Origin of the sequence: Neisseria bergeri (assembly GCA_003044455.1) — a bacterium.
Taxonomy (GTDB): domain Bacteria; phylum Pseudomonadota; class Gammaproteobacteria; order Burkholderiales; family Neisseriaceae; genus Neisseria; species Neisseria bergeri.
Genome location: POWY01000004.1, coordinates 114,477 through 172,147 on the forward strand (window position 1 = coordinate 114,477; position 57,671 = coordinate 172,147).

Consider the following 57,671-nt stretch of genomic DNA (forward strand, 5'->3'; position numbering starts at 1 on the left):
TTACCCTCGACAAACACAACCGCCTGCAATGGCACGATCCCGCCACCCGAAAAACCTACCCGAACGAACCCGAAGCCAAACTTTGGAAACGCATCGCCGCAAAAATCCTATCCCTGCTGCCCATAGAAGGTTTATTATAGGAATGCCGTCTGAAACACCTTCAGACGGCATATCCGAACCCGCAAAGGAAAAACCATGTTTCCCCTCGACAAAACCCTTTTCCTCTGTCTCAGCGCACTGCTCCTCGCCTCATGCGGCACGACCTCCGGCAAACACCGCCAACCGAAACCCAAACAGACAGTCCGGCAAATCCAACCCGTCCGCATCAGCCACATCGACCGCACACAAGGCTCACAGGAACTCATGCTCCACAGCCTCGGACTCATCGGCACGCCCTACAAATGGGGCGGCAGCAGCACCGCAACCGGCTTCGATTGCAGCGGGATGATCCAATTCGTCTATAAAAACGCCCTCAACGTCAAGCTGCCGCGCACCGCCCGAGACATGGCGGCGGCAAGCCGCAAAATTCCCGACAGCCGCCTCAAGGCCGGCGACCTCGTATTCTTCAACACCGGCGGCGCACACCGCTACTCACACGTCGGACTCTACATCGGCAACGGCGAATTCATCCACGCGCCAAGCAGCGGCAAAACCATCAAAACCGAAAAACTCTCCACACCGTTTTACGCCAAAAACTACCTCGGCGCACATACTTTCTTTACAGAATAGCGGCGACACACCGCAACAAAACAAACGGCAGCATGGCAATGCTGCCCTACGGCTTCAACCCGCAGCCGTAAATCAGGCATAAATACCCGACAAAAAACAGCCGCTGTTCAAAATTGCCATCCCGATAAAAAATGCCGTCTGAAACACAAAAGTATTTCAGACAGCATGTCGGATTCACAGGTCAGTTAATCAGATACCCTTGGATTTCCTTGGTTTTTGCATTGATTTCTTTAGTACGGCAGTCAGATTGCGCCAAACCGTATTCGTCGCCATCGGCGCATTTGGCATTCAAACCGTTTTGCCAGTTGCGGTACTCGGGCATAACGGTTTCGGCAATATCGGCGGGCAATGCCTGAACCGCACCATCCAATGCCGCCTTGGCAGTCCTTTCTTTTTTGTCTGCTTCCCTGATAATTTCGTCAATCACTGCTTTCTTGCGGTTGTGCAGCTCTTCCAAGCGTGCTTCAGTTTCCGCCGTTTTGCATGCCAGTTCGCTGATTTTTATGCCGTTTGGCGTTTCACTTTCAGCTTTTGCCTTGCTGGCACAGATTTTATCCATCCCGCTTTTCCATGTTTTCTGTGAGGCTTGCAGCTTGTTTTGGACGGTTTGCGGCAGACCTTTCCAAAATTGTTCAAACTCGCCGCGCGACAATTTGTAGCGCTCCTCCCATTCTGATACGCGGGCTGCCTCCTGTTCTTGGCTCAATGCCTCCTGCGCCGCCGCTTCTTCTGCCTCCCCCGCTTCCTGCGCGGCGGCTTCTGCCGCTTCAAGTTCTTCGTTCCTTTGTTTCGCTTTGTCCAATGGCTCTTTAATCAGTGCCATAGACACCAGCTCGCTGAGCGGATGGATGATATCGTGTGCCTGATTCAGTTCAGCAAAGATTTTGCTTTTGTCGTCTGTCGGCTGGACGCTGTAAGAAATAGTTTTGATGTAATACGCGCCTTCTTTGCGGTAGTAGCGTTCAAAAAAGTCGGGCGTTTTCTTATAGCTGTTGCCTATGGATTGGTTGGCGGCGACGGCATAATCGACAACATCGTCGGGCACGTCCAGTTTCAACGTGGCTTCACATTTGAGTTTGCTGGACGTGTCGGTTTTTTCGGTGGTTCGCACTTCATCGATGCTGATGCCCAAGCGTTCGACCATACTGCGGATATGCGCTATGCCGATGTCGGCAAATGCCTGGTCTTTGAATGCGTCGTCGTCAAAGGTTTTGACGGTTTCACCCTCGACATTGTCGCGGACGAGTTTGACCAAAATCTCTTTAGCCTCTTCGCTTCCGCAGGAAACTTCATTTTCGGAAAACAGGTTGCCTATTCCCAAACGGTCGCAGCCCGACAAAATCAGCATACTTGCCAATGCCAGTGCGGGTAAGTTTTTTTTCATCGGATTTCCTTTTCCGTCCAAACGGACTGTCGGTCTGCCCGTATATTCCCGCTCACGCCTGATGCGGGATGTATGGCTGTGAGTGTCTGAAATGGTGCGGCGCATTATACGGGATTGCGGGATGCCTTTGACCCGTTTTCAAACCCGTATCGTGCAAAATGCCGTCTGAACACCTTTCAGACGGCATTTTGCCCCGGGGTTTATGATTTGCGGTTGGTTTGCAGGTAGAGGTTGATCAGGCGTTCGGTCGAGCTGTCGTGCTTTTGCGGCACGGTTTCGCCGGTCAGTTCGCCCAAAATGGTTTTAGCCAGTTGTTTGCCGAGTTCCACGCCCCACTGGTCGAAGCTGTTGATGCCCCAAATGATGCCTTGTACGAAGGTTTTGTGTTCGTACATGGCAATCAGGCTGCCCATATTGCGGGGGTTGACCTTATCCATCAGGATGAGGTTGGTCGGGCGGTTGCCGGAGAAGGTTTTGTGCGGAACCAGCTCTTCGATACGCGCCTCATCCATACCCTGCGCTTTGAGTTCGGCGCGGACTTCGTCGGGGGTTTTGCCGCGCATAAAGGCTTCTGCTTGGGCGAAGACGTTGGCAAGCAGGATTTCGTGGTGTCCGGGCAGGTTGCTGCGTTTTTCAAGCGAGGCAATCAGGTCGATGGGGGTAATGTGCGTGCCTTGGTGCAGCAGTTGGAAGAAGGCGTGCTGGCCGTTGATGCCCGTTTCGCCCCAGATAATCGGCGAGGTTTCGTGTCCGACTGCTTTGCCGTCCAACGTAACCTGTTTGCCGTTGCTTTCCATATCGAGCTGCTGGATGAATTTGGGCAGGCGGTGGAGGTGTTGGTCGTAAGGCGCGATGACGTGGCTACCGCCGCCGTAGTAGTTGATGTACCAGATGCCGATGAGGGCGAGGATGACGGGCAGGTTGCGCTCGAGCGGGGTGTTGATGAAGTGTTGGTCCATCAGGTGCGCGCCGTTGAGCATTTCGATGAAGTTTTCTTCGCCCAGATAGAGCATAATCGGCAATCCGATGGCGGACCACAGGCTGTACCGGCCGCCGACCCAATCCCAAAATTCAAACATATTGGCGGTGTCGATGCCGAATTCGGCGACGGCTTTTTGATTGGTGGAAACGGCGGCGAAGTGTTTGGCAACGGCTTCTTCGTCGCCCGCATGATTCAAAAACCATTCGCGCGCGGTCAGTGCGTTGGTCAGCGTTTCCTGCGTGGTAAATGTTTTGGAGGCGATGATGAACAGCGTGGTTTCGGGGTGGACTTTGGACAATACGTCGCGCAGTTGCGAGCCGTCCACGTTGGAAACGAAGTGCATATTGAGGCGCGGATGACCGAAAGGTTTGAGCGCGGTACACATCATCAGCGGGCCCAAATCCGATCCGCCTATGCCGATGTTGACAACGTCGGTAATCACTTGGTTGGTATAGCCCAGCCAGCTTCCGCTGCGGACTTCGTGTGCAAATTCGCCCATACGTTGCAAAACGCGGTTGACTTTGGGCATAACATCTTCACCGTCAACCACAATCGGCGAATTGGTGCGGTTGCGAAGGGCGACGTGGAGGACGGCGCGGTTTTCCGTCGTATTGATTTTTTCGCCGTGGAACATCTGCCGCATCCGCTCCGGCACGCCTGCTTCGCGGGCAAGCTCGAACAAAAGCGACATGGTTTCGTCGTTGATGCGGTTTTTGGAGTAGTCCAGCGTCAGTCCGCCGACCTGCAGCCAGTAGCGTTCCGCACGCTGCGGGTCTTGCTCGAACATTTCGCGCATATGCAATGTTTTGCTGTCGTCAAAGTGGTTCCACAATTTCGACCATGCGGGTAAGTCGTGAAGGTGTTTCATCTGTATGCTCCTGAATGAGGTTTTTTGTTGTGGGATGCAGAGGCTGCCGGAAACTGCCGCAAGCCGCCGACGGCCGTTGTCCGGCATTTCAGACGGCATTTGCGGGATGCCGTCTGAAGGTCAATCTTTGTCGTAATCGATGTGCTTGTTGTGTATGCTTTTTTTGCTTTTCTGCAATTGCAGGCTGGCAGCATCGCCCAAGCGCAGGGCAAGTCCGATGGCGAGAATATCGATGACGGCAAGCTGCAAGAGGCGGGAAACCATGGGCGTGTAGAGTTCGGCATTTTCCTGTGTGGCAACGCTCAACACGCAGTCGGCAAGTTGCGCCAGAGGCGAATCGTTGCGGGTCAGCGCGATGACGGACGCGCCGTTTTCTTTGGCGATGCTGACCGCATCCAAAAGTTCGATAGACGAACCCGTGTTGGAAATGGCAACCAAAACATCCTGATCGCTCAAAACGGATGCCGCCATCAGCTGCGTGTGCGTATCGACATAGGCGACCGTGGACATTCCGAAACGGAAAAACTTGTGCTGCGCGTCCTGCGCGACGATACCGGAATTGCCGACACCGTAAAACTCGACGCGGCGGGCGTGCATCAGCGTGGCAATGGCGTTTTCCAGCTCCGACTCTTTCAGGAAGCGGCGTTCGCCCAACAGCGAAGCGGCGGCATTACCCAATACTTTCTCGACAACGCTTGACATGTCGTCATCCGCATTGAGCTCTTCATGAACATAAGGCATACCTTCATGACCGATACTGGCAGATAATGCAAGTTTGAACTCGGGCAGCCCTTTGTAGCCCAGGCTGCGGCAGAACCGGATGACGGTCGGTTGGCTGACGGAGGAGTGTTCGGCAATCTCGGCAACAGCCGCATGAACAAACCATTTGGGTTTTGCCAATGCACATTCGGCGACTTTGCGTTCCGCACCGGAAAGGTCTGCCAGTGATTCGCTGATTTTGCTTAACATAATGATATGCCCTTCGATAATGCAGCCCCGCTGCAAGGAGCCGCTGTGGTTAAACGTTTCTCAAATGGTTGTCGAGAGCCGCAGCCGCACCGGAAATTCCGGGAAACTCGCTTAAGACGACATACACGGGAATCGCGGCAAGATAGGCTTCAAACCTGCCCTTGTTCTCGAAACGGCTGCGGAACGGGGAAGTTTTGAAGTATTCCAACACGCGGGGAATAATGCCGCCGCACAGGTACACGCCGCCGCGCGCGCCCAGCGTCAGGGCGAGGTTGGAAGCAACCGTGCCGAGCATGGCGCAGAAGATGTCCAAAGTCTGACGGCACAAAGGCGACGTGCCGCTCAAAGCCTTTTCCGTGATTTCAGACGGCATCAGTTTGGCGGGTTTGGCTTTCTGTTTTGCAGCCAAAGCCTCGTAAACCAAGCTCAAGCCCGCTCCGCTCAAAAAGCGTTCGGCGGAAACATGGCCGTATTTGTTTTTGGCGTACTGCCAAATCAGCACTTCCATATCGTCAAACGGCGGGAAACTGGTATGCCCGCCCTCGCCCGCCAAAGCCACCCAGCCTGCGGGGCTGTGCACCAATCCGCTCACGCCCAGGCCGGTACCGGGGCCGATAACGGCTTTTGGGGCAAATTCGACAGGTTTTTGCCCGCCTACCTGCATCAGGTCTTTGCTTGAAATCTGCGTTACCGCCAATGCCTGCGCGGTAAAGTCGTTCAACAGAATCAACGTTTCAAAACCCAAAGCCTGACGGGTGGTTTCGATGGAGAATGCCCAATGGTGGTTGGTCATCTGCACCCAGTCGCCCAAAATCGGGTTGGCGATGGCAAATGCCGCGTGCTGTACGCCTGTTGCACCGCTTTGGCTCAGATAGGCACGCACCGCATCAGTAACCGTATCGTAGTCCTTACACGGAAGCACGGCGGTTTTTTCGATGACGCGCGGCGCGGTTTCCAGAGCAAAGCGTGCATTCGTACCGCCAATGTCGGCGACCAGTCGGGGATATCCAGCTTGTTTATTCGGCGTAGAAGACATGGCAGTTCACTCCTTGGCGGTTCAATACGAAGCTGATCGGATATTCGCGGTTTTCGCCTTGTGCGGCTTGGTCAAATACGGCTTTTTTCTCCGCGCCCTGAATCGCCAAAAACACATGCCTCGTATGGACAATCGCATCCAAAGTCATGCTGATGCGTTCGTGCAGCGCGGTAACGGGCGTGGTATGCACCAGCGCGACACCTGCCGAACCGTCGATTGCCGTCTGAAACTGCGGAGCTTTCGGGAAAATCGAAGCCGTATGCCCGTCGTTTCCCATACCCAAAATCAAAACATCGGGCTGCTTGTAATGTTTCAGCGCATAATCGACAACAGCATCGGGATGTAATTCGGTTTCAGTTTTTCCGTCTTCCACCATAGGAATCCACATTGCCGCTTCCGCTTTGTTCTTCAACAGGTATTCGCGCACCAGACCGGTATTGCTGTCGGCGTGGTTGGTCGGCACGACGCGTTCGTCAACCAAAGTAACGCCCACTTTGCCCCAGTCCAAATCTTTTTGCGACAAGGCGTTGAAAAACGCAATCGGCGAACGTCCGCCGGAGACTGCCAACACCGCACTGCCTTTTTCATCCAGCGCGCCCTGCAAAGCATCCGCCACTGCGTCAGCCAAAGATTGCGCCGCTTCTGCCGCATTTTCGTATTCGTGCCAAACAAACATATTTGTGTCCTTTTTTTATTTCAGACGGTATATTCCGTTATGGAAACGGGTTGAGCAATATGCCGGCCGAACAGTTGTTTATGCTTTTGATACCAAATATCGGGACTGCTTTTTACTGCTTTACTTGCGTTCAGACGGCATTTCAAACCCCATGCCGTCTGAACGCATTATTGTATTACTGCTCTTCGTGCCACTTGTGTCCGTCGCGCGCCAACAGTTCGCGGGCGGCTTCGGGCCCCCAAGAGTGTGCGCCGTAACTGTGCGGCGGCGTGGTATTGCCTGCCCAGTTTTCCAAAATCGGCATCACATATTCCCAAGCGGCTTCGAGTTCGTCGCGGCGGTTGAACAAAGCGAGTTTGCCGTTAATCACATCCAACAGCAGGCGTTCGTAAGCCTCGGCGCGACGGCCTTTCAATGCTTTGCACAAATCGGTTGCCAGCGGCACGGTTTCGACCTTATTGCCAGCACCCGGGGTTTTCATCTGCGTATAGAGGCGCACGGATTCATGCGGTTGCAACTCGATAACGAGCCGGTTGGGCGCGGTGCGGCTGCCTTCAAAAATATGGCTGTTCAAATCTTTGAAGTTCAAAACGATTTCCGCCACTTTGCCCGCCATGCGTTTGCCGGTACGCAGGTAGAAGGGCACGCCTTTCCAGCGTTCGTTTTCGATTTCGGCCTTGATGGCGACATAGGTTTCAGTGAAACTGTCTTTCGGTACGTCGACTTCTTCCAAATAGCCGTTCATGCCGTTTGCTGCAACATATTGGCCGCGAATAACATTTTCGTTGACGGATTCGATGGTCAGCGGTTTCAACGATTTGATGACTTTCACTTTTTCGTCGCGCACCGCGTCGGCATCCAAACTGGCGGGGGCTTCCATCGCAGTCATGCACAGCATCTGCATCAAATGGTTTTGCACCATATCGCGCAACGCGCCGGTAATGTCGTAAAACTCGCCGCGCTCTTCCACGCCGAGCTGTTCGGCGATGGTCAGTTGTACGCTTTCGATGTATTTGTTGTTCCACAACGGCTCGAACATCACGTTGGCAAAACGCAGCGCCAGCAGGTTTTGCAGGCTTTCTTTGCCTAAGTAGTGGTCGATGCGGTAGATTTGCCTTTCTTTGAAATAACGCGCCACATCGGTATTGATTTGTTGGGAAGAAGCCAAATCCGTACCCAGCGGTTTTTCCAAAACCACGCGCACATTGTCGGCATTCAAACCGATCGCAGCAAGGTTCTCGCAGGCTTGCGCGAAGAATTTGGGCGCGGTGGACAGATAGATGACGACGTTGTCGGTTTCTTTGCGCGCTTTGACCAAATCGCCCAAAGCGGCAAAATCGTCCGGCTGCGTAACATCGACTTTGAGATATGCGAGACGTTCGACAAACGATGCCCAAGCCTCATCGGAAAAATTTTCTTTCACATGGATTTTGGAACTGGTTTCCACCTTCGCCAGAAAACCTTCTGTATCCAACTCGCTGCGGCTGACCCCCAAAATACGCCCTTCGGGATGAAGCAGACCGGCCACGTGCGCCTGATACAGGCAGGGCAACAGCTTGCGCATCGCCAAATCGCCGGTCGCACCGAACAACACCAAATCAAAATTTGTTTGTGTACTCATCGTATTATCTCGTCAGGAAAGAATTTTTCGATGCCGTCTGAAACCTGCTTTTCCCATCACGCTGCATCACAATATCGGAAACAAAGGCAGGCGGCATAATGAGTAGTAATACTACACACCGCTACACTTTTTGTCTATTCCCATTTTTACAATTTATTTGACTTAGTCCAAAAATCGGGCAGATTTCCCCTATTCCGTTACAACAATCGGAAGATTCTGCGATTTAAATCAAATTTCTTTTCAATGCCTGATTTTTTTGTAACAAAATTACAAATTTTGTACTATAATAGCACCCGCTTCCCACTTTCAGACGGCATATCTTTTAAAACACTCCCCGTCTGAATACCCGATACAAAAATCAGAAACGCACAAACAAATCCCCAATACCACCCCGTTCCGACAGGAGACCGACCGTGAGCACCACTCCTATTCACCCCAAACTCGCCGAAATCACCGGGCGCATTATCGAACGCAGCCGCCCGACGCGTGAAAAATATCTGGCGAAAATCCGCAGTGCCAAACAAATGGGACGCTTAGAGCGCAACCAGCTCGGCTGCTCCAACCTGGCGCACGGCTATGCCTCTATGCCCAAAAGCATCAAAATCGAAATGCTTCAGGAAACCGTCCCCAACTTAGGCATCATCACCGCCTATAACGACATGGTTTCCGCACATCAGCCGTTTAAAGACTTCCCCGACCAAATCAAAGACGAAGCCCATAAAAACGGCGCGACCGCCCAAGTTGCCGGCGGCACGCCCGCCATGTGCGACGGCATCACGCAAGGCTACGCCGGTATGGAACTGTCTCTGTTCTCCCGCGACGTGATTGCGATGAGTACCGCCGTCGGCCTGTCGCACCAAATGTTCGACGGCGGACTGTTTATGGGCGTGTGCGACAAAATCGTACCGGGTTTGATGATAGGCGCGCTTTCGTTCGGTCATATCCCCGGCATCTTCGTTCCCGCAGGCCCGATGTCCAGCGGCATCGGCAATAAAGAAAAAGCCCGCACCCGCCAACTTTTCGCCGAAGGCAAGGTCGGACGCGACGAACTTTTAAAAAGTGAAATGGGTTCTTACCACAGCCCGGGTACTTGTACCTTCTACGGCACGGCAAACTCCAACCAAATGATGATGGAAATGATGGGCGTGCACCTGCCTGCCGCCGCCTTCGTCCATCCTTACACCGACCTGCGCGAAGCCCTGACCCGCTACGCCGCCGGACATCTCGCGCGCGGCATTAAAAACGGTACCATCAAACCATTGGGCGAAATGTTGACCGAAAAATCCTTCATCAACGCCCTGATCGGTTTGATGGCAACCGGCGGCTCGACCAACCACACTATGCACCTCGTCGCTATGGCGCGCGCCGCAGGCGTGATTTTGAACTGGGACGACTTCGACGAAATTTCTTCCATCATCCCGCTGCTCATCCGCGTGTATCCCAACGGTAAAGCCGACGTGAACCACTTTACCGCAGCGGGCGGCCTGCCTTTCGTTATCCGCGAATTGCTGGACGCAGGCTTGTTGCACGACGATGTCGATACCGTTGTCGGACACGGTATGCGCCACTACACCAAAGAGCCTTTCCTCATCGACGGCAAACTCGAATGGCGCGAAGCCCCCGAAACCAGCGGCAATGAAGACATCCTGCGTAAAGCCGACAATCCGTTCTCCCCGGACGGCGGTCTGCGCCTGATGAAAGGCAACATCGGACGCGGCGTGATTAAAGTGTCCGCCGTGCGCGAAGGCTGCCGCATCATCGAAGCACCCGCCATCGTGTTCAACGACCAGCGCGAAGTTTTGGCTGCATTTGAGCGCGGCGAGTTGGAACGCGATTTCGTCTGCGTCGTCCGCTATCAAGGCCCGCGCGCCAACGGTATGCCCGAATTGCACAAACTGACCCCGCCTTTGGGCATCCTGCAAGACCGCGGCTTCAAAGTGGCACTTCTGACCGACGGCCGTATGTCCGGCGCATCCGGCAAAGTTCCAGCCTCCATCCACATGACACCTGAAGCCCTGATGGGCGGCAACATCGCCAAAATCCGTACCGGCGACCTGATCCGCTTCGACTCCGTTACCGGCGAACTCAACGTCCTGATTAACGAGGCCGAATGGAACGCCCGCGAAGTCGAGCGCATCGACTTGGGCGCGAACCAACAAGGCTGCGGTCGCGAACTCTTCGCCGGCTTCCGCAGTATGACCAGCAGCGCGGAAACCGGCGCCATGAGCTTTGGCGGCGAATTTGCCTGATGCACGTTTCAGACGGCCTTTTCAAACAGAAGGCCGTCTGAAAAATTATTGAAGCTGTTTAAACGGATCAGACGCAGCGTGGGCTTTGCCACGACCCAAACTAAAGCAGACGTAGGTCGGATTCTTGAATCCGACGTTATCAGAGTATTTGTCGGATACGAATATCCGACCTACAGTCTCTAAAGGTCGTCTGAAAACTGAAAAACCCCATCTCGTTTGACCTCAACAAAAAACAACACCCCCTTCCACTTGGAGAACCGAAATGTCCAAACTGACCCCCCGCGAAATTCTGACCGCCGGCGCAGTTGTGCCGGTAATGGCGATTGACGATTTAAGCACTGCCGTCGATTTGTCCCATGCCCTTGTCGAAGGCGGTATCCCCACCCTCGAAATCACCCTGCGCACCCCCGTCGGACTCGATGCCATCCGCCTGATTGCCAAAGAAGTGCCCAACGCCATCGTCGGCGCGGGTACGGTAACCAATCCCGAACAGCTCAAAGCCGTCGAAGACGCAGGCGCGGTTTTCGCCATCAGCCCGGGCCTGCACGAATCCCTCGCCAAAGCCAGCCACAATAGCGGCATCCCCCTGATTCCCGGCGTTGCTACTCCGGGCGAAGTCCAACTGGCTTTGGAACACGGCATCGATACCCTCAAACTCTTCCCCGCCGAAGTCGTCGGCGGCAAAGCGATGCTCAAAGCCCTCTACGGACCTTACGCCGACGTACGCTTCTGCCCGACTGGCGGCATCAGCCTCGCCACCGCGCCCGATTACTTGGCATTACCCAACGTCTTATGCGTCGGCGGCTCTTGGCTGACGCCGAAAGAAGCCGTGAAAAACAAAGACTGGGACACCATCACCCGCCTCGCCAAAGAAGCGGCGGCATTGAAACCCAAAGCCTGAACCGCATCGTAAAAATGCCGTCTGAAGCCCTTTCCTGTTTCAGACGGCATTTTGCCGCTTGGCGGCGCAGTCGGCATACACGGCAGCACCACTCCGACATACTGCCCCTAAAATGCCCATCCATCTCCAGCACAATGCGAATGACGCGCGATGTGCGGAAACATATAACAAAAAAATAATTATAATATACTTATCAATTAGTTAGATAAATCGCCCTATCGGTAAAATACCGTGATGAACGGCTGAAACTAACAAATTAGCCGTCGTTAAAAAACGCTTAGAGACCTTTGCAAAATTCCTTTTCTTCAAACAGCCGACATCCAACCACAGGTTTTTCGGATATTTTCGTTTCAAATAACCGCCGTTCCCACCAAAATATAGTGGATTAACAAAAATCAGGACAAGGCGACGAAGCCGCAGACAGTACAAATAGTACGGCAAGGCGAGGCAACGCCGTACTGGTTTAAATTTAATCCGCTATACCCCATTAATCCCCCTTAAATACCTGATTGATCAGGAACAGCCCGTTTTACACGGCTGAAAAAATGCCGTCTGAAACACATTCAGACGGCATCCGGTTAAAAAACAACTGATTCAACGCTGATTAATCCGCTTCCAAAACCACTTTCATCGCTTGGTTTTCGGCGGCGTGTTTAAACACGTCGTAGGCTTTTTCCAATTCGCTGAATTTGAAATGGTGGGTCATCATTTTGGTGTAATCGACTGAGCTGCTGGAAATTGCCTTCATCAGCATTTCGGTGGTATTGGCGTTAACCAAGCCGGTAGTGATGGCAAGGTTTTTAATACACAGTTTTTCCAGTTTAAAATCAACGGATTGACCGTGTACGCCGACAACGGCGATATGACCTCCGGGTTTGACGATGTCTTGACACATATTCCAAGTTGCAGGGATACCGACGGCTTCGATGGCGCAGTCCACGCCGTCTTCGCCGACGATGGCAAAGACTTGTTTGGATACGTCGCCGGAAGCAGGGTTGACGGTATGGGTCGCACCCAATTCTTTCGCCAGTTTCAAACGGTTTTCATCCATATCGCAAACAATGATGGCGGCAGGACTGTACAGTTGTGCAGTCAGCAAGGCGGACATACCGACAGGGTCTGCGCCAGCGATGAATACGGTGTTGCCGGGTTTGACATCGCCGTATTGCACGCCGATTTCATGGGCGGTCGGCAAGGCATCGCTCAACAGCAGGGCAACTTCTTCATTGACGTTGTCAGGCAGCGGAACCAAGCTATTGTCGGCATAAGGCGTACGGACGTATTCTGCCTGCGTGCCGTCAATCATATAGCCCAAAATCCAGCCGCCGTTGCGGCAGTGTGAATAAAGTTGGATTTTACAGTTGTCGCAAGTACAGCATTTGCTGACACATGAAATAATGACTTTATCACCGACTTTGATGTTTTTTACAGCATCGCCGACTTCTTCTACAATACCGATGCCCTCATGACCGAGAATACGGCCGTCGGCAACTTCGGGGTTTTTGCCTTTCCAAATACCCAAGTCGGTACCGCAAATCGTGGTTTTGACGATTTTCACCACCGCGTCGGTCGGATCGATAATCTGCGGACGGGGTTTTTCTTCAAAACGGATGTCGTTTGCGCCGTGATAAACCATTGCTTTCATAATGATACTCCTTGCTCGTTGTTGATAAATATAGTGGATTAAATTTAAATCAGGACAAGGTGACGAAGCCGCAGACAGTACAAATAGTACGGCAAGGCGAGACAACGCCGTACTGGTTTAAATTTAACCCACTATAATTTCAATACTGCAATAAAGTCTCTCTATATGAGTTATATACCCCTACAAACTGTATGTCAATAAGAATTATTTTCACAATGTTATATCATAACATACTGTTTTAAACATAAATAAAACCATCGATTAATATTAATGAACACACCCTCCCCTTTCTCCGAACGGCTTATCCGCTGGCAAAAACAACACGGCAGGCACAACCTGCCTTGGCAGGTACAAGATCCTTATTGCGTCTGGCTTTCCGAAATCATGCTCCAGCAGACGCAGGTCACCACCGTGTTGGACTACTATCCGCGTTTCTTGGAAAAATTCCCGACCGTACAGGCACTTGCCTCTGCGCCTCAAGACGAAGTATTGTCGCTGTGGGCGGGCTTGGGCTATTACAGCCGCGCGCGCAACCTGCACAAAGCCGCGCAACAAGTCGTTGAACAATTCGGCGGCACGTTTCCATCGGAACGCAAAGACTTGGAAACCCTCTGCGGCGTAGGCAGAAGCACCGCCGCCGCCATTTCGGCCTTTGCCTTCAACCGCCGTGAGACCATTTTGGACGGCAACGTCAAACGCGTTCTCTGCCGCGTGTTCTCCCGCGACGGCAATCCGCAGGACAAAAAATTTGAAAACACGCTCTGGACGCTTGCCGAAAGCCTGCTGCCGTCTGAAAACGCCGAGATGCCCGCCTACACGCAAGGCTTGATGGACTTGGGCGCGACCGTGTGCAAACGGACAAAACCCTTGTGCCATCAATGTCCGATGGCGGACATCTGCGAAGCGAAAAAGCAAAACCGCACTGCCGAGCTGCCGCGCAAAAAAACTGCCCTTGAAGTACATACCCTGCCGCTTTACTGGCTGATTGTCCGCAACCGAAACGGCGCAATCTTATTGGAGAAACGCCCCGCCAAAGGCATTTGGGGCAGTCTGTATTGCGTACCGTGTTTTGAAAGTTTGAACGGGCTTTCCGACTTTGCCGCCAAACTCTCCCTGACGATGGAGGATATGGACGAACAAACCGCCCTGACCCACCGCCTGACGCACCGGCTGCTGATGATTACGCCGTTTGAAGGACAAATGCCGTCTGAAAGCCCTTCAGACGGCATTTGGATAAAGCCGGCGCATTTGAAAGATTACGGCCTGCCTAAGCCGTTGGAAATTTATTTAAACAGTAATAGGTTAGAATAAACAAAATAAACCCATTGAACTGTTGTTTGCAGGTATCGCAGCAAGAACAGCCGATGAATTTGGGTCGTATTTTAGGCAGCGGGATAATGTTCAAATGGGACATTTGGAACGGAAAAAGTCGGCAATTTAAAAAGGATTTTAGAAACAAAGAGGGTCAAAAACATGAACACAAACTTAAATGACAAAGACAAAGCCATGGATACCGCAATCAGGTTTCAGAAAAGGATGAGGATTTCGAAATTTTTCTTTTTAATTCTCGGAATCACAGTGGTTTTGGCATTTATCCAAGACGTGATAACGGGTTCTAACTTTCTGCAAATAACAATTGTGCAAATAATATTTGCGATATATTTCAGTTTCGGAGGTATCATAATTGTATTCTACATAATCATCGCAGGAATCTGCCCCTATTGCCACGAATTCCAAAAGATGAATTATGGCACCTCCGTCGGCATCGGGTCGGATAGCTTTACTTTCTTTAAAGGCATTTCCCCTGTTCCAAAAATCGATTACTGCAGCAAATGCGGTAAGCCCCTGTCTCCCGAAGCCGTAAATACGGTGATGAATGATAAAACCGATAAAGGAATGTGAACAGCGTTTTAACAACAGTGAAATAAAATATAAAATTTCAATTTTAAAATAATGAGCTAATGGAAATTTGATCCGGTTGTCCGGTACAGTCCCTAAATAAATTGCCCTCCCCCATTCTTTTGTCCCTAAAACACAAATGCCGTCTGAAGCCTTTCAGACGGCATTTGTTGCTTTATATCAAGTTTGACTGCTTAGGCAAATTGCCGCGTAAACCCGACAAATTCCTCTTTTTTCGCCTTCGCCCTGCCTGAATCAATCGCTTCCCGTGCGGCAGATATGCCGTCTGAAAGCGAAGCCGCGACATTTCCGGCATACAGGGCGGCGGCGGTGTTGAGCAGTACGATATCGCGCGCCGCCCCTTCTTTCCCATCCAGCACCTCGTTCATTTTCAACAAAGATTCCCGAGTATCGGCAACTTTGATTTCATCCAAATTGCGGCGGGTTTTGATACCGAAATCTTCGGGGCGGATGTCGTATTCGCTGATTTTTCCGTCTTTGAGTTCGGCAACGCGCGTTTTACCCGTCAGTGTAATTTCATCCAAACCGCCCTCCCCGCAAACGACCAAAACGTGTTTGGAACCAAGTTGTTGCAAGACCCGCGACAAAATGCCGCACAAATCGGTGTGGAACACGCCCAAAAGCTGGTTCGGCGCGCCAGCAGGATTGGTTAACGGGCCCAATATGTTGAAAATGCTTCGGAAACCGAGCGAACGGCGCACCGGGGCGACATAGCGCATAGCACTGTGGTGATTGGGCGCGAACATAAACCCGATGCCGGTCTGCCTGATACTTTGGGCAACCTGTTCGGGAGTCAGGTTGAGGTTTGCGCCCATCTGCTCCACCACGTCAGCCGCACCGCTGGAGGAAGAGACCGACCGGCCTCCGTGTTTGGCAACCTTCGCGCCTGCCGCTGCGGCAACAAACATCGAAGTCGTCGAAATATTAAAGGTTTTCGCGCCATCCCCGCCCGTACCGACGATATCGATCAGCCCGTCCGCATTCTCCAGCGGCACTTTTGTCGCAAACTCGCGCATCACGGCGGCGGCGGCGGTAATTTCGGAAACGGTTTCAACCTTGATACGCAAGCCGGTCAAAATCGCCGCAATTTGTTCGGGCGGCACTTTTCCGCTCATAATCTGACGCATCAAGTCGGTCATTTCATCGTAAAACAACTCATTATTGCTGATTAATCGTTCGATAGCCTGTTGCGGTGTAATCATTTTTTGTCCTCTGTTCAATATTCGGACGAAAATGCCGTCTGAAGGGCTTCAGACGGCATCGCGTCAGATTTTTTGCGGTTTGAAGTTTTGAAATTCGATTAAAAAATTGTTCAACATATCATGTCCGTGTTCGGTCAGCAGAGCTTCAGGGTGGAACTGCACGCCCTCGACGGCATATTCCTTATGGCGCACGCCCATAATCTCGCCGTCTTCCGTCCATGCCGTGATTTCCAAACATTCGGGCAGCGTGCCGCGTTCGATAACGAGGCTGTGATAACGCGTACAGGTAACCGGATTGGGCAAACCCTTAAACATCCCCTTGCCCGAATGGGACACGGGCGACACCTTGCCGTGCATCAGCGTTTTGGCGCGGACTATCCTGCCGCCGAACGCCTCGCCTATCGTCTGATGCCCGAGGCACACGCCCATAATCGGCAGTCGGCCGGCAAAATAGCGCATCGCCGCCACGGAAATCCCCGCTTCTTTGGGCGAACACGGGCCGGGTCCGATAACGAGATATTGCGGATTCAATGCTTCGATTTCCTCCAACGTAATATCATCGTTGCGGCGCACGGCGACTTCCTGCCCCAATTCAGCGAAATACTGGACGATGTTGTAAGTAAAACTGTCGTAATTGTCGATAAACAAAAGCATTTTTTAATTAACCTATTGATTTATAACTTGTTTATTATTAACTGCATTTCCGATACCCCCATCCATACCCCCTTATATCTTAGCGTGCCCGATGCGCCCTCGTGAATCTGGCGCAGAGCCTCGCGTTCTGACAAGTACGCCATTTTGCCACCTTTTCGACCATTCGGGAACGTACCGTTTTTATGCCCTCATAAATTTTGGTTATCCGATAGCCAAATATAGCGGCGTTCGTGTTCACACCATTAACTTCCCTAAAATTAGGGTTAATACAAATTAACGCCATTAAATATCACAACCGTGTCATTTGAAAAACTTTTGCCTATGCCCTCTGAGTGTTCTCAAAATCTTATGATATAAAAAATGTAATGTTATATAATAACAAACTTTTGAAATGCGAAGAGAAGTCAAAATGGCACAAACCACACTCAAACCCATTGTTTTATCAATTATTTTAATCAACACGCCCCTACTCGCCCAAGCGCATGAAACCGAGCAGTCGGTGGACTTGGAAACGGTAAGCGTCGTCGGCAAAAGCCGTCCGCGCGCCACATCCGGGCTGTTGCACACTTCGACCGCCTCCGACAAAATCATCAGCGGCGACACCTTGCGACAAAAAGCCGTCAACTTGGGCGATGCTTTGGACGGCGTTCCGGGCATTCACGCCTCGCAATACGGCGGCGGCGCATCTGCCCCCGTTATTCGCGGTCAAACAGGCAGACGGATTAAAGTATTGAACCATCACGGCGAAACCGGCGACATGGCGGACTTCTCGCCCGACCATGCCTTGATGGTGGACAGTGCCTTGTCGCAACAGGTCGAAATCCTGCGCGGCCCGGTTACGCTCTTGTACAGCTCGGGCAATGTAGCCGGCTTGGTCGATGTTGCCGATGGAAAAATCCCCGAAAAAATGCCTGAAAACGGTGTATCGGGCGAACTCGGATTGCGTTTGAGCAGCGGCAATTTGGAAAAACTGACATCCGCAGGTATCAATATCGGTTTGGGCAACAACTTCGTGCTGCATACCGAAGGCTTGTACCGCAAATCGGGCGATTACGCCGTACCGCGCTATCAAAAAGAAAAAGGCCGTCTGAAACGACTGCCCGACAGCCATGCTGATTCCAAAACAGGCACTATCGGGCTGTCTTGGGTTGGCGAAAAAGGCTTTATCGGCGTGGCGTACAGCGACCGCCGAGACCAATACGGCCTGCCTGCCCACAGCCACGAATACGATGATTGCCACGCCGACATCATCTGGCAAAAGAGCTTGATTAACAAACGCTATTTACAGCTTTATCCGCACCTGTTGACCGAAGAAGACATCGATTACGACAATCCGGGCTTGAGCTGCGGCTTCCACGACGACGATAATGCACACGCACACACCCACAGCGGCAGACCGTGGATAGACCTGCGCAACAAACGCTACGAACTCCGTGCCGAATGGAAGCAACCGTTCCCCGGTTTTGAAGCCCTGCGCGTACACTTGAACCGCAACGACTACCACCACGACGAAAAAGCAGGCGATACAGTAGAAAACTTCTTCAACAACAAAACACACAACGCCCGCATCGAGTTGCGCCACCAACCCATAGGCCGTCTGAAAGGCAGCTGGGGCGTTCAATATTTACAACAAAAATCCAGTGCTTTATCTGCCACATCCGAAGCGGTCAAACAACCGATGCTGCTTGACAACAATGTGCGCCATTACAGCTTTTTCGGTGTAGAACAGGCAAACTGGGACAACTTCACGCTTGAAGGCGGCGTACGCGTCGAAAAACAAAAAGCCTCCATCCAGTACGACAAAGCATTGATTGATCGGGAAAACTACTACAACCAGCCCCTGCCCGACCTCGGCGCGCACCGCCAAACCGCCCGCTCATTCGCACTTTCGAGCAACTGGTATTTCACGCCACAACATAAACTCAGCCTGACCGCCTCCCATCAGGAACGCCTGCCGTCAACGCAAGAGCTGTACGCACACGGCAAACACGTTGCCACCAACACCTTTGAAGTCGGCAACAAACACCTCAACAAAGAGCGTTCCAACAACATCGAACTCGCGCTGGGCTACGAAGGCGACCGCTGGCAATACAATCTGGCACTCTACCGCAACCGCTTCGGCAACTACATTTACGCCCAAACCTTAAACGACGGACGCGGCCCCAAATCCATCGAAAACGACAGCGAAATGAAGCTCGTGCGCTACAACCAATCCGGCGCCGACTTCTACGGCGCGGAAGGCGAAATCTACTTCAAGCCCACACCGCGCTACCGCATCGGCGTTTCCGGCGACTATGTACGAGGCCGTCTGAAAAACCTGCCATCCCTACCCGGCAGGGAAGATGCCTACGGCAACCGTCCTTTCATCGAACAAGCCGACCAGAACGCGCCCCGCGTTCCGGCTGCGCGCCTCGGCTTCCACCTGAATGCCGCGCTGACCGACCGCATCGATGCCCATCTCGACTACTACCGCGTGTTCGCCCAAAACAAACTCGCCCGCTACGAAACGCGCACGCCCGGACACCATATGCTCAACCTCGGCGCAAACTACCGCCGCCGCACCGGCTACGGCGAGTGGAATTGGTACGTCAAAGCCGACAACCTGCTCAACCAATCCGTTTACGCCCACAGCAGTTTCCTCTCTGATACACCGCAAATGGGCCGCAGCTTTACCGGCGGCGTGAACGTGAAGTTTTAAAATCGGAAACGCAGGCAGCCTGAAAAACACCCGTAGGTCGGATACTTGTATCCGACACCAAAAGTTCCCTTGAAATCAAAATGTCGGATTCGAGAACCCGACCTACTGCTGCTAATCTACGTCGGCCCCAAACAAAAAGCCATGTTTTAAGCCGTCCGATATGAATTAATCTTGACGTATTTTTTTTTTTACTATAATTAATAAATAAGCTGCTTTGTTATTTTTTCGTTTATAAATTCAGAAGGAATAAAATTGAAACCTTATTTGTTGATTGTAGTATGTTTTTTAACTGGATGCAGTGTGCGTTCCGTGCGACTGCCCGAATGGCAGGCAATTGATGGCAGCCGCGCTGATGGTACGGTTACTTTGGCTTATGAGCAAAATTTCCGCTCCCGCTTAATACCCCGCATAGGACAAGATAACGAGGTGGCGAAAACTCGTTGCCGAGTTTGGGGTTACAACAGTGCCGAGGCGTTTGGCGGTTCAACACGAAGCTGCGTGGCAACTCCCGCACGCGCCAATGCCAAAGTGCCGTGTCTGATTTGGCGATTTGAAAAACGCTATCAATGTACCAACCATGTCAGCGATAAAGTGCAACACACACCAGTGCAATACACGCCAATGCAACAGCAGCCCATTCAAAACAACATCACGATTGAATTAAGTCCCACCAACGTACCGCAAGTTAAAACGAAACAAACCAAATAGGCAACCTGAAAACCCATTTCAGGCTGCCTGAGACCTTTGTAAAATTCCCCAAAATCCCCTAAAGTCCCACCAAGACATTTAGGGGATTTTCCATGAGCACCTTCTTCCGGCAAACCGCCCAAGCCATGATTGCCAAACATATCGACCGCTTCCCACTATTGAAGTTGGATCAAGTGATTGATTGGCAGCCGATCGAACAGTACCTGAATCGTCAAAGAACCCGTTACCTCCGAGACCACCGCGGCCGTCCCGCCTATCCCCTGTTGTCCATGTTCAAAGCCGTCCTGCCCGGACAATGGCACAGCCTCTCCGATCCCGAACTCGAACACAGCCCCATCACCCGCATCGACTTCAACCTGTTTTGCCGTTTTTAGGCAAACAAAAAAGGTTTTCAGACGGCATTCTGAAAACCTTTTTCTTACTTTAAACCAATTTTAAAACCGGCAATTAATCTTTCAACACATCTTGCACAGCCGCCTGAATCTTGGCAGCAGCTTCGATTTAGTGCTGTTCGGCAGATTGGTTTGCCGCTGTTTCAACCGGAGCAGTTTGTGAAACAGGCTCGGCTTGAGGATCAGTCAGCGGCAAACGCGCCAATACGGTTTTTACGCCGGTAACTTTATCGCCGATCGCCACTTGCGCCTGCGCATCGACAGGCAGATACATATCCACGCGCGAACCAAAGCGGATAAAGCCGTAGCGTTCGCCGCGAGACAGTTTCGCACCTGCTTGGGTGTAGCACAAAATACGGCGCGCCACCAGACCGGCCACTTGAACAAACGTAATTTCACGACCTGAAGCCGTCGTCGCCAAAACCGCGTTGCGTTCGTTTTCCGTGCTGGCTTTGTCCAAATCCGCATTCACGAATTTGCCTTTGTTATAGACCACTTCCGTAACCGTGCAATCGGCAGGCGATTTTTGCGAATGCACGTTGAACACGTTCATAAAAATACTGATTTTCAAAGCATCGACATCACGATACGGATCGCGTGCGCGTTCGACCACCACGATACGGCCGTCAACCGGGCTCAACACCGCTTCAGGATTTTGCGGAATTTCACGCGCAGGGTCGCGGAAAAATTGCAGGGCAAATACGGTAAACACCCAAAACGGCAAAGACCACCAGCCGCAGCACATCGACACCAGCAGGCTCAAAGCCAAACCGCCGCCGATAATCGGCCAGCCCTCACGGGCGATAATCGGGTGGGGGTAAAGACGGTTCATTTGTCATCCTTTTATTCAAGCGGGTTAAAATTGCCGCCATTATAACGGAATCCGCCGCATTCCGCCGACAAATGCCGTCTGAACGCGGCTTCAGACGGCATCCGAGAAAGTGCTACAATATCGGTTTTCCTTTATTTTTCAGACGGCATCCATTATGTGCAACCATCATCCCCGACATTCGCACGACAACGACACCATCCGCATACGCGGCGCACGCACGCATAATTTGAAAAACATCGATTTGGACATTCCGCACCACAAGCTGGTGGTGGTAACAGGATTGTCGGGCAGCGGCAAATCATCGCTGGCGTTTGACACGCTGTATGCCGAAGGGCAGCGGCGTTATGTCGAGAGCCTGTCCGCCTATGCGCGGCAGTTTTTGCAGATGATGGACAAACCCGACGTCGATTTGATCGAAGGCCTGTCGCCCGCGATTTCCATCGAGCAGAAATCCACCAGCCACAATCCGCGTTCCACCGTCGGCACGGTAACGGAAATCCATGATTACCTGCGCCTTTTGTACGCCCGCGTCGGTACGCCGTATTGCCCCGAACACAATCTGCCGCTGTCGAGCCAAACCGTATCTCAGATGGTCGATGCCGTATTGAAGCTGCCGGAAGACACGCGTGTGATGATTCTGGCACCGGCAGTGCGTGAGCGTAAGGGCGAGTTTGTCGATTTCTTTGCCGACTTGCAGGCGCAGGGTTTTGCGCGCGCGCGCGTTGACGGCGAGGTCTATCAGTTGGACGAAGTGCCGAAGCTGGAAAAAAACATCAAGCACAATATCGACGTGGTCATCGACCGCGTAAAAGTGAAGGCGGACATCAAGCAGCGGCTGGCGGAAAGTTTTGAAACCGCGCTGCGCCACGGCAACGAGCGCGCGCTGGCAATGGAAATGGACAGCGGCGAAGAACATTGGTTTTCCGCGCGTTTTGCCTGCCCCGTGTGTTCGTACAGCCTGCCCGAATTGGAGCCGCGCCTCTTTTCGTTCAACAACCCGATGGGCTCCTGCCCGACCTGCGACGGCTTAGGCAACACCAATTTCTTCGACCCCGAAAAAGTGGTCGCGCATCCCGAATTGTCGTTGGCAACGGGCGCGATTGACGGCTGGGACAAGCGCAACCAATTCTATTTCCAAATGATTCAGTCACTGGCGCGGCATTACGGTTTCGATGTGCAGGCTGCTTGGGAAACGCTACCTGAAAAAGTCAAAAAAGTCGTATTACACGGCTCGGGCAAGGAAGTCATTGATTTCACATACCTATCCGAACGCGGCACCACCTTCAACCGCAGCCACGCCTTCGAAGGCATCATCCCCAATCTCGAACGCCGCTACCGCGAAACCGACAGCGAAACCGTGCGCGAAAAACTGCGCGAATACCAAAACCACCGCGCCTGCCCGAGCTGCGGCGGCGCACGTTTGCGCAAAGAAGCGCGCTACGTTTACGTCAGCGGCGAACCGTTGCACGAAGTCTCCGCCTGGCCGCTGACCAAAACCCACCAATTTTTCGAAACGCTGGATTTGGACGGCAACAAAAAACAAATCGCCGAAAAAATCCTCAAAGAAATCACCGAGCGGCTCGGCTTCCTGATTAACGTCGGGCTGGATTACCTGAATCTCTCCCGTTCCGCCGAAACGCTTTCCGGCGGCGAAGCCCAGCGCATCCGCCTTGCCAGCCAAATCGGCAGCGGCCTGACCGGCGTGATGTACGTTTTAGACGAACCTTCCATCGGCCTGCACCAGCGCGACAACGACCGCCTGCTCGCCACACTCAAACGCCTGCGCGATTTAGGCAACAGCGTGATTGTGGTCGAACACGACGAAGACGCCATCCGCGAAGCCGATTTCGTCGTCGATATGGGTCCCGGCGCGGGCGAACACGGCGGCAACGTACTGATTGCCGACACGCCCGAAAACGTCGCCAAATGCGAAAAATCCGTTACCGGACAATACCTCAGCGGCAAAAAATCCATTGCCGTGCCGTCTGAACGCACGCCCGTCAATCCCGAGCGAATGCTCGTCCTCAAAGGCGCGCGCGGCAACAACCTCAAAAACGTAACCCTCGAATTGCCGCTTGGTTTGATTACCTGCATCACCGGCGTATCCGGCAGCGGCAAATCCACCCTGATTAACGACACCCTCGCCAAAATCACCGCCCGCGAACTCAACCGCGCCCAAGAAGAACCCGCCCCATACGACGACATCCACGGCCTCGAACACCTCGACAAAGTCATCAACGTCGACCAATCCCCCATCGGCCGCACCCCGCGCTCCAACCCCGCCACCTACACCGGCCTGTTCACCCCCATCCGCGAACTCTTCGCCGGCGTGCCCCTCTCGCGCGAACGCGGCTACAACGTCGGCCGATTCTCCTTCAACGTCAAAGGCGGCCGCTGCGAAGCCTGCCAAGGCGACGGCGTCATCAAAGTCGAAATGCACTTCCTGCCCGACGTGTACGTCCCCTGCGAAGTCTGCCACGGCAAACGCTACAACCGCGAAACCCTCGAAATCCAATACAAAGGCAAAAACATCAGCCAAGTCCTCGACATGACCGTCGAAGAAGCCCGCGAATTTTTCGACGCCGTCCCCACCGTATCGCGCAAACTGCAAACCCTGATGGACGTAGGCTTAGGCTATATTCGCCTCGGACAGCCCGCCACCACCCTCTCCGGCGGTGAAGCCCAGCGCGTCAAACTCGCCCTCGAACTCTCCAAACGCGATACCGGCAGAACACTCTACATCCTCGACGAACCCACCACCGGCCTGCACTTCGCCGACATCGCCCTGCTGCTGGAAGTGATAGGTCGTCTAAAAGGCAAAGGCAACTCGATAGTGATTATCGAGCATAATCTGGACGTGATTAAAACTGCGGATTGGATTGTGGATTTAGGGCCGGAAGGGGGCGACGGAGGCGGCAGGATTATTGCGGAAGGCAGTCCCGAGCAGGTGGCGAAGGTTAAGGGGAGTTATACTGGAAAATACCTGAAACCCATGTTGAAATAGTCAAATTTTGGAGAACGGAAATGACTTTGTATCAGAGTCTGCAAAACGCAAAAAGTGAAGAAGATGTCAAAGATGCCTACATTGCCGCGCTGAAGCTCAAAAAAGTAACCAAAGGTCTGATTGACATTCAAACTGAAGAAATATGGTTTGAAGCCAAACATAAGCCCACCGATGTGTACACAATGTTTACACAACTGTTATATTACGTCTGCCATGCCTACAATAAAGGTAATCATCTAGAATCCCTATTTTTGCCTCCTTTGCTTTGCGTCATCGACAACGAAAAAGCCGCACTGATGTCCACTGAAAGCATCACACCGATTTTCAAAGACAAAAAAATCGCATGGGGTAAATCCGCTAGCCAAGTCAGCCGCGAACTCATCGCCCAAGTCTCGCCGTATATCAACGACCACTTTATCGTTTACCACATTGCTGAGAGTGAAGCCGAATTTATCCAAGCCGTCAAAGACAGCATCAAAAACGGCGGCATTGTCCGAACACAAATCACTCCCGACAATTTGAAAAAAGTTTTCGACAGTTGGGTAGAAATGGTCGGAAGGGAATTGAAAGACCTATCCAACCCAGCCGATTATGCCCTTCTGTTTTACGCCGACATCATGCACGATGGCAAGAAAGCCGTTATTGGCAGGGAATTGGATACCAGACTGATCATTATCGATGAAAAGCCTGCCTTTTATTTGCGTGGAGAACTGTTGGAGCTTGCCAGCATCAAAGGCTACCGCGAGTTTTGGAATATTTACCACCGTCCGCCCGCCGAAGAACACCGCAACTATCTGATGGAACGGCGCGACCAGCTTATCCCATTGGACGAGCGACAATTCAAAGGCGCGTATTACACACCGCTCAAAGTAGTTGAAAAAGCATATGAATTATTAAGCGATACACTGGGTAAAAACTGGCAGAAAAACTACATCGTATGGGATATGTGCTGCGGCGTAGGCAACCTCGAAACCAAACACGGCAACCGGCGCAACGTGTTCATGTCCACACTCGACCAAGCCGACATTAACGTCATGCAGACAAGTGGACAGTTTCCCGCCGCTACCCGCTTCCAATACGACTATCTCAACGACGATATTGCCAAAGATGGCAGCATTGATTACAGCCTGACAGGCAAAATTCCGTCTGAACTGCGCGAAATCATCCAAACGGCAAAAGCTGACAAGAAGAAAAAGATTCTGGTACTGATTAATCCGCCTTATGGTGAAGCGGCAAGTGCGGATACAGTAAGAGGATCGTCAAAAAATAAAACTGGTATTTCTCAAAACAAAATTGCTAAAACCTTACCTGATCTGGGCTACGCCACACGCGAACTGTTCGTACAGTTTTTATTGCGTATCCAATGTGAACTGCCGAATGCCGTCATCGCCATATTCAGCACATTGAAATATATTTCCGCACCGAATTTTGAGCCGTTCCGCGAAATTTGGCAGCCGAAATTCCTAAACGGGTTTGTAGTCCACAGCAAAAGTTTTGACGGACTGAAAGGCGATTTCCCCATCGGTTTTTTGATTTGGGACTTGTCCAAAAAAGGTAAGGAAACCGTTTTCAAGCTACCTGCATTTGATAAAAAATGCGAAGCCTTCGGCGAAAAAAAATTTTATATTGAAACAGAACAGCCGTCTTTAAACGAATGGATAGAACGCGCTAAACCTAATAATATGGACGCATTGCCGCTGAAAAATGCTTTGTCCCCGCCCGAAAAAAACACAGGCGATATTCGTGGCAGAAAATGGGCGGATAATGCAATCGGCGGCATGATGTGCAAGGGTAATGATTTTCAAAATGCAGGAAAATCAACTGCCTTGTTTTCATCCGGTTATTGCAGCGCAGGTGGTTTTTTAGTAACAAAGGACAATTTGAAAAAAGCTGCTGTTGTATTTACCGCCCGCCGTATCATCAAACCCACATGGCTCAACGACCGTGACCAATTCTTGCAGCCGTCTGAAAAACTGCCCGAAAGTTTCTACACCGATTGTTTGCTGTATATGCTCTTTTCCAACAGTAACCTCACCGCCGGCACAGCAAAAGACACACTGGAATGGAACGGTAAGAAATGGCAGCTGACCAACCATTTTATCCCCTATACCGAAGAACAGGTAGGTGCAAAAAACAAATTCTACTCCCACTTTATGTCCGACTATTTGGAAAACAAAAAACTTTCCAAAGAAGCTAAAGCCGTTTACAACGAAGGGCTGAAACTGTGGGAAGCATTTTACACCGCAGATATTGAGCGCAAAATCCGCGATGAATATCTACTGGACAATGCCGATGCAGGTTGGTATCAGATCCGAAACGCATTGAAAAAAACTTCTCCTCAAACAGATTTCTCTAAATTCGAAGAAGCATATACCAAGCTTGCCAACAAACTCGAACCGCTGGTTTACAAATATGGTTTTTTGAAAGAATAGCGAGTCGTAGCCTGCATACCCGACCCACCGCGTGCGTGGCTGTGCCACACGCCCTACCTGTGAATTACACGGAACTTCAAAGCCAACGTGTAGGGTGTGTGCGGTACGCACGCAGTTGCTTGATTGACGGTTTGCCATTTCAACTTTTAACTTCGTTGAAGCTAGCCCTTTCAGACGGCCTCCAATGTCGTCTGAAAACGTCAACCTCAACAAAGTTAAAACCTTAAACAACAAACCATTCCTTCTCCAACACCCAAACCACAAACAAAATCCTAGGCACGAACGCGGTATTTGGCAACGGTGTTTTTACGGACACACCGTGCGCGACGAAACGGATTTGCAGCGTTGCGCGGACTACATCCATTCCAATCCTATCAAACAAAAAATGTCGCGTGCTAAAACAGAATCCTGCAAAAAATAATATTAGTCTTTTCAAATGCGATACTTATCATTCCCTGACTTCAAACAAGGCGTGTGCAACCTGACTTACAGGTTTGCTCCTGTTTGACCGATAAATATTCTGACTGCCTCAAAAGGCAAAAAATAATGTGGGTATGTTGAGGCTGCCTCTTTTTGAAATGACAAACAAAATGCCGTTTGAAACCCGATTTCCGGTTTCAGACGGCATTTGATGTTCAATCAGTTGTCAAACCTGATTATGCCAAACCTTTTGCTTTCAACACTTCCAGCATCGTCGTGCCCAACTCGGCAGGGCTGCGTGTGTAGGCGATGCCGGCTTTTTCGAAAGCGGCGAATTTTTCCTCGGCAGTACCTTTGCCGCCGGAGATAATCGCACCGGCGTGGCCCATACGTTTGCCTTTAGGAGCGGTAACACCGGCGATGTAGCCGACAACAGGTTTGCTTACGTTGGATTGGATGTATTCGGCTGCTTCTTCTTCCGCAGTACCGCCGATTTCACCGATCATAATAATCGCGTCGGTATCCGGATCTTCTTGGAAGAGTTTCAGTGCGTCGATTTGGTTCATACCGGGAATCGGGTCGCCGCCGATACCGATACAGGTTGATTGACCTAAGCCCAGTTTGGTGGTTTGTGCCACGGCTTCGTAAGTCAATGTACCGGAACGGGAAATGATACCGATGCGGCCAGGTTGGTGGATGTGGCCCGGCATAATGCCGATTTTGCACTCACCCGGAGTAATTACGCCAGGGCAGTTAGGGCCGACCAAACGTGTGCCGTTGCCGTTGGTTTCCAGATAGCGTTTGGCTTTGAGCATGTCCAGAGTAGGCACGCCTTCGGTGATCACAACGACCAAGCCTACGCCTGAATCAACTGCTTCAACGATAGAATCCAAAACAAACGGAGCAGGAACGTAAATTACAGATGCGTCAGCGCCGGTTTCTTTAACGGCTTCTTTCATGGTGTTGAACACGGGCAGGTTCAGGTGGGTTTGACCGCCTTTGCCCGGGGTAACGCCGCCGACGACTTTAGTGCCGTAAGCCAGAGCTTGTTCGGAGTGGAAAGTACCGTTTTTACCGGTGAAACCTTGAACCAATACTTTGGTGTCTTTATTAATCAATACGCTCATTCTTTTCTCCTTAGGCGTTTACGGCTGCAACAATTTTTTCGGCTGCGTCATTCAGGCCGTCTGCAGAAGTCAGTTTCAGACCTGATTCGTTCAGGATTTTCGCGCCGAGTTCGGCGTTGTTACCTTCCAAACGAACAACGACAGGAACGTTGACGTTGATTTCTTTAACGGCTGCCACGATGGCTTCCGCAATCATGTCGCAACGTACGATACCGCCGAAGATGTTGATCAATACGCCTTTAACGGATTTGTCTTCCAGAATCAGTTTGAACGCTTCAACCACGCGGTCTTTGGTTGCGCCGCCGCCAACGTCCAAGAAGTTGGCAGGTTGGCCGCCTTTGAGTTTGATGATGTCCATAGTGGCCATCGCCAAACCTGCGCCGTTCACCATACAGCCGATGTTGCCTTCCAGGGCAACATAGTTCAGGTCGAATTCGGAAGCTTTCAGCTCACGTTCGTTTTCTTGAGATTTGTCGCGCAAAGCGGCAATTTTCGGCAGGCGGTAGAGCGCGTTGCTGTCGATACCGATTTTGCCGTCCACGCAAGCCAGTGCGCCGTTTTCACGAACTGCCAGCGGGTTTACTTCAAACAGTGCGAAGTCGTTGTCGACAAACGCTTTGTACGCGCCAGTCATCAGTTTGACGAACTCGTTGATTTGTTTGTCTTTCAAGCCCAGTTGGAACGCAACTTCGCGAGCTTGACAAGGTTGCAGACCGACCAGCGGATCAACGGTTACTTTGAAGATTTTTTCTGGAGTTTCGGCAGCAACTTTTTCGATTTCCACACCGCCTTCGGTCGAAGCCATGAATGTGATGCGGCGGGTAGAACGGTCAACCACTGCGCCCAAGTACAGCTCGGTTTGAACAGGATACATATCTTCGCAAACCAAAACGCTGTTGACAGGTTGGCCGTTAGCATCGGTTTGGTAAGTTACCAAGTTGGTGCCAATCAGGCTTTCAGCCACTTCTTTGGCTTCTTCACGGCTTTTAACGACTTTTACGCCGCCCGCTTTACCTCGGCCGCCGGCGTGTACCTGTACTTTGACAACAGCGAATTTGCCGCCCAATTTGTCGTAAGCTGCAGCGGCTTCTTCGCCGTTGTGTGCCAAAATACCGCCTTGTACGGGCAAACCGTAGCTAGCCAGCAGTTCTTTAGCCTGATACTCGTGTAGATTCATGGATTTCTCCTTAAGGTGAGTGGGTCTTAGGAATCGCCCTGCGGACAATCCTATATTTTCAGACGGCACTATTGTTTACTGAAAGGCAGCCACATCCGCGCCAACAAATACATGACCGCGCCGCCTACTCCGAGAATAAAAAAGACGATGCCTTTTTTACGCGAATTCGGGCAGAGCAGGTAAACGGCAAGGCTGAAACTGATAAACAACAATGCCACGCGCCAAACCAATTCTTTATCTTTGAAACGGTTGAGCGTATAAGTTTCGGTCATCATCACATACATCTGCCACAATGCGGCCATACACATACTGATGATGCCCGCCGGTATAAAGAAAATACCGACTATTTCTTTGTTCATAACGAATGTAAATGCTGTTTGTTTGTCTGACGGAATTATAAATCAGAAAACGAAGCTCTCGGAACATTCAATTTGTCGGGGGCCTTAAGGCCGTCTGAAAAGTTTCAGACGGCCTTAATGTCTATCAACCGTGCAAAGCGCGTTTGTCGGCCGCCAATGCAGCTTCGTGAACCACTTCGGACAAGGTTGGGTGGGCATGGATAATGCGGGCGATGTCTTCGCTGCTGGCGAAGAATTCGAGCGCAGTCACACCTTCGGTAACCAATTCGCTGACAACCGGGCCAATCATGTGTACGCCCAAGATGCGGTCGGTTTTGGCATCTGCCAACACTTTAACCGTACCTTTGGCTTTGCCCATGGCCAATGCGCGACCGTTCGCACCGAAACCTGAAGTACCTTTTTTGTACTCCACGCCTTCGGCTTTGAGCTGCTCTTCGGTTTTACCCACCCAAGCGATTTCAGGGTCGGTGTAAATAACAAACGGTACGTTGTTGAAGTCGATATGCGGTTTTTGACCGGCAATGCGTTCGGCAACGGCAACGCCTTCGTCGCTGGCTTTGTGTGCCAACATCGGGCCGCGAACCACGTCGCCGATTGCCCATACGTTAGGCAGGTTGGTACGGCATCCGCCATCTACTTTGATAAAGCCGCGCTCGTCTTTTTCCAAGCCTACGGCTTCCGCGTTCAGGCCTTTGGTGTTTGGAATACGGCCGATGGCAACGATCAGTTTGTCGAATACTTCGGTTTTGGCTTCGCCGGCAGCAGTTTCGTAAGCAACGGAAACACCTTTGCCTTCAGACTTGATGTCGCCGATTTTCACGCCTAATTCAATGCTCAGACCTTGCTCTTTGGTGAAGTATTTGAAGGCTTCTTTGGCGATTTGTTGGTCGGCGGCAGCCAGGAAGGTCGGCGCGGCTTCAAGAATGGTAACTTCCGCACCCACGCGGTTCCATACGGAACCCATTTCCAAACCAATCACGCCGGAACCGATCACGCCGAGTTTGGCAGGCACTTCGGTCAGGTTCAATGCGCCTTCGTTGTCCAATACGTTCACGTTGTCGATAGCGACTTGTGGCAGTGGACGCGGTACGGAACCGGTCGCTACGATGACGTGTTTGGCTTCGATAACGGTTTTCTCGCCTTTGTTATCGACTTCGATTTGGTAAGCATCGCCGTTTTTACCGGCAAAGGAAGCTGTACCGAACAGGCTGGTTACTTTGTTTTTTTGGAACAGGAATTTCACGCCGCCGGTCAGTTTGGTCACGATGGCATCTTTGCGCTCAATCATTTTGGCCGCGTCAAATTTTACGTCGCCGACAGTGATACCGTGTTCGGCAAACTCGTGTTGCGCAGCGTGGAAATGTTCGCTGGATTGCAACAGGGCTTTGGAAGGGATACAGCCTACGTTCAAGCAAGTACCGCCCAAGGCAGGAGCATCGCCAGCTTTGTTGACGCCTGCATCGACGCAAGCGGTTTTGAAACCCAGTTGCGCGGCACGGATGGCGGCAACGTATCCGCCCGGGCCTGCACCAATCACTACTACATCATATTGAGACATCGTGTCATCCTTTGCTTTTGGCAGTATCTCAAAATAAAAACGATACTTTTTGTTTCTTTTTTATTTTGAATGACTGCGTTTTGATGGTTTTAAGAAAAGACCGTCTGAAAGTCCATATCTGTCGATTCATTCGAATCAAATGTTTCAGACGGCCTCAATCGTTCGTTGAGCCTATTGTAGCACGATACTACATTACGCTACATCTAAATAAAATTTCAGACGGCCTTTTCATTAATAAATAAAAGGCCGTCTGAAACGATTACAGATCCAACAACAGGCGGGCTGGGTCTTCCAACGCGTCTTTAATGGCTACCAAGGTCAATACAGCTTCGCGGCCGTCGATGATACGGTGGTCGTAAGACAGAGCCAGATACATCATTGGACGGACAACAACTTGGCCGTTTTCAACTACGGCGCGCTCTTTAGTGGCGTGCATACCCAAAATCGCAGATTGAGGCGGGTTGATGATCGGGGTGGACATCATAGAACCGAAAGTACCGCCGTTGGTAATACTGAATGTACCGCCGGTCAAATCTTCGATAGCGATTTTGCCGTCTTTGGCTTTTTTCGCGTAATCAACAATTGCTTGTTCGATGTCGGCAATACTCATTTGGTCGGCATCGCGCAGGATGGGCACAACCAAACCGCGTGGGCTGCCAATTGCGATACCGATGTCGAAGTAGCCGTGGTAAACGATGTCTTTGCCGTCAACAGAAGCATTCACAACCGGGTATTTTTTCAGGGCGGCAACAGCGGCTTTAACGAAGAAGGACATAAAGCCCAATTTCACGCCGTGTTCTTTCTCGAATTTTTCTTTGTACTTCGCACGCAAGTCCATGATTGGTTTCATGTTGACTTCGTTGAATGTAGTCAGAATGGCGTTTTCTTGTTGAGAAGCCAAGAGGCGTTCTGCAACACGGGCACGCAAGCGGCTCATTGGTACGCGTTCTTCAGGACGTGCGCCGGCAGGAAGTGCAACGGCAGGAACCGCGGCTGCGGCAGGTTTGGCAGCGGCAGGTTTGGCAGCGGCATTTTGTACGTCTTCTTTCAATACGCGACCGTCACGGCCGGAACCTTGCAATGCGTTCACGTCAACACCGGTCTCGGCAGCCAGTTTGGCAGCGGCAGGCATAGCGGCGTTGTTTTGTGCGGCAGCTGGAGCAGCGGATGGGGCAGCTTCGGCAGGAGCGGCGGCAGGTGCTTCAGCAGCGGCAGTAGCAGCTGTATCGATACGGGCCAAAACTTGGTCGGCAACAACGGTTTCACCGTCTTGCACTACGATTTCAACCAATACGCCGGCTTGTGGAGAAGGTACTTCCAAAACCACTTTGTCAGTTTCGATATCGATCAGGATTTCGTCACGGGCAACTGCTTCGCCAACTTTTTTCTTCCATTCCAAGAGCGTGCCTTCAGATACGCTTTCAGACAGCATAGGTACTTTTACATCAATAATCATTTTGTGTCTCCAATGGCCCTTTCAGACGGCCTGTTGTGTGTTTTTCATTCTGCATATGGGCATTCCGCCTGAGCAGCCTCAGACGGAATGCCGCTAGGCTTACAACGCCAAAGCGTCTTCAACCAATTGTTTCAATTGGGCAATGTGTTTGCTTGAGTAGCCCACTGCAGGCGATGCGCTGCTTGGACGACCGGCATAAGACAGTTTTTGCCCTTCGCTGATAACGCCTTCGATGCGGTGGCGGATTTGGTAGAACGCGCCTTGGTTTTTCGGCTCTTCTTGCGCCCAAACCACAGATTTTGCGTTCGGATATTTCGCCAGTTCAGCTTTAACCTCGTCGTATGGGAACGGATACAGCTGCTCAACGCGGACGATAGCAACATCATCTTCCAGTTTACGCTCGGCACGGCCTGCTTCCAAGTCATAGTAAACCTGGCCGGCACACAAGACTACGCGTTTCACGCTGTCGTTGCTTGCGCGTTCGGCAGTATCGCCGATAACCGGACGGAAAGTCGAACCTTCGGTGAAGTTTTCCAGCGGGCTCATTGCACCTTTGAAGCGCAACAGGCGTTTGGACATGAAAATCACTAGCGGTTTGCGGTATGAACCCAAGACTTGGCGTTGCAAGAGGTGGAACATTTGCGACGCTTCAGACGGCATGATGACTTGCATATTGTTCTCAGAACACAGTTGCAACCAACGTTCTACGCGTGCAGAAGAGTGCTCAGGACCTTGACCGTCGTAACCGTGCGGCAGGATGGTAGTCAGACCGCACAACCGACCCCATTTGGTTTCGCCTGAAGACAGGAATTGGTCAATAGTCACTTGCGCGCCATTGGCAAAATCACCGAATTGAGCTTCCCAAATGGTCAGTTTGTCAGGTGCGGAGCAGGCAAAGCCGTACTCGAACGCCATTACGGCCTCTTCATTCAAGATAGAGTCGATAACCAGAAACTCGCCCATTCCTTCGCCCATATGGCGCAGAGGAACATAAGTACCGTCGTCCCATTTTTCGCGTTTTTGATCGTGCAGAACGGCATGGCGGTGTGAGAATGTACCGCGGCCGGAGTCCTCACCGGAAATACGCACGCCGTGACCTTTGGTTACAAGGCTGGCGTATGCGAGGGTTTCCGCCATACCCCAGTCGATAGGCTGTTTGCCGGATGCCATTGCCTTACGCGCTTCAATCACACGTTTTGCAGTCGGATGCAGGGCAAAGCCTTCCGGTACGGCGGTAAATTTTTGGGTAAGACGCTCGATGTCTGCGGCAGGCAAACCGGTTTCGATGTGTTCGCGCCAATCTTTGCCTTGGTATTTGCTCCAGTCGATTTGTGTACGTTGGAAATTGCTCAACGTTGTTTGTTCGACGTGTTCGCCTTTGTCCAAAGCATCACGGTAGGCTTGGATGTAACCGTCAGCCTCGGCTTGAGTTACCACGCCTTCGGCAATCAGTTGCTCGGTGTACAAAGCACGCGCACCCGGGTGTTGCGATACTTTTTTGTACATCATTGGTTGGGTCAGGGTCGGATCATCGCCCTCGTTGTGGCCCCATTTACGGTAGCAGACAACGTCGATCACGATGTCTTTATGGAATTTTTTGCGGTAATCCAAAGCGGCTTGAATGGCAAAGCAAACGCGTTCAGGGTCATCGCCGTTCACGTGGATAACCGGAGCGGAAACCATTTTCGCGATATCGGTACAGTGTACGGTAGAACGGGTATCGCGGATATCCGAAGTGGTAAAACCGATTTGGTTGTTGATCACGATGTGAACCGTACCGCCGGTGGTATAACCGCGCGTTTTAGACAGGTTGAATGTTGCTTGATTAACACCCAAACCGATAAATGCGGAATCGCCGTGAATCAATACCGGCAAGACTTTGTCGCGGCCGTTTTCGCCCAAACGTTTTTGTTTGGCGCGCGCAGAACCTTCCACCACCGGATTGACGATTTCCAAGTGTGACGGGTTGAACGCCAAAGAAACGTGCATCGGGCCGTGAGGGGTGGCAATATCGGAGCTGAAGCCCATATGGTATTTCACGTCGCCGCTGGGCAGTTTGATTTCGGCACGACCTTCAAACTCAGCGAACAAATCGCCGGGTTTTTTACCCAAAATGTTCACCAAAACATTCAGACGACCACGGTGTGCCATACCGATGATAACTTCTTCCACGCCGTCTTTACCGGCGTTTTGAATCAGGTAGTTCAAACCGGCAATCGCGCTTTCGCCGCCTTCGACACCAAAGCGTTTTTGACCGACATATTTGGTATGCAGATAACGCTCCAAAGTTTCGGCAGCAGTCATCTCTTTCAAGATACGGCGTTTTTGATCGGCATTGTAATGCGGTGTGGACAATACGCTTTCAAAATAGTTGCGTACCCAACGACGCTCTTCGGTATTGGGAATATAGATATATTCCAATGCGATGTGGCCGCAGTAGGTTTGTTTGAGGTTGCTGATGATTTGGGACAAGGGCAGCTTGCCGCGATTGGCAAAATCACCCTCGCCCATATTGAATTGAAGCGCCATATCGGCATCAGACAGACCGTGGAATTTCGGATCGAGGGCTTCAATGTCGCGCGGAGGGATACGTTTGAGCGGATCGAGCCGTGCCGCACCCACGCCTTGGATACGATAGGCGGAAATCAGCCGTAAAACGCTGACTTGCTTTTTCAGCATTGCCTCATCCGCACCGCCCGCAACGGCAGATGCAATTTTCTTTTTCGCCAAAGTAACAAATGATTCGCGTATCGGGGTGTGTGCGACATCGACAGCAACCGTCCCCGGCTGTTTGCTCAAATCGGTGAAATACTGCTTCCATTTTTCATCAACCGCATCGGGGTTTTCCAAAAAAGCCTCGTACAATTCCTCAATGTAGGGTGCGTTCGAACCGAACAGGTAAGAGAAATTGAGTTTTTCGTCCATCATGGCGTGCGCTCTTTTCTTTAAAATATAAACAAAGGGTAGAAATCCGCGTCCTGACGGCGGAACTGATGCCGTCTGAAAAGACATTTTATTCTACCCTATTTTAAACCGGATTGCTTGCATTGATTTCATCCGACTACAATCAGACGGATTCGGGAAACAATCCGGTTCTCTGATATTGCCTGTTTGACAATATATTAATGTATGTTACCTCTCGCCTGCCGGCACATAATCGCGGCGTTCCGAACCGGTATAAAGCTGGCGGGGACGGCCGATTTTCAGCGAAGGATCGCTAATCATCTCGTGCCAGTGCGAAATCCAGCCCACGCTGCGCGACAGGGCGAAGATGACGGTAAACATTTCGGTCGGTATGCCCAGCGCGGACAGGACGATGCCGGAATAGAAATCGACATTGGGATACAGTTTGCGTTCGATAAAGAACGGGTCTTTCAGCGCAATCTGTTCCAATTCCATCGCCAGTTTGAATTTCGGACTGTCTTCCAGACCTAATTCTTTCAAAACTTCATAGCAGGTTTCGCGCATAATGCTGGCACGCGGATCCATATTGCGGTATACGCGGTGTCCGAAGCCCATCAGGCGGTATTTTCGCTGTTTCACGCCTTCCATATATTCGGCAACATTGGACACATCGCCGATTTCGTCCAGCATTTTCAACACGGCTTCGTTCGCACCGCCGTGCGAAGCACCCCACAGGCAGGCGATACCGGCAGCAATACAGGCAAACGGGTTCGCACCCGAAGACCCTGCCAGACGGACGGTTGAAGTTGAGGCGTTTTGCTCGTGGTCGGCATGCAAAATAAAGATGCGGTCGAGCGCGCGTGCCAAAACGGGATTGGGTTTGTAGTCTTCACACGGCGTGGCGAACATCATATGAAGGAAGTTTTCAGAATAAGAAAGATTATTCTTCGGATAATTGAACGGCAGACCGTTTGAATAGCGGTAGCACATTGCCGCAATGGTTGGGATTTTGGAAATCAGGCGGTAAATCGCGATTTTGCGGTGTTCGGGATTGGTAATGTCCAAGCTGTCTTGGTAGAACGCAGACAGCGCGCCGACCACGCCGACCATCATCGCCATCGGATGTGCGTCGCGGCGGAAACCCCGGAAGAACCAAGTCAGCTGTTCATGCACCATCGTGTGGCGGCTGACGGTATTGTCAAATTCTGCCTTTTGCTCGGGAGTCGGCAGTTCGCCGTAAATCAACAGGTAGCAGACTTCCAAATAATCGGACTTTTCGGCCAGCTGCTCGATGGGGTATCCGCGATAATAAAGCAAGCCTTGATCGCCGTCGATGTAAGTAATTTTAGACTCACAGCTTGCGGTTGAAACAAATCCGGGATCAAATGAAAACAAACCTGTATTTTTTGTCAGCCCCCGAATGTCAACCACATCATGCCCGATGCTGGCTTCCAATACCGACAGATTCAAGCTAGCCTGACCCGGTACGTTGAGTTTGATTGATTTGGACATATTATCGCTCCTTTGCAAGTTGTAACCCACGTTGCTGCATCCGCAGCACGTTCTTTGCCTTCAGACGGCCTTTGCATTTTGAAATCTGCCCTCAGGCAGATTTCGGATGCCTCATGCCCGTCTGATTTTTTCAAGCATCGGGATAAGGTGCCCTTTGTCCGTTGCCGAATGCCCGTTAATCAAGGCAAGCAATTCTTGATCTTGAAATTCAAGGATTTCGGAAAACTCAGACAGCTCTTTATCGCTCAAATGCTCGAATTCTTTTTCCATAAACCTGCCGAAGATTAAATCTAATTCCAACAATCCCCGGCGGGTTTGAAAACGGATTTTCCGTTTGGCAATATCGTCAAAAACCATCATTTCTTAAACGGCCCGCTTCAACATAATCTCTTTAATCTTGCCGATGGCACGGGTTGGATTCAAGTGTTTGGGGCATACGTCCACACAATTCATAATGGTGTGGCAGCGGAACAAACGGTACGGATCGTTCAAATTATCCAAACGCTCATTGGTGATGGTATCTCGGCTGTCCGCAATGAAGCGGTAGGCGTTCAGCAAGCCGGACGGACCGACGAATTTGTCGGGATTCCACCAGAACGACGGGCAGGCGGTCGAACAGCAGGCGCACAAAATACATTCGTACAAGCCGTCCAACTCTTTGCGCTCTTCCTGAGTTTGCAGACGCTCTTTGTCCGCATCAATCGGATTGTCGTTAACGACATAAGGTTTGATGGAATGGTATTGTTTGAAGAACTGGGTCATATCCACAATCAGGTCGCGGATGACAGGCAGACCGGGCAACGGGCGGATTTTGACAGGCTGTTTCAGGCTGCGTAAATCGGTCAGACACGCCAAGCCGTTTTTGCCGTTGATGTTCATACCGTCCGAACCGCAAATCCCTTCGCGGCAGGAACGACGGAAAGACAGGGTATCGTCTTGCGCTTTCAGGCGCACCAAAGCGTCCAAAAGTTTCACGTCGGTCGGTTCCAATTCCAACTCGTAACGCTGCATATAAGGCTTGGCATCAACATCCGGGTTGTAACGGTAAATTTCAAAACTCATTTTTTCCATGAGAAGTGTTCCTTTTCTCATCAACTGCCCAATGATTTTGTATTATGGATTCAAGCAGTTCAATGTGGGTATGGTTAGGTTTCAAACGGCCTTTGAGGCGAAGGCCGTCTGAAAACGCATCAATAAACGCGCTTGGCCGGTTTGATGTATTCCACGCTCAAAGGCTTGGTATGCACCGGTTTGTAAGACAAGGTATTAGTGTCCGAATGATACAGGGTGTGTTTCATCCAATTTTCATCATCTCGCTCAGGATGGTCGTCTGAAGCGTGCGCGCCACGGGATTCCTTACGCGCTTCGGCAGACACCAAAGTCGCCTTCGCCACTTCAATCAGGTTGTCCAATTCCAAAGCCTCGATACGCGCGGTATTCCACACTTTGCTCTTGTCTTTGATTTCGGTACGTTTCACGCGCTCGGCAATCGCCATGATTTCTCGAACGCCTTTGCTCAGAATCTCATCGGTACGGAATACGCCGGCATGCAGTTGTACAGAGCGTTGCAGTTCGCGACGCAATGCATCAACGTTTTCGCCATCAGTTTGATTGTCCAAACGTTCAATACGTTGGCGGGTCAGCTCGCCCGCATCCGCAGGCAAAGGTTTCCAATCGCTTTGTTCTTTGATGAATTTAATCATGCTGTCGCCGGCAGCTTTACCGAACACCACCAAGTCCAGCAGGGAGTTCGTACCCAAACGGTTCGCACCGTGTACGGAAGCACAGGCGCACTCACCTGCGGCATACAAACCTTTTACAGGCACTTCGTACTCGCCGCCTTGCGGAACAACGACTTCGCCGTGGTAATTGGTCGGAATGCCGCCCATCATATAGTGGGTAGTCGGCACAACCGGAATCGGGTCTTTAATCGGATCGATACCGGCAAACTGAATGGAAATCTCGCGGATGCCCGGCAGTTTTTCCATAATTTTTTCTGCGCCGATATGGTCGATTTTCAGCAAGACGTGGTCTTTGTTTTTACCGCAGCCGCGACCTTCATAGATTTCCATCGCCATCGCACGGGAAACCACGTCGCGCGAAGCCAAGTCTTTTACGGTCGGCGCATAGCGTTCCATAAAGCGTTCGCCGTCGGCATTCAACAGAATACCGCCCTCACCGCGTACGCCTTCGGTAATCAACACGCCTGCACCTGCCACACCGGTCGGGTGGAATTGCCAGAATTCCATATCTTCCAACGGGATACCTGCACGAGCGCAAATGCCCAAACCGTCGCCGGTATTCATATAGGCATTGGTGGAAGACGCATAAATACGACCGCCGCCGCCGGTAGCAAACATCACGGCTTTAGCATGGAAAATGTAAACTTCGCCGGTTTCCATTTCCATGGCGGTAACACCGACGACATCACCATTCTCATCACGAATCAAATCTTGCGCCGTCCATTCCACAAAGAATTGCGTATTGGCACGGACGTTTTGTTGGTACAAAGTATGCAGCATTGCATGACCTGTACGGTCGGCAACCGCGCATGCACGCTCTACCGCGCGTTTACCGTGTTCGGCAGTATGTCCGCCGAAAGGACGTTGGTAGATTTTGCCACTTTCCACACGGTCAAAAGGCATACCCATGTGTTCCAACTCAATTACGGCTTCAGGCGCAGCGCGACACATAAACTCAATCGCATCTTGGTCGCCCAACCAGTCGGAACCTTTCACGGTATCGTACATATGCCAATCCCAACGGTCTTCCTGCACATTACCCAATGAAGCAGAAATACCGCCCTGCGCCGCTACAGTATGCGAACGGGTCGGGAACACTTTAGACAAAACGGCACAATTCAGACCGGATTTGGACAATTGGAGGGCTGCGCGTAAACCTGCACCACCACCGCCGACAATCACGGCATCAAACTTGCGAACAGGAAAACCCATACTTACCCCCAAATCACTTTAACTGAATACACGAGGCAGCCGACCAGCCAAACGATGGTGGCAACCTGTAAAAACAAACGCACACCGAAGGGTTTGATATAGTCCATCCACAAATCGCGGATACCCACCCAAGCGTGCAAAAATACAGCGATGAAGCTCACTTGGGTAAATACTTTTACCCAAGTTTGACTAAAAAATGCCTGCCATGCCGAATATTCTTTAGGCAGGGCAAATAGAACTACTAAAAGCGCAACGGTATAAATCAACATAATAACCGCAGTCGCACGCTGCATTGCCCAATCGCGCAAACCGTAATGGGCACCGGTCAATTTACGTTCTACCATAACAACACTCCCAAAACGACAGTCAGCACCAAAGCTGCGGCAAAGACAAATTTAGCGGTGTTCCGTGCAGTATTCAGCTCAAGGCCTTTGTGCGCATCCAAAAATAAAAAGCGGATACCGGCAAGGGAATGGTGCAGATAAGCCCACAATACGCCGATTAAGACCAGCTTGACCAAAGGATGGGAAACAATGGCACGGTAAGTTTCAAATGCAGACTCTTGACTCAGGGTGCCGGACAGGAAATACAGCAGGAAAGGCAGCATAATAAACAGCCCGACCCCGCTGATGCGGTGAAGGATGGAAACTATCCCGGGTATCGGCAGACGGATGTTCGGCAAATCCAGATAAACAGGACGCGGTTTGACAGACATAGTCAATTCCTCTGTAGTTATATATCGACTCAAAAACCGTAAACCCATTGCTACACTGGGTTACATAAACGTTAATTTACCTGTTTTATCCCATTTTGAACAGTGTATTTTAAAAACAAACTGATAGATTTTGACAAACACGCGTGAAAACAGCAGATTAAAAGAAAGATTTTTAGTTTTGCCCCCTTCCCGACACGGTATCAGCATCCGACCTCCAACCCTATCCTCAAAAATAAAATGCCGTCTGAAAAAATTTCAGACGGCATTGTTTTGCCATATCGGTCAGGCTTTCAATTTCGCATCGGCATCACGCAACGCAGTACGCAGACCTTCCTCGATAACAGGATGGTAGAACGGCATCTCCAGCATTTGAGGAACGGTCATCTTCATTTGATGCGCCCAAGCCAACAGGTGCGCCAAATGTTCGGCGGCAGGGCCTACGATTTCTGCACCGATGAAGCGGCCGGTTGCTTTTTCGGCATACAGGCGCATATGGCCCTTGTTTACCAGCATCACGCGGCTGCGGCCTTGGTTTTTAAACGATACTTCTCCAATGACAAATTCGTCGGGTTGGTATTGCGCGGCAACCTGCGCGTATTTCAAACCAACAAAGCCGATTTGCGGACTGGTGAACACTACGCCGATGGTGCTGCGGCGCAAACCGCCGCCGATATTCGGATAGCGACCCGCGTTGTCGCCGGCAATCTTGCCTTGATCGGCAGCTTCGTGCAGCAGGGGCAGTTGATTGGACGCGTCGCCCGCGATGAAGATATGCGGAATACTGGTCTGCATGGTCAGCGGATCGGCAACGGGTACGCCGCGCGCGTCTTTTTCGATATTGATGTTTTCCAAACCGATATTGTCAACGTTCGGACGGCGGCCTACGGCTGCCAGCATATATTCGGCAACAAATACGCCTTTTTCGCCGTCCTGCTCCCAATGGACTTCTACATTGCCGTCTGCATCGAGTTTGACCTCGGTTTTGGCATCCAGATGCAGTTTCAACTCTTCGCCGAACACGGCTTTCGCCTCGTCTGAAACGACGGGGTCGGAAATGCCGCCGATGATGCCGCCCAAGCCGAAAATCTCGACTTTCACGCCCAAACGGTGCAATGCCTGACCCAGTTCCAAACCGATAACGCCCGGTCCGAACACGGCAACGCGCTTAGGCAGCGTATCCCATGAGAAAACGTCGTCGTTGATAATCAAACGGTCGCCCAAAGACTGCCACTGCGGCAGGATGATGGGACGCGAACCGGTAGCAATCACGAAACTTTTTGCCGTGATTTGGGTATGGTCGTCGATTTGGACGGTATGCTCGTCGATAAATCTAGCCGAACCCATGATGCATTTGTCGGCAGGCCATTCTTCCACATCGGCCACGACAAAGCCGACAAAACGATCGCGCTCGGATTTGACGCGCTGCATCACTTCTTCGCCGTTGACGATGATACTGTCTTTGTCCAAATGCACGCCGAACGGGTCGGTATGCAATGCGTGATGACGCGCCTCTGCGGCAGCAATCAAGAGTTTGGAAGGCATACAGCCCACGCGCGCGCAGGTCGTGCCGAACACATTGTTTTCAATCAGGTAAACATTATCCGAATGTAAACGGGCATTGCGAAACGCGCCCATGCCGGCAGTACCGCCGCCGATTACGACGACATCCGCTTGAATTTTCTTCATAATCTTTGTCCTTCCGTTTTCGTCTGAAACATTGCCGACACAGAACATATCGGTTTCAGACGGCATTTAAATATTTTCCCAATCAAAAACATTATTCAGATAAATAAAAACAAAATTTCGATTGAGTGCAACAATATCCAAATCCTCTTATAAATATAGAGTTATTCGGAGCGGTAGTGTAGAACCGCCCGAATAACTCTATCCGGTATATCAGACAGTTTAATCAAACCGCCTTAAACAAACAGCTATCAGTTTTTAGCCAAGTAAGCTTCCAAATCTTCGCTGCCGCCGATGTATTTACCGCCGATGAAGACTTGAGGGGCAGTCATCTTGCCGGTAATGGCGCGAACGGAAGTAACGGTTGCATCTTTGCCCAATACGATTTCTTCGTAAGACAGACCTTTGTCTTGCAAAGCTTTTTTAGCTTTAGCGCAGAATTGGCAGCCAGGTTTGGTGAAGATGGCAACAGATTCTTGAGCTTTCCAGTCAGGAGCGATGAATTTCAACATAGTGTCAGCGTCAGACACTTTGAAAGGATCGCCCGGTTCTTCAGGTTCGATGAACATTTTTTCAACCACGCCGTCGTTAACCAGCATGGAGTAACGCCAAGAGCGTTTACCGAAGCCCAAGTCTTCTTTGCCGACCAGCATGCCCATGCCTTCGGTGAATTCGCCGTTGCCATCAGGAATCATGTAGATGTTGTCAGATTCTTCTTCGGCAGCCCAAGCGTTCATTACGAAAGTATCGTTTACAGATACGCAGTAGATTGCATCAACGCCGTTTTCTTTGAACGCGCCGAACAATTCGTTGTAACGCGGCAAGTGTGAAGAAGAACAAGTCGGAGTAAATGCACCGGGCAGGGAGAATACGACTACTTTTTTGCCTTTGAACAAATCGTCAGTAGACACATCTTTCCAAGTGTCGCCGACGCGTGTGCGGAATACTACGGAAGGTACTTTTTGACCGGTACGATCTTGCAAAGCCATTTTGAGCTCCTTAATAGATAGGTTTAAGAAATGATTGTGAATCGCTGGGCATTCTACCCCGAATAAGTCGATTTGTATAATTTATAGTTCAAATAATATTAATTATTCAAAACTATTAATCACCAACCTCGACCAACTTTTACAGTATATAAAGCCATGCCTAAAAAAAACAAGTCTTATTTGAGAAAAATTCTTAGAAACTCCCCTACGCTCATTTGAAAACAGAAATGCCGTCTGAAAAGTATTCAGACGGCATCCGATCACGTTATCCCTGCTTATTTAGCCAATTCGGCACGCAGTTTGCGGGTTACGTTCATCATCACTTGGAGTTGTTCCAGAGTTTCTTTCCAGCCGCGTGTTTTCAGGCCGCAGTCAGGATTCACCCACAGACGCTCAACCGGAACAACCTCGATGGCTTTACGCAGCAGGTGTTCCACTTCAGCTTCTGTCGGTACGCGCGGGCTGTGGATGTCGTAAACGCCCGGACCGATGTCGTTCGGGTATTTGAACTCGCCGAACGCAGTCAAGAGTTCCATATCGGAACGAGAAGTTTCGATGGTAATCACGTCCGCATCCATTGCAGCAATCGCAGGCAGGATGTCGTTGAACTCGGAGTAGCACATATGGGTGTGGATTTGGGTGCTGTCTTCGCAATCGGCAGAGGACAGGCGGAAAGATTCGCCGGCCCAGTTCAGGTAGGCATCCCAATCGGCGCGTTTCAACGGCAAGCCTTCGCGGATGGCAGGTTCGTCAATTTGGATGACTTTGATGCCGGCTTTTTCCAAATCCAATACTTCGTCGTTCAGAGCCAGTGCGATTTGTTTGCACACGGTAGCGCGCGGAATATCGTTGCGGACGAAAGACCATTGCAGGATGGTTACAGGGCCGGTCAACATACCTTTCATCGGGCGTTTGGTCAGGCTTTGTGCGTAAGTAGACCAAGCCACGGTCATGGCTTCAGGACGGCTTACGTCACCGAAAATGATAGGTGGTTTAACGCAGCGTGAGCCGTAGCTTTGTACCCAGCCGTATTGGGTGAATGCAAAACCGCTCAACAATTCGCCGAAGTATTCGACCATGTCGTTACGCTCGGCTTCGCCGTGTACCAGTACGTCCAAGTCCAGTTTTTCTTGCTCTTCAACCACCAAGGCGATTTCTTTTTTCATCGCGGCTTCGTAATCGGCGGCAGACAGTTCGCCTTTTTTGAAGGCTGCACGTGCTTGGCGGATTTCGGTGGTTTGCGGGAAAGAACCGATATTGGTCGTCGGCAGCAGGGGCAGGTTCAACCATGCTTGTTGCGCTTTGATACGGTCGGCAAATGGAGATTTGCGTTGGTCTGCGTTGGCAGGCAGGTCGGCAAGGCGTTTGGCAACGTCTGCACGGTGAATTTCGCTGCTGTTGGCGCGTGAATCGGCAGCGGCTTGGCTGGCGGCGAGTTCTTCAGCAACAGAATCACGGCCTTCGTTCAATGCGGCTTTCAGAACGCGCAATTCTTGGGTTTTTTGCAGGGTGAATGCCAACCAAGAGTACAGGTCGGGTTTGTTGGCTTTCAGTTTTTCTTCAACTGACAAGTCAAACGGGGTGTGCAGCAGCGAGCAAGAGCTGGAAATCCACAAACGCTCGCCCAATTTGGCTTGCAGCGGCTCAACGGTTTCCAAAACTTTGTTCAGGTTGGCGCGCCAAATGTTGCGGCCGTCAATCACGCCGGCAGACAGGACTTTATCGTAGTCGGCGAACGCGTCCAGTTGCTCAGGCGCGCGTACCAAGTCGATGTGCAGGCCGTCAACGGGCAGGGCTTTCAACAATGCGGCGTGTTCGGCAACGGAACCGAAGTAAGTGCTCAACAGGATTTTGGCGTTGACTTTGCTCAAAGTAGCGTAAACGTCTTTGTAGGCTTCCACCCATTCTTTAGGCAGATCGACAGCCAAAGCAGGCTCGTCGATTTGAATCCATTCGGCACCGGCTTCAACCAAAGCAGTCAGGATTTCAACGTAAACAGGCAGCAGTTTTTGCAACAGGCTCAGGCGGTTAAATTCGACTGCGCCTTTTTCTTTACCGACCCACAGGAAGGTCAGCGGGCCGACGATGGTCGGTTTGGCTTTCAGACCGAGGGCTTGGGCTTCTTTCAGTTGTTGAACGTAGTGTTTGGTGTTGGCTTTGAATTCGGTATCGGCATGGAATTCAGGCACCAAGTAGTGATAGTTGGTGTCGAACCATTTGGTCATTTCGATAGCGAATTGGTCTTTGTTACCACGCGCCAGTTGGAAGAATTGTTCCAAAGACAGGTTTTGGCTGTCGAAGCCGAAACGGGCGGGAATCGCGCCGGTAGCGACTTGCAGGTCGAGGATGTGGTCGTAGAAAGTGAAATCGCCTACGGCAACGTAATCGGCGTTGGCGGCGGCTTGGTGTTTCCAGTTTTTTTCGCGCAGGTCTTTGGCAACGTCGAGCAGCTCTTGTTCGCTGATTTCTTTGCGCCAGTATTTTTCTTGTGCGAATTTTAATTCACGGAAGGCACCGACACGCGGGAAGCCTGAGAAATGTAATGTTGTCATGTTGAACTCTCCAGTTGGATTTTGTAAGGACCGGTTCAATCCGAATCGGCCGGTATTGTAAATCAGAATGGCTCGGATGGGGCGGCGTTTTGCTTTTCAGACGGCCTCGGATGCCGTCTGAAGCCGTTTTCGGCTTTAAGGGCGCACGCCTAAAATATGGCAGATGGCGTAAGTCAGCTCGCTGCGGTTGAGCGTATAGAAGTGGAAATCTTTCACGCCTTCTCGGGACAGGACTTTGACCATATCGATGGCGATACTTGCCGCCACCAGATTGCGCGTGCCTTGGTCGTCGTCCAAACCTTCATACATTTGCGACAGCCAGCTTGGGATTTTGACGTTGGTTACTTGCGCCATTTTGCCGAGCTGCTTGAAGTTGGTAACAGGCAAAATACCGGGGACGATTTCCACATCAATACCCAACATCACGCAACGGTCGCGGAAGCGCAGGTAGCGTTCCACATCAAAGAAAAATTGGGTGATGACGTGGTTCGCGCCCGCATCGATTTTGCGCTTCAGATTAATCAGGTCGGCTTGTGCGGATTTCGCTTCGGGATGCACTTCGGGATATGCTGCTACAGAGATGTCGAAGTCGGCGACGGAGCGCAGGAGTTTGACCAAGTCTTCGGCATAAAACGGTTTTTTCTCGTAACCGGGCGGCTCGTCGCCACGCAGGGCGACAATGCGGCGGATGCCGCTGTCCCAATAATCTTTGGCAATTTGGCGCAATTCGTCGGGAGATGCGTCGATACCGGTCAGGTGCGGCGCGGCTTCCAAGCCGGTTTCCTGTTTGATGCGTTTGACGATGCCGTGCGTGCGGTCGCGTTCGCCGGAGTTTGCGCCGTAGGTTACGGATACGAACTTGGGATGCAGGGTTTGCAGACGGTGGATGGAATCCCACAGCATCGTTTCCATTTGCTCGTTTTTCGGTGGAAAAAATTCAAACGAAACGTTGATGTCGCCTTTCAAGTCGGAAAGACTGTTGTTTAACGCATTGATTTCTTTTGCGTAATTCATATCTGCATACCTTCGTTATCTTTTATATGACATTTCAGGCGGTATGATAAGGTTGCACCGAATATGAGTCAATTTCAAAATTTTCAGGTTTATGATGAAAATTTTTAATATTTAGCAAAAACCATACGCTTTTCTTGTACAAACCTTCTAAATTATGATAAAGTTTGTTATGTTATAACACTCTAAGCAAGGCAATATATGAAACCGAATATTCATCCTGACAATTACCGGACCGTCCTTTTTTTCGACAGCAGCGCCAATGAAGGCTGGTTAATCCGCTCCTGTGCCGAAACACACGGAAAAACGATGGTTTGGACAGATGGCAAAGAATATCCGCTGTTTTCGCTGGATACTTCTTCTGCATCCCATCCCGTCTATACCGGCAAGCAGCGCAACGTCAACACCGAAGGTCGTGCCAGCAAATTCAACCAACGTTTCCAATCCGTCATGTCATCGTTTAGAAAGGACAAATAATGCAGGTTCTGTCTTCACTCAAAACTGCCAAACAACGCCACCGCGACTGCCAAATCGTCAGACGCAGGGGCAAAGTTTACGTCATCTGCAAAAGCAATCCGCGTTTTAAAGCGCGCCAACGCTGACCCCCTGCCCTTCCTGCTTCGGTTGTAAATCCCCCCTGCCGCAAGCCCTTTTCATCAAATATGCCGTCTGAAACAGAAAAATAGCGTTTCAGACGGCATTTTTTCCGTCAATACGAATCCGGAATGTGTTTGAAATACAGCATGACCAAATACCAAAACAGTGTCGCGGCGGCTGCGCCAAGCAGTACCCATGCGCTGATTTTGGCGACATCGCGCAGGGCGCGTTTTTGCTTGCGGCTGAAGAGGCGGTTGATAATCAGCGCGGCAAGTGCGAAAAAGAAAAAAATACGGAAAAGTCTGCCTATCATATCGGGAAGCGGGGGAGGTCGTCTGAAAAAGTATGGTTCGGGCGCGGCGGCATGGAGACGGATGTTTCAGCGCGTCGGGCTGCTTGTCCGACCGTGTCAAAAAGTCATGCCGTTTGCTATATAATAACGCTTTTCGCCGCATTTGTTGGAACAGGATATGAGTCAAAGTGCCTCAGTGGGCATTGTAACGCCCCAAAAAATTCCGTTTGAGATGCCGCTGGTTTTGGAAAACGGTAAAACTTTGCCGCGTTTCGATCTGATGATTGAAACCTACGGCGAGCTGAATGCCGAAAAAAACAATGCGGTTTTAATCTGCCATGCGCTGTCGGGCAACCATCATGTTGCGGGCAGGCATTCGGCAGAGGATAAATATGCGGGCTGGTGGGACAATATGGTCGGTCCCGGCAAACCGATTGATACGGAACGTTTTTTCGTGGTCGGTTTGAACAATCTGGGCGGCTGCGACGGCAGCAGCGGGCCTTTGTCGATCAATCCTGAAACGGGCAGGGAATACGGCGCGGATTTTCCGGTGGTTACGGTAAAGGACTGGGTAAAATCCCAAGCCGCGCTTGCCGATTATCTCGGCATCGAACAATGGGCGGCGATTGTCGGCGGCAGCTTGGGCGGTATGCAGGCTTTGCAATGGACGATTTCCTATCCCGAGCGCGTGCGCCATGCCTTAGTGATTGCATCTGCGCCGAAACTCTCGACGCAAAATATCGCGTTCAACGATGTAGCACGTCAGGCGATTTTGACCGACCCCGATTTCAACGAAGGACATTACCGCAGCCACAATACCGTTCCCGCACGGGGCTTGCGGATTGCCCGAATGATGGGGCACATCACTTATCTTGCCGAAGACGGTTTGGGCAAAAAATTCGGACGCGATTTGCGTTCAAACGGTTATCAATACGGCTACGGCGTTGAATTTGAAGTGGAATCCTATCTGCGTTATCAGGGCGACAAATTCGTCGGACGGTTCGACGCCAACACTTATCTGCTGATGACCAAAGCTTTGGACTATTTCGATCCGGCGGCGGATTTCGGTGATAGCTTGATCCGCGCCCTGCAAAATGTGAAAGCGAAATTTTTTGTCGCCAGCTTCAGCACCGACTGGCGTTTTTCGCCCGCACGTTCCAAAGAGCTGGTCAAAGCGCTGATTGCCGCGCACAAGCCGGTGCAGTATATCGAAGTCAAATCCAACCACGGCCATGACGCCTTTTTGATGGAAGACGAAGCCTATATGCGCGCCGTAGCGGTTTATATGAACAATGTTGACAAGGATTGCCGATCATGAATTTGCGCGACGATTTGCAGTTGATTTACGACTGGATTCCCGAAGGCAGCCGCGTCTTGGACTTGGGCTGCGGCGACGGCGAATTGCTGGCGGCTTTGGTGGAGCACAAAAAATGCAGCGGCTACGGCATCGAAATCGACACCGACAGCGTCATCTCCGCCATGTCGCGCGGCGTAAACGTCATCCAAGCCGATTTGGAGCAGGGTTTGGCAGAATTTGGCGACCAGACGTTTGACGTTATCGTTTTGAGCCAAACCATCCAAGCCATGCAGAATACCGAAAAAATCCTGCGCTGTCTCATGCGCGTGGCGAAACAGGCGATTGTCAGCTTCCCGAATTTCGGCTACTGGCGCAACCGCTTCCAAATCGCCATCGGCGGTCATATGCCGGTTTCCGAGCGCATGCCCTACCATTGGTACGACACGCCGAATATCCATTGGTGTACGCTCAAAGACTTTGATTTATTGTGCGCCAAAAACAAAATCCGCGTCCTCGAGCGCGCGGTCATGACGGGTAACAAACAGGTCAAACATTTCCCCAACCTGTTGGGTAGCTTGGCGTTTTACCGCGTCGGGTAAGATGGGTTGAGCACCTTGTTGGCAATAACAAGGTTCTTCGGTTCTATTAACAACAGGCCGTCTGAAAAATGAAACGGCAGATTTCAGACGGCCTTTTTAATATTGGAAACAATAGAATGAAAAACAAAACGTCATCACTTCCCTTATTGCTTGCCGCCATGATGCTGACCGCGTGTTCCCCGAGCAAAGAAGATAAAACAAAAGAAATCGGCGCATCCACCGCTCCGTCCCCAGCATCTGCCGCTTCGCCCCAATCCGATTTGGAACCGGCTGCATCCGCCCCTGATAACGTCAAGCAAGCAGAAAGCTCGCCTCCTTCAAATTGCACCGACTTACACCGCACCACCGGCATTGACGATCTCATGCAACAAATCGCCGAACACATCGACTCGGACTGTCTGTTTGCCCTTTCCCATCACGAACTGGAAACCCGTTTCGGCTTACCCGGCGGCGGCTATGACAACATACAGCGGCTGCTGTTTCCCGACATCAGCCCTGAAGATCCCGACTACCATCAGAAAATCATACAGGCAATTGAAGACTTGCATTACGGAACGCGCACTATCAGCCGGCAGGCACAAGATGCCATAATGGAACAGGAACGCCGCCTCCGAGAAGCGACGCTGCTGCTGACACAGGGCAGTCAAGAAACCCGCGGACAAGGCGAGGAACCGAAACGCGCACGTTATTTTGAAGTTTCGGCAACATCTTCCTATTTGAGCCGGCACAACAACGGACTTGGCGGCAATTTCCAATACATCGGCCAATTGCCCGGCTATCTGAAAATACACGGAGAAATGCTTGAAAACCAATCACTCTTCCGGCTGTCCAACCGTGAACGCAATCCCGACAAACCGTTTTTAGACATCCATTTTGACGAAAATGGCAAAATCACGCGTATTGTCGTTTACGAAAAAAATATCTACTTCAATCCAAACTTGGGGCGAAGATAAAAAAATGCCGTCTGAAACGTTTTCAGACGGCATTTTTCAATGCGGCAAATCAGGCGCGTTTGCGGAATTCGCCGGTACGGGTATCGATTTCGACTTTGTCGCCGTTTTCGATGTAAGACATCACTTGGATTTCAGTGCCGCCGACCAGGCGTGCGGTTTTCATCACTTTGCCGGAAGTATCGCCTTTGACGGCAGGCTCGGTGTACTCGACTTCGCGCACGATGATGGTGGGCAGTTCGACAGAAATGGGATTGCCTTCATAGAAGGTAACTTCGCATTGGTCTTCCATACCGTCAACGATGAATTTCAACGCGTCGCCGATGTTGTCGGCTTCGATTTCGTATTGGTTGAATTCTTCGTCCATAAAGACGTACATCGGGTCGGCAAAATAGCTGTACGTACAGTTTTTGCGGGACAGGATGACCACGTCGAATTTGTCGTCGGCTTTGTAAATGGTTTCGGAAGCCGCGCCGGTCAGCAGGTTTTTCAGTTTCATGCTGACTTTGGCGGAAGAGCGGCCGCCTTTGATGTATTCGGTTTTTTGAACGACCATAGGATCGTTGCCGACCATAAATACATTGCCGGCGCGCAGTTCTTGTGCTGTTTTCATTGTGATTTTCCAATCAAATCGGTTGTCGTAAAATGCGCTATTCTAGCGTATTTTTTGATGCTTTGAAACAAAGGCGGCAAGTTTTTCGGATGCGGAAGGCTGCCCGAAAAGATAACGGCTCCAATCCTCCGCGCTTTGCCGCCAGCCGTTTTGATGTTGTTGCAGGATTTGCCAACATTCGAGGCGTTGCGTGGCGGATAAAGCCCCTCCGCCGTTGAGGTCGTCCGAAAGGCGGCGGTGCGCCCGGGCGGTTTCGGGCGTGTAGAAACCGTGTGCCTTATCCCAAAAGGCGTGGAGTTTGTCGAGATGGACATTCTCGTCTTGCGGATAGATGTGCCAAAAGAAGGGTTTGCCCGCAAGCTGGGCGCGCACGAAACTGTCTTCGCCGCGGATGACGGCGCAGTCGGCGAGGTGCAGCAGTTGGTCGAAATCCTGTTGCGGCACGAACGGGATTTTGACGAGGCGGACGGATGCCGTCTGAAAAACATCGCCGTCGTTTTGCAGGGCATCTTGCGGAATAACGCCGCTTTGTTTGAGGCTGTCGATGATTTGCGTACCCGCCAATAGTAGGGTCAGCGTGCCGCCTGCCTGTTGCCATATGTCCAGCCACTTTGCCCAAACATCGCTCCGATAGCCGAAAAGCAGCCATTCGGGGGCGTTTTTTTCGGGAAGCATCAGCCGCTGACGCAGGGCTTCGGTATCGAAACGGACGGCATCGCGGTAATCGCGTTCGCGTATCAATCCGCCGCTTTTTTCGCCGAAACCCATAAACCAAAAATATTTTTGAACGCCCTCCTGCGGCGAAGGCATCAGGTGCAGCCTTTCATTGCTTTCTTCCGCGCTCAAATATTCCCAATTCAGCCAAAGCGGTTTGTGTCGGCGGATAATGCCCAACACATTTTCAGGCAGGTCGCAGGCAAAAGTTTCGATGACGGCATCGGGAACGGGCGCGGTATTAATGTCTGCCGCATCAGAATGCCAAGTGCGGACATGAATATCCTGATGAACGCAGGGAACATCGGGCAAATCAGGGCAAAGCGCACGCAAGGCGGACACATCGTCCGTCCACAAATGCACCTGCCAACCGAGTTCACGGTGCAAAACACGGGCAAGCCGCCACGAAACGCCGATGTCGCCGAAATTGTCGATAACGTTGCAAAAAATCCAACAAACAGGAAAAGCGTGTGTATTCATAAAAGACTCGAGGTCGTCTGAAATCGGTTTCAGACGACCTTTTCACAACTAAAACGCGCCGAAATAGTGGAACAAATACACAATCAGCAAAACGATTGGAATAAACAGCAGCATGGTTTGACGTTTTAAATCAAACTCTTGCTTAAGATGATGCTTGATGGTTTCGAAGAGGATGAATTTGAACAAAAACGTCGCTTCACAGGCAAGGATGATGCCGTTAATCAGATGCTGGGGTTTGTCTTCGGGCGGATTGGCGGCGAACACGGCAAGCGTTATTAAAGGTATCAAGCAGACGGCGAGCCAGCGGACAAGCAGGTTTCGGGACATTGCAAGGCTTTCAAAAAAGCAAAACGCCATTATCGCCCCAAGCACGCGCCTTGTCTAACGGACGCGCCGGCGATGCCGTCTGAAGCCTTGCCGCAGGAAAATGCGGTGCTTCCGCAAACCAAAATATAAGGGCGGCGCGCTTTCCGTTATAATCCGTATTTTTCCAAACCCGAAACATTATGCCGCACCCGAAAGCCTTTGCCCTGCTCGGCCCGACCGCCGGAGGAAAAACCGCGCTCGCCCTCAAAATCGCCGAAACCCTGCCCGTCGAAATCATCAGCCTCGATTCCGCGCTGGTTTACCGCGACATGGACATCGGCACGGCGAAACCGTCCGCCTCCGAACGCGCCTTTGTCCCGCACCACCTTATCGACATCATCCCTCCTACCGAATCATACAGTGCCGCCCGTTTTGTCGAAGACTGCACGCGTCTGATCGGCGAAATCACGGCGCGGGGAAAATGTCCGCTGATTGTCGGAGGCACAATGATGTATTTCCGCGCCCTGACCCAAGGTTTGAACGATTTGCCCGAGGCCGATGCCTGCCTGCGTGCCGACTTGGACGAACAAAAACAAATGTACGGATTGGATTTTCTCTACCGCACCCTGCAAAAAGTCGACCCTGAAACAGCATACCGTCTGAAACCGAACGACAGCCAGCGCATCGGACGCGCCCTTGAAGTCTATTACCTGACCGGCAGACCGATGAGCGCGCACCTGAACGGACTGCCCGAACACACCCTGCCCTTCGAACTCTACACCGCCGCACTGATTCCCGAAAACCGCGCCCGCCTGCATGAAAACATCGCCCTGCGTTTCCACCTGATGCTTGAACAGGGCTTTATCGGCGAAGTAGAAAACCTGCGCCGCCTCTATCCCAGCCTGACCTCCGACTCCCCTGCCATCCGCTGCGTCGGCTACCGTCAGGCGTGGGAACACCTCGACGGCGCAACCGACAGACAAACCTTCATCGAAAAAGGCATTGCCGCCACGCGCCAACTTGCCAAACGCCAACTGACTTGGTTGCGCAAAACACCTTTAGACTGCGTTGCCGACCCGTTTTCAGACGGCACTTCAGGCACGCGCCTGATTGAGGCGGCAAAACGGTTTTTCGGTGCATAAACTATGCTGACCACGCCGCCGCTCGCCCCCAAAACCGTCGCCGCCCTGCACAGGCTCGGTATCCGTACGCTCGAAGAACTGCGGCAAAACGGTTCGGTCAAAGCCTTTCTGCTGCTCAAAGCATCGGGTTTGACCCTCACGAAAAGCACGCTGTGGCAGCTTCAGTCGCTGCTGGACGGCACGCCGCCGCACGAAATGTCCCAAGCTCATAAAGCCTGCCTGCTTGCCGAGTTGAAAAACCATCCGCCCGTCGCCGCCTTTCCGCCGCAGGAAGAAATGGAACACTTCATGCGCGAAGCACTGCGCCAAGCAGAACAATCCGCCGCCGACGGCGAAATACCCGTCGGGGCAGTCATCGTTTCAGACGGCAAAATCATCGCAGCGGCACACAACACCTGCATTGCCGACTGCAATGTCAGCCGGCACGCCGAAATCAACGCCTTGGCACAGGCAGGCAGCGAAATGCAAAACTACCGCCTTGACGGATGCGACATCTACATCACCCTCGAACCCTGCGCCATGTGCGCGTCCGCACTGATACAGGCACGAATCAAGCGCGTGATATACGGTGCGGCAGAACCCAAAACCGGCGCGGCAGGCAGCATCGTCAACCTGTTTGCCGACAAACGCCTCAATACGCACACCGCCATACGGGGCGGAATCCTGCAAGAAGAATGCCGCATCGTGTTAAACCGTTTTTTTCAGAACAAAAGAAAAGGTTGAACCCATGACCGCCCTACTCGTCATTCTCGCCCTCATTCTGCTTGCCGTCGGCACGGCAGGCATCGTTTACCCTGCCCTCCCCGGATTGGCATTGATGTTTGCCGGAACCTGGCTGCTTGCCTACTCCGGCGGCTATCAAATCTACGGCGCGGGCGTTTTGTGGACGGTCGGACTCATCAGCCTTGCCGGCATACTGACGGACTATGTGGCAGGCATATGGGGGACAAAATATAGCGGAGCGGGCAGGCTCGCCGTTCGCGGCGCATTGGCCGGCAGCATTATCGGTATGTTTTTCTCCCTTCCCGGACTAATACTCGCTCCCTTTATCGGTGCGGCGGCAGGCGAACTGATCGATCGGCGCAATATGCTTCAGGCAGGTAAAGCAGGCTTGGGTACACTGTTGGGACTTGTCGTCGGAACGGCGTTCAAAATCGGTTGCGCCGTCTCCATCCTGTTTATTTTATTGGTGAAATACATCGCCTACCTGTTTTAACCCCTTCAGACGGCATCAGGATAAATTGCTATAATGCCGTCTGAAACCTTTTGACAAACACCATTATGGCAAACCAAAGACCCATCTACGGCTTCCACGCCGTCAATGCCCGATTGTGGCAAAACCCCAAATCCATCGTCGAACTCTACATCCAAGAAGGCAAATCAGACGCACGCACGCGCGAAGTGCTGGAAAAGGCTGCAAACGAAAACATCCGCGTATATTTTGCCGATGCCGACCGCCTCAACGCCATCAGCAAAGGCGCGCGCCATCAGGGCGTGGTCGGATTTATCGATGCCTCCAAAAACCACGTCCACCTCGAAGACGTATTGGAAAACTTAAGCGAACCGCCGCTGTTGCTGATACTCGACGGCATCACCGACCCGCACAACCTCGGCGCGTGCCTGCGTACCGCCGACGCGATGGGCGTACATGCCGTCATCGCGCCGAAAGACAAAAGCGCGGGGCTGAACGCCACCGTCAGCAAAGTCGCCTGCGGTGCGGCGGAAACCGTCCCCTACATCACCGTAACCAACCTCGCCCGCACCCTGCGCGAGCTGAAAGAATACGGCATCTGGATTATCGGTACCGATATGGGCGGCGACTCCGACCTTTACCATTGCGATCTGCCCGACAGCGCGGCGTGGGTAATGGGCAACGAAGGCGACGGTATGCGCCGCCTCACGCGCGAACATTGCGACATGCTGGTGTCCATACCGATGTTCGGCACGGTCGAAAGCATGAACGTCTCCGTGTCTGCCGGAATGGTATTAAGTGAAACCCGCCGGCAGCGCGTATTAAAAAACGAAAAAGCGTAAGCCTCAAAAACAATGCCGTCTGAAACAGGGATTCCGTTTCAGACGGCATTCGTTTTCAAAATCAGTGTTCCAAGTGGTCGGTATCAAACTTGACCGCCGCCTCGGTTTTATCTTCCGGCAAGACCAAATTCAGCAAGACTGCCGTAATGCCGCCGGCGGAAATAGAGTTTTGGAACAAGACGGGCAGGTTTTTAAACACTTCCGGTTCAAACGCCACGCCCAAGCCCAAACCGACCGACGTTGCCGCAATCACCGCTTCGCGCCTGCGGATGCCGTGGCTGACCAAAATCCGCACGCCCGCAATCGCAATCAGGCCGAACATCAAAACCATCGCGCCGCCCAACACCGGACTCGGAATCGTCGTAAATGCGCGTCCGACAACGGGGAACAGACCCAACAGCACCAAAATCACGGCAATATATTTGCCCACATGGCGCGAAGCCACGCCGGTCATCTGAATCACGCCGTTGTTTTGCGCAAACGTCGTCAGCGGCAGCGAACCCAAAGCCGTCGCAATCACCGACACCAAGCCGTCCGCCAACACGCCGCCGCGCAGGCGTTTGGTGTATTCTTCGCCTTCAATCGGCTGGTCGGACACCATTGCCGTCGCGGTCAAATCGCCGACCGCCTCAAACACGCTCAACAGGAAAATCGCGCCCGCCACAATAAATGCGTGCCAGTCAAAAGCAAAACCGTATTTAAACGGTACGGGCAGCGTAACCAGCGGCAGGTTTTGCAGCGCGGAAAAATCCACCTTACCCAAAAACAGCGCGACAATGTAGCCGGCAATCAACCCGACCGCGATGCCGCTCATGCGCAACAGCGGGTTTTTCATACAGTTGAATATCAACACAATCAGCAACACCAGCGACGCCAGCCCCAAGTTTTCCATCGAGCCGAACGTGCCGTCCGCCTTCGCGCCAAAGCCACCGCCGAAATCGGTAATGCCGACGTGTACCAAACTCAAGCCGATCAGCATCACCACCACACCGCTGACCGTCGGCGTAATCACTTTTTTCAAATAAGGCAGAAGCCACGCCGAGAAACAGACCAAAAACGCCCCGACAAACGATACGCCCAAGAGCGTCGAAATCATCGCATCCTTAGTCAAACCGCCCTCTTTCATCCCCGCGCCGAGCACAATCATGACGGTAACGAACGAGAAATTCACCGACTGGATGGACAGCATCCCCGAACCGATCGGCCCAAAGCGGTTGACCTGCAAATAAGTGCCGACACCCGACGCAACCATCGCCATCGACACGAGATATGCCGTCATCTCCACCGGCAATTCCAGCGCGCCGCCCACAATCAGCGCGGGCGTAATC

At 51.7% G+C, this 57,671-nt stretch carries 52 protein-coding genes and 2 pseudogenes (2 of these 54 cut by a window edge); 22 read left to right on the plus strand and 32 right to left on the minus strand.

Features of this window, described 5'->3' with window-relative positions:
• Positions 1-140, plus strand: the 3' portion of a protein-coding gene (locus tag DBY86_RS06050; RefSeq protein ID WP_107819293.1) for a phospholipase D family protein. It extends 1,375 nt beyond the left edge of the window; the window shows 140 of its 1,515 coding nt (coding positions 1,376-1,515); the start codon falls outside the window, past its left edge; it ends in the stop codon at positions 138-140.
• A 55-nt stretch (positions 141-195) separates the two neighbouring features.
• Positions 196-729 carry a C40 family peptidase gene (locus DBY86_RS06055; RefSeq protein WP_107819294.1) on the plus strand — a complete coding sequence of 178 codons (534 nt, stop codon included), beginning with the start codon at positions 196-198 and terminating at the stop codon, positions 727-729.
• A 181-nt stretch (positions 730-910) separates the two neighbouring features.
• On the opposite strand, the gene DBY86_RS13675 is transcribed toward DBY86_RS06055, so the two are convergent.
• From DBY86_RS13675 to zwf, 7 genes are all read right to left on the minus strand, one after another.
• Positions 911-2,113, minus strand: coding sequence for a DUF1311 domain-containing protein (locus DBY86_RS13675; protein ID WP_107819295.1), 1,203 nt, complete (start codon positions 2,111-2,113; stop codon positions 911-913).
• A 52-nt stretch (positions 2,114-2,165) separates the two neighbouring features.
• Complete coding sequence (locus DBY86_RS13945; protein ID WP_300905760.1) at positions 2,166-2,300, minus strand: hypothetical protein; 135 nt, start codon at positions 2,298-2,300, stop codon at positions 2,166-2,168.
• A gap of 13 nt (positions 2,301-2,313) precedes the next feature.
• A complete protein-coding gene (gene pgi / locus DBY86_RS06065) occupies positions 2,314-3,963 on the minus strand; it encodes a glucose-6-phosphate isomerase (protein WP_107819296.1) in 1,650 nt (549 codons plus the stop codon).
• A 120-nt stretch (positions 3,964-4,083) separates the two neighbouring features.
• Positions 4,084-4,932 (minus strand): DNA-binding transcriptional regulator HexR, encoded by an 849-nt coding sequence (gene hexR / locus DBY86_RS06070; protein ID WP_107819297.1) that lies wholly within the window; start codon positions 4,930-4,932, stop codon positions 4,084-4,086.
• 49 nt (positions 4,933-4,981) lie between these two features.
• Positions 4,982-5,968, minus strand: coding sequence for a glucokinase (locus DBY86_RS06075; protein WP_107819298.1), 987 nt, complete (start codon positions 5,966-5,968; stop codon positions 4,982-4,984).
• Positions 5,949-6,644 (minus strand): 6-phosphogluconolactonase, encoded by a 696-nt coding sequence (gene pgl, locus DBY86_RS06080; protein ID WP_107819299.1) that lies wholly within the window; start codon positions 6,642-6,644, stop codon positions 5,949-5,951. The genes DBY86_RS06075 and pgl overlap by 20 nt, the downstream gene beginning before the upstream one ends.
• 175 nt (positions 6,645-6,819) lie before the next feature.
• Entirely contained in the window at positions 6,820-8,265 is a 1,446-nt protein-coding gene (gene zwf / locus DBY86_RS06090) for a glucose-6-phosphate dehydrogenase (RefSeq protein ID WP_107819301.1), read from the minus strand.
• A gap of 413 nt (positions 8,266-8,678) precedes the next feature.
• Between zwf and edd the strand changes: the two genes are divergently transcribed.
• Both edd and DBY86_RS06100 read left to right on the plus strand, forming a co-directional pair.
• Positions 8,679-10,514, plus strand: a complete 1,836-nt coding sequence (gene edd / locus DBY86_RS06095) for a phosphogluconate dehydratase (RefSeq protein WP_107819302.1) — start codon at positions 8,679-8,681, stop codon at positions 10,512-10,514.
• Positions 10,515-10,776: 262 nt separating this feature from the next.
• On the plus strand, positions 10,777-11,415 hold the full coding sequence (locus tag DBY86_RS06100) for a bifunctional 4-hydroxy-2-oxoglutarate aldolase/2-dehydro-3-deoxy-phosphogluconate aldolase (RefSeq protein WP_003757978.1): 639 nt from the start codon (positions 10,777-10,779) through the stop codon (positions 11,413-11,415).
• A 604-nt stretch (positions 11,416-12,019) separates the two neighbouring features.
• On the opposite strand, the gene DBY86_RS06110 is transcribed toward DBY86_RS06100, so the two are convergent.
• The gene (locus DBY86_RS06110) at positions 12,020-13,060 is read right to left on the minus strand and encodes a zinc-dependent alcohol dehydrogenase family protein (protein WP_107819303.1); all 1,041 of its coding nucleotides are present in this window, start codon (positions 13,058-13,060) and stop codon (positions 12,020-12,022) included.
• 26 nt (positions 13,061-13,086) lie between these two features.
• On the opposite strand from DBY86_RS06110, the pseudogene DBY86_RS12990 reads away from it, so the two are divergent.
• The 3 genes and pseudogenes from DBY86_RS12990 to DBY86_RS13340 all read left to right on the plus strand — a co-directional run.
• Positions 13,087-13,194: pseudogene (locus DBY86_RS12990) on the plus strand (IS5/IS1182 family transposase); the annotation flags it as partial.
• Between the two features lie 136 nt (positions 13,195-13,330).
• Positions 13,331-14,371 (plus strand): A/G-specific adenine glycosylase, encoded by a 1,041-nt coding sequence (gene mutY, locus DBY86_RS06115; RefSeq protein WP_107819304.1) that lies wholly within the window; start codon positions 13,331-13,333, stop codon positions 14,369-14,371.
• A 195-nt stretch (positions 14,372-14,566) separates the two neighbouring features.
• The gene (locus tag DBY86_RS13340; protein ID WP_199901058.1) at positions 14,567-14,962 is read left to right on the plus strand and encodes a hypothetical protein; all 396 of its coding nucleotides are present in this window, start codon (positions 14,567-14,569) and stop codon (positions 14,960-14,962) included.
• Positions 14,963-15,153: 191 nt separating this feature from the next.
• On the opposite strand, the gene trpD is transcribed toward DBY86_RS13340, so the two are convergent.
• A complete protein-coding gene (gene trpD / locus DBY86_RS06130) occupies positions 15,154-16,182 on the minus strand; it encodes an anthranilate phosphoribosyltransferase (RefSeq protein ID WP_107819305.1) in 1,029 nt (342 codons plus the stop codon).
• A 63-nt stretch (positions 16,183-16,245) separates the two neighbouring features.
• Positions 16,246-16,836, minus strand: coding sequence for an aminodeoxychorismate/anthranilate synthase component II (locus DBY86_RS06135; protein ID WP_107819306.1), 591 nt, complete (start codon positions 16,834-16,836; stop codon positions 16,246-16,248).
• Positions 16,837-17,245: 409 nt separating this feature from the next.
• Here DBY86_RS06135 and znuD point away from each other — a divergent pair, with 409 nt between their 5' ends.
• The 3 genes and pseudogenes from znuD to DBY86_RS06160 form a co-directional block, all read left to right on the plus strand.
• On the plus strand, positions 17,246-19,534 hold the full coding sequence (znuD, locus tag DBY86_RS06145) for a TonB-dependent zinc receptor ZnuD (protein WP_107819307.1): 2,289 nt from the start codon (positions 17,246-17,248) through the stop codon (positions 19,532-19,534).
• Positions 19,535-19,786: 252 nt separating this feature from the next.
• Positions 19,787-20,242, plus strand: coding sequence for a YecR family lipoprotein (yecR, locus tag DBY86_RS06150; RefSeq protein WP_107819308.1), 456 nt, complete (start codon positions 19,787-19,789; stop codon positions 20,240-20,242).
• A 92-nt stretch (positions 20,243-20,334) separates the two neighbouring features.
• A pseudogene (locus tag DBY86_RS06160) lies at positions 20,335-20,613 on the plus strand (transposase); the annotation flags it as partial.
• Between the two features lie 130 nt (positions 20,614-20,743).
• Here the strand turns inward: DBY86_RS06160 and DBY86_RS06165 are convergent.
• Positions 20,744-21,466, minus strand: a complete 723-nt coding sequence (locus tag DBY86_RS06165; RefSeq protein WP_107819309.1) for a phosphatidylserine decarboxylase — start codon at positions 21,464-21,466, stop codon at positions 20,744-20,746.
• 154 nt (positions 21,467-21,620) lie between these two features.
• Here DBY86_RS06165 and uvrA point away from each other — a divergent pair, with 154 nt between their 5' ends.
• The 3 genes from uvrA (at position 21,621) to DBY86_RS13680 (ending at position 27,323) form a co-directional block, all read left to right on the plus strand.
• Complete coding sequence (gene uvrA / locus DBY86_RS06170) at positions 21,621-24,470, plus strand: excinuclease ABC subunit UvrA (RefSeq protein WP_107819310.1); 2,850 nt, start codon at positions 21,621-21,623, stop codon at positions 24,468-24,470.
• A 20-nt stretch (positions 24,471-24,490) separates the two neighbouring features.
• A complete protein-coding gene (locus DBY86_RS06175) occupies positions 24,491-26,902 on the plus strand; it encodes a hypothetical protein (protein ID WP_107819311.1) in 2,412 nt (803 codons plus the stop codon).
• Between the two features lie 184 nt (positions 26,903-27,086).
• Positions 27,087-27,323 carry a hypothetical protein gene (locus DBY86_RS13680; protein WP_234403403.1) on the plus strand — a complete coding sequence of 79 codons (237 nt, stop codon included), beginning with the start codon at positions 27,087-27,089 and terminating at the stop codon, positions 27,321-27,323.
• 235 nt (positions 27,324-27,558) lie between these two features.
• Here DBY86_RS13680 and sucD read toward each other — a convergent pair whose 3' ends face one another.
• The 16 genes from sucD to metF all read right to left on the minus strand — a co-directional run bounded on the left by sucD (position 27,559) and on the right by metF (position 47,322).
• On the minus strand, positions 27,559-28,449 hold the full coding sequence (sucD, locus tag DBY86_RS06185) for a succinate--CoA ligase subunit alpha (RefSeq protein WP_107819312.1): 891 nt from the start codon (positions 28,447-28,449) through the stop codon (positions 27,559-27,561).
• Between the two features lie 10 nt (positions 28,450-28,459).
• On the minus strand, positions 28,460-29,626 hold the full coding sequence (sucC, locus tag DBY86_RS06190; RefSeq protein ID WP_107819313.1) for an ADP-forming succinate--CoA ligase subunit beta: 1,167 nt from the start codon (positions 29,624-29,626) through the stop codon (positions 28,460-28,462).
• A gap of 68 nt (positions 29,627-29,694) precedes the next feature.
• Complete coding sequence (locus DBY86_RS06195) at positions 29,695-29,985, minus strand: hypothetical protein (RefSeq protein ID WP_003709820.1); 291 nt, start codon at positions 29,983-29,985, stop codon at positions 29,695-29,697.
• Positions 29,986-30,109: 124 nt separating this feature from the next.
• A complete protein-coding gene (lpdA, locus tag DBY86_RS06200) occupies positions 30,110-31,543 on the minus strand; it encodes a dihydrolipoyl dehydrogenase (protein ID WP_107819314.1) in 1,434 nt (477 codons plus the stop codon).
• Between the two features lie 259 nt (positions 31,544-31,802).
• Positions 31,803-32,999, minus strand: coding sequence for a 2-oxoglutarate dehydrogenase complex dihydrolipoyllysine-residue succinyltransferase (gene odhB / locus DBY86_RS06210; protein ID WP_107819316.1), 1,197 nt, complete (start codon positions 32,997-32,999; stop codon positions 31,803-31,805).
• A gap of 99 nt (positions 33,000-33,098) precedes the next feature.
• The gene (locus DBY86_RS06215) at positions 33,099-35,927 is read right to left on the minus strand and encodes a 2-oxoglutarate dehydrogenase E1 component (protein WP_107819317.1); all 2,829 of its coding nucleotides are present in this window, start codon (positions 35,925-35,927) and stop codon (positions 33,099-33,101) included.
• A gap of 204 nt (positions 35,928-36,131) precedes the next feature.
• On the minus strand, positions 36,132-37,415 hold the full coding sequence (gene gltA, locus DBY86_RS06220) for a citrate synthase (protein ID WP_107819318.1): 1,284 nt from the start codon (positions 37,413-37,415) through the stop codon (positions 36,132-36,134).
• A 111-nt stretch (positions 37,416-37,526) separates the two neighbouring features.
• Complete coding sequence (locus tag DBY86_RS06230) at positions 37,527-37,775, minus strand: FAD assembly factor SdhE (RefSeq protein WP_107819319.1); 249 nt, start codon at positions 37,773-37,775, stop codon at positions 37,527-37,529.
• 3 nt (positions 37,776-37,778) lie between these two features.
• A complete protein-coding gene (locus tag DBY86_RS06235; RefSeq protein ID WP_003678833.1) occupies positions 37,779-38,486 on the minus strand; it encodes a succinate dehydrogenase iron-sulfur subunit in 708 nt (235 codons plus the stop codon).
• A 119-nt stretch (positions 38,487-38,605) separates the two neighbouring features.
• A complete protein-coding gene (gene sdhA, locus DBY86_RS06240) occupies positions 38,606-40,369 on the minus strand; it encodes a succinate dehydrogenase flavoprotein subunit (RefSeq protein ID WP_107819320.1) in 1,764 nt (587 codons plus the stop codon).
• Between the two features lie 2 nt (positions 40,370-40,371).
• Complete coding sequence (gene sdhD / locus DBY86_RS06245; protein WP_019272849.1) at positions 40,372-40,713, minus strand: succinate dehydrogenase, hydrophobic membrane anchor protein; 342 nt, start codon at positions 40,711-40,713, stop codon at positions 40,372-40,374.
• Positions 40,707-41,084 (minus strand): succinate dehydrogenase, cytochrome b556 subunit, encoded by a 378-nt coding sequence (gene sdhC, locus DBY86_RS06250; protein ID WP_107819321.1) that lies wholly within the window; start codon positions 41,082-41,084, stop codon positions 40,707-40,709. Before sdhC ends, sdhD begins: the two co-directional genes overlap by 7 nt.
• 282 nt (positions 41,085-41,366) lie before the next feature.
• Positions 41,367-42,770 carry a dihydrolipoyl dehydrogenase gene (locus tag DBY86_RS06260; RefSeq protein ID WP_107819322.1) on the minus strand — a complete coding sequence of 468 codons (1,404 nt, stop codon included), beginning with the start codon at positions 42,768-42,770 and terminating at the stop codon, positions 41,367-41,369.
• Positions 42,771-43,018: 248 nt separating this feature from the next.
• Positions 43,019-43,756, minus strand: a complete 738-nt coding sequence (locus DBY86_RS06265) for a redoxin family protein (protein ID WP_009173396.1) — start codon at positions 43,754-43,756, stop codon at positions 43,019-43,021.
• A 275-nt stretch (positions 43,757-44,031) separates the two neighbouring features.
• Entirely contained in the window at positions 44,032-46,308 is a 2,277-nt protein-coding gene (gene metE, locus DBY86_RS06270) for a 5-methyltetrahydropteroyltriglutamate--homocysteine S-methyltransferase (RefSeq protein ID WP_107819323.1), read from the minus strand.
• 135 nt (positions 46,309-46,443) lie between these two features.
• A complete protein-coding gene (metF, locus tag DBY86_RS06275) occupies positions 46,444-47,322 on the minus strand; it encodes a methylenetetrahydrofolate reductase (protein WP_002217399.1) in 879 nt (292 codons plus the stop codon).
• Between the two features lie 198 nt (positions 47,323-47,520).
• Here metF and DBY86_RS06280 point away from each other — a divergent pair, with 198 nt between their 5' ends.
• Positions 47,521-47,796: a type B 50S ribosomal protein L31 gene (locus tag DBY86_RS06280; protein ID WP_002217400.1), complete on the plus strand. Its 276-nt coding sequence runs from the start codon at positions 47,521-47,523 to the stop codon at positions 47,794-47,796.
• Entirely contained in the window at positions 47,796-47,921 is a 126-nt protein-coding gene (gene ykgO / locus DBY86_RS06285; RefSeq protein WP_002213788.1) for a type B 50S ribosomal protein L36, read from the plus strand. The genes DBY86_RS06280 and ykgO overlap by 1 nt, the downstream gene beginning before the upstream one ends.
• Before the next feature lie 107 nt (positions 47,922-48,028).
• Here the strand turns inward: ykgO and DBY86_RS13345 are convergent, their stop codons facing one another.
• Complete coding sequence (locus DBY86_RS13345; protein ID WP_003675061.1) at positions 48,029-48,229, minus strand: protein MIGRI; 201 nt, start codon at positions 48,227-48,229, stop codon at positions 48,029-48,031.
• A gap of 157 nt (positions 48,230-48,386) precedes the next feature.
• Here DBY86_RS13345 and metX point away from each other — a divergent pair, with 157 nt between their 5' ends.
• The 3 genes from metX to DBY86_RS06305 all read left to right on the plus strand — a co-directional run bounded on the left by metX (position 48,387) and on the right by DBY86_RS06305 (position 51,057).
• Complete coding sequence (metX, locus tag DBY86_RS06295; protein WP_070602130.1) at positions 48,387-49,526, plus strand: homoserine O-succinyltransferase MetX; 1,140 nt, start codon at positions 48,387-48,389, stop codon at positions 49,524-49,526.
• Complete coding sequence (gene metW, locus DBY86_RS06300) at positions 49,523-50,104, plus strand: methionine biosynthesis protein MetW (RefSeq protein ID WP_039405916.1); 582 nt, start codon at positions 49,523-49,525, stop codon at positions 50,102-50,104. Before metX ends, metW begins: the two co-directional genes overlap by 4 nt.
• A gap of 116 nt (positions 50,105-50,220) precedes the next feature.
• Positions 50,221-51,057, plus strand: coding sequence for an NMB0938 family lipoprotein (locus tag DBY86_RS06305; protein WP_107819324.1), 837 nt, complete (start codon positions 50,221-50,223; stop codon positions 51,055-51,057).
• Positions 51,058-51,106: 49 nt separating this feature from the next.
• On the opposite strand, the gene efp is transcribed toward DBY86_RS06305, so the two are convergent.
• Genes efp through DBY86_RS06320 form a run of 3 tightly spaced genes read right to left on the minus strand, consistent with a single transcriptional unit; the run spans position 51,107 to position 53,188 of the window.
• The gene (gene efp, locus DBY86_RS06310) at positions 51,107-51,667 is read right to left on the minus strand and encodes an elongation factor P (protein ID WP_002219406.1); all 561 of its coding nucleotides are present in this window, start codon (positions 51,665-51,667) and stop codon (positions 51,107-51,109) included.
• A gap of 42 nt (positions 51,668-51,709) precedes the next feature.
• Positions 51,710-52,861 (minus strand): elongation factor P maturation arginine rhamnosyltransferase EarP, encoded by a 1,152-nt coding sequence (earP, locus tag DBY86_RS06315; protein ID WP_107819325.1) that lies wholly within the window; start codon positions 52,859-52,861, stop codon positions 51,710-51,712.
• A gap of 48 nt (positions 52,862-52,909) precedes the next feature.
• Positions 52,910-53,188: a hypothetical protein gene (locus DBY86_RS06320; RefSeq protein ID WP_167435389.1), complete on the minus strand. Its 279-nt coding sequence runs from the start codon at positions 53,186-53,188 to the stop codon at positions 52,910-52,912.
• Between the two features lie 179 nt (positions 53,189-53,367).
• Between DBY86_RS06320 and miaA the strand changes: the two genes are divergently transcribed.
• The 4 genes from miaA (at position 53,368) to rlmB (ending at position 56,343) form a co-directional block, all read left to right on the plus strand.
• Positions 53,368-54,309, plus strand: a complete 942-nt coding sequence (gene miaA / locus DBY86_RS06325; protein ID WP_107819327.1) for a tRNA (adenosine(37)-N6)-dimethylallyltransferase MiaA — start codon at positions 53,368-53,370, stop codon at positions 54,307-54,309.
• A 3-nt stretch (positions 54,310-54,312) separates the two neighbouring features.
• A complete protein-coding gene (gene tadA, locus DBY86_RS06330; protein WP_107819328.1) occupies positions 54,313-55,032 on the plus strand; it encodes a tRNA adenosine(34) deaminase TadA in 720 nt (239 codons plus the stop codon).
• Between the two features lie 4 nt (positions 55,033-55,036).
• Positions 55,037-55,525 (plus strand): DUF456 domain-containing protein, encoded by a 489-nt coding sequence (locus tag DBY86_RS06335; protein WP_107819329.1) that lies wholly within the window; start codon positions 55,037-55,039, stop codon positions 55,523-55,525.
• Positions 55,526-55,590: 65 nt separating this feature from the next.
• Positions 55,591-56,343, plus strand: coding sequence for a 23S rRNA (guanosine(2251)-2'-O)-methyltransferase RlmB (rlmB, locus tag DBY86_RS06340; RefSeq protein ID WP_101129505.1), 753 nt, complete (start codon positions 55,591-55,593; stop codon positions 56,341-56,343).
• Positions 56,344-56,404: 61 nt separating this feature from the next.
• On the opposite strand, the gene DBY86_RS06345 is transcribed toward rlmB, so the two are convergent.
• On the minus strand, positions 56,405-57,671 hold the 3' portion of the coding sequence (locus DBY86_RS06345) for a uracil-xanthine permease family protein (protein ID WP_107819330.1). The gene runs 125 nt beyond the window's last position; the window shows 1,267 of its 1,392 coding nt (coding positions 126-1,392); its start codon lies off the right edge, out of view; the stop codon is at positions 56,405-56,407.

Excerpts from the sequence above, each read along its gene's own strand:
- DBY86_RS06055 (WP_107819294.1), top strand. The coding sequence starts at position 196 with ATGTTTCCCCTCGACAAAACCCTTTTCCTCTGTCTCAGCGCACTGCTC.
- DBY86_RS13675 (WP_107819295.1), bottom strand. The coding sequence starts at position 2,113 with ATGAAAAAAAACTTACCCGCACTGGCATTGGCAAGTATGCTGATTTTG.
- DBY86_RS13945 (WP_300905760.1), bottom strand. The coding sequence starts at position 2,300 with ATGCCGTCTGAAAGGTGTTCAGACGGCATTTTGCACGATACGGGTTTG.
- pgi (WP_107819296.1), bottom strand. The coding sequence starts at position 3,963 with ATGAAACACCTTCACGACTTACCCGCATGGTCGAAATTGTGGAACCAC.
- hexR (WP_107819297.1), bottom strand. The coding sequence starts at position 4,932 with ATGTTAAGCAAAATCAGCGAATCACTGGCAGACCTTTCCGGTGCGGAA.
- DBY86_RS06075 (WP_107819298.1), bottom strand. The coding sequence starts at position 5,968 with ATGTCTTCTACGCCGAATAAACAAGCTGGATATCCCCGACTGGTCGCC.
- pgl (WP_107819299.1), bottom strand. The coding sequence starts at position 6,644 with ATGTTTGTTTGGCACGAATACGAAAATGCGGCAGAAGCGGCGCAATCT.
- zwf (WP_107819301.1), bottom strand. The coding sequence starts at position 8,265 with ATGAGTACACAAACAAATTTTGATTTGGTGTTGTTCGGTGCGACCGGC.
- DBY86_RS06100 (WP_003757978.1), top strand. The coding sequence starts at position 10,777 with ATGTCCAAACTGACCCCCCGCGAAATTCTGACCGCCGGCGCAGTTGTG.
- DBY86_RS06110 (WP_107819303.1), bottom strand. The coding sequence starts at position 13,060 with ATGAAAGCAATGGTTTATCACGGCGCAAACGACATCCGTTTTGAAGAA.
- mutY (WP_107819304.1), top strand. The coding sequence starts at position 13,331 with ATGAACACACCCTCCCCTTTCTCCGAACGGCTTATCCGCTGGCAAAAA.
- DBY86_RS13340 (WP_199901058.1), top strand. The coding sequence starts at position 14,567 with ATGGATACCGCAATCAGGTTTCAGAAAAGGATGAGGATTTCGAAATTT.
- trpD (WP_107819305.1), bottom strand. The coding sequence starts at position 16,182 with ATGATTACACCGCAACAGGCTATCGAACGATTAATCAGCAATAATGAG.
- DBY86_RS06135 (WP_107819306.1), bottom strand. The coding sequence starts at position 16,836 with ATGCTTTTGTTTATCGACAATTACGACAGTTTTACTTACAACATCGTC.
- znuD (WP_107819307.1), top strand. The coding sequence starts at position 17,246 with ATGGCACAAACCACACTCAAACCCATTGTTTTATCAATTATTTTAATC.
- DBY86_RS06165 (WP_107819309.1), bottom strand. The coding sequence starts at position 21,466 with ATGAACCGTCTTTACCCCCACCCGATTATCGCCCGTGAGGGCTGGCCG.
- uvrA (WP_107819310.1), top strand. The coding sequence starts at position 21,621 with ATGTGCAACCATCATCCCCGACATTCGCACGACAACGACACCATCCGC.
- DBY86_RS06175 (WP_107819311.1), top strand. The coding sequence starts at position 24,491 with ATGACTTTGTATCAGAGTCTGCAAAACGCAAAAAGTGAAGAAGATGTC.
- DBY86_RS13680 (WP_234403403.1), top strand. The coding sequence starts at position 27,087 with ATGTCGTCTGAAAACGTCAACCTCAACAAAGTTAAAACCTTAAACAAC.
- sucD (WP_107819312.1), bottom strand. The coding sequence starts at position 28,449 with ATGAGCGTATTGATTAATAAAGACACCAAAGTATTGGTTCAAGGTTTC.
- sucC (WP_107819313.1), bottom strand. The coding sequence starts at position 29,626 with ATGAATCTACACGAGTATCAGGCTAAAGAACTGCTGGCTAGCTACGGT.
- DBY86_RS06195 (WP_003709820.1), bottom strand. The coding sequence starts at position 29,985 with ATGAACAAAGAAATAGTCGGTATTTTCTTTATACCGGCGGGCATCATC.
- lpdA (WP_107819314.1), bottom strand. The coding sequence starts at position 31,543 with ATGTCTCAATATGATGTAGTAGTGATTGGTGCAGGCCCGGGCGGATAC.
- odhB (WP_107819316.1), bottom strand. The coding sequence starts at position 32,999 with ATGATTATTGATGTAAAAGTACCTATGCTGTCTGAAAGCGTATCTGAA.
- DBY86_RS06215 (WP_107819317.1), bottom strand. The coding sequence starts at position 35,927 with ATGATGGACGAAAAACTCAATTTCTCTTACCTGTTCGGTTCGAACGCA.
- gltA (WP_107819318.1), bottom strand. The coding sequence starts at position 37,415 with ATGTCCAAATCAATCAAACTCAACGTACCGGGTCAGGCTAGCTTGAAT.
- DBY86_RS06230 (WP_107819319.1), bottom strand. The coding sequence starts at position 37,775 with ATGATGGTTTTTGACGATATTGCCAAACGGAAAATCCGTTTTCAAACC.
- DBY86_RS06235 (WP_003678833.1), bottom strand. The coding sequence starts at position 38,486 with ATGGAAAAAATGAGTTTTGAAATTTACCGTTACAACCCGGATGTTGAT.
- sdhA (WP_107819320.1), bottom strand. The coding sequence starts at position 40,369 with ATGGGTTTTCCTGTTCGCAAGTTTGATGCCGTGATTGTCGGCGGTGGT.
- sdhD (WP_019272849.1), bottom strand. The coding sequence starts at position 40,713 with ATGGTAGAACGTAAATTGACCGGTGCCCATTACGGTTTGCGCGATTGG.
- sdhC (WP_107819321.1), bottom strand. The coding sequence starts at position 41,084 with ATGTCTGTCAAACCGCGTCCTGTTTATCTGGATTTGCCGAACATCCGT.
- DBY86_RS06260 (WP_107819322.1), bottom strand. The coding sequence starts at position 42,770 with ATGAAGAAAATTCAAGCGGATGTCGTCGTAATCGGCGGCGGTACTGCC.
- DBY86_RS06265 (WP_009173396.1), bottom strand. The coding sequence starts at position 43,756 with ATGGCTTTGCAAGATCGTACCGGTCAAAAAGTACCTTCCGTAGTATTC.
- metE (WP_107819323.1), bottom strand. The coding sequence starts at position 46,308 with ATGACAACATTACATTTCTCAGGCTTCCCGCGTGTCGGTGCCTTCCGT.
- metF (WP_002217399.1), bottom strand. The coding sequence starts at position 47,322 with ATGAATTACGCAAAAGAAATCAATGCGTTAAACAACAGTCTTTCCGAC.
- DBY86_RS06280 (WP_002217400.1), top strand. The coding sequence starts at position 47,521 with ATGAAACCGAATATTCATCCTGACAATTACCGGACCGTCCTTTTTTTC.
- ykgO (WP_002213788.1), top strand. The coding sequence starts at position 47,796 with ATGCAGGTTCTGTCTTCACTCAAAACTGCCAAACAACGCCACCGCGAC.
- DBY86_RS13345 (WP_003675061.1), bottom strand. The coding sequence starts at position 48,229 with ATGATAGGCAGACTTTTCCGTATTTTTTTCTTTTTCGCACTTGCCGCG.
- metX (WP_070602130.1), top strand. The coding sequence starts at position 48,387 with ATGAGTCAAAGTGCCTCAGTGGGCATTGTAACGCCCCAAAAAATTCCG.
- metW (WP_039405916.1), top strand. The coding sequence starts at position 49,523 with ATGAATTTGCGCGACGATTTGCAGTTGATTTACGACTGGATTCCCGAA.
- DBY86_RS06305 (WP_107819324.1), top strand. The coding sequence starts at position 50,221 with ATGAAAAACAAAACGTCATCACTTCCCTTATTGCTTGCCGCCATGATG.
- efp (WP_002219406.1), bottom strand. The coding sequence starts at position 51,667 with ATGAAAACAGCACAAGAACTGCGCGCCGGCAATGTATTTATGGTCGGC.
- earP (WP_107819325.1), bottom strand. The coding sequence starts at position 52,861 with ATGAATACACACGCTTTTCCTGTTTGTTGGATTTTTTGCAACGTTATC.
- DBY86_RS06320 (WP_167435389.1), bottom strand. The coding sequence starts at position 53,188 with ATGTCCCGAAACCTGCTTGTCCGCTGGCTCGCCGTCTGCTTGATACCT.
- miaA (WP_107819327.1), top strand. The coding sequence starts at position 53,368 with ATGCCGCACCCGAAAGCCTTTGCCCTGCTCGGCCCGACCGCCGGAGGA.
- tadA (WP_107819328.1), top strand. The coding sequence starts at position 54,313 with ATGCTGACCACGCCGCCGCTCGCCCCCAAAACCGTCGCCGCCCTGCAC.
- DBY86_RS06335 (WP_107819329.1), top strand. The coding sequence starts at position 55,037 with ATGACCGCCCTACTCGTCATTCTCGCCCTCATTCTGCTTGCCGTCGGC.
- rlmB (WP_101129505.1), top strand. The coding sequence starts at position 55,591 with ATGGCAAACCAAAGACCCATCTACGGCTTCCACGCCGTCAATGCCCGA.